The sequence below is a fragment of the Pseudomonas sp. RIT-To-2 genome, assembly GCF_029623465.1.
GTDB classification, from domain to species: Bacteria; Pseudomonadota; Gammaproteobacteria; order Pseudomonadales; family Pseudomonadaceae; genus Aquipseudomonas; species Aquipseudomonas silvicola.
Genome location: NZ_JAPYKM010000018.1, coordinates 57,672 through 115,147 on the forward strand (window position 1 = coordinate 57,672; position 57,476 = coordinate 115,147).

Sequence of the window (57,476 nt, forward strand, 5' to 3'; positions counted from 1 at the left end):
AATTCAACAGATGATCCGCGACGCCGAAGCGAACTCGGAAGAAGACCGCAAGTTCGAAGAGCTGGCTGGCGCCCGTAACCAGGGTGACGCGCTGGTTCACTCGACTCGCAAAATGGTCGCTGACGCCGGTGACAAGGTCACTGCCGAAGAGAAGGCTGCCATCGAAGCTGCCGTGGTTGCCCTGGAAGCCGCTGTCAAAGGCGACGACAAGGCCGCTATCGACGCCAAGGTCGAAGAACTGTCGAAAGTCAGCGCCCCGGTTGCCCAGAAGCTGTACGCCGAACAGGCCGAGCAGCCTGCTGGTGCCGCGGCTCAGCCTGAAGAGGCTGCCAAGCACGACGACGTCGTCGACGCCGAGTTCGAAGAAGTCAAAGACCACAACAAGTAAACCTTGTTTGTTGGTCGGCCAGTTCACTGCCCTCGGGCAGTGGCTGGTAGGATGTCGCCGCGCGGGGGCTTGCTCCCGCGTTGGCGTGTCTGGAATAGACGAATTTTTACAGCATGCGACTGACTCGGATGCTGTCGGCACGGTCGGAGGCGCCTGAGTGCTCCGACGTCCTGAAGAGTAAATAGAACTATGTCAAAGCGTGACTATTACGAGGTTCTGGGGGTCGAGCGCGGCTCCAGCGACGCCGATCTGAAAAAGGCCTATCGCCGCCTGGCGATGAAGCACCACCCTGACCGCAACCCGGGCGACAAAGCGTCGGAAGACATGTTCAAGGAAGCCAACGAGGCTTACGAAGTGCTGTCCGACTCCAGCAAGCGCGCTGCGTATGACCAGTACGGTCATGCCGGTGTCGACCCGAGCATGGGTGGCGGCGGTGCCGGTTTCGGCGGTGCCAATTTCTCCGACATCTTCGGCGATGTCTTCAGCGATTTCTTCGGTGGCGGCGGCCGCGGCGGTTCCCGTGGCGGTGCCCAGCGCGGCAGCGACCTGCGCTACACCCTGGAGTTGAACCTGGAAGAAGCCGTTCGCGGCACCACGGTCAGCATTCGCGTGCCTACCCTGGTCAACTGCAAACCCTGTGACGGCTCGGGCGCCAAGAAAGGCTCGGCGCCGGTTACCTGCCCAACCTGTGGCGGTATCGGCCAGGTGCGCATGCAGCAGGGCTTCTTCTCGGTGCAGCAAACCTGCCCGCGCTGCCATGGCCAAGGCAAGATCATTTCCGACCCGTGCGACTCCTGCCGTGGCGAAGGCCGCGTGGAAGAGTACAAGACCCTGTCGGTGAAAGTGCCGGCTGGCGTCGACACCGGTGACCGCATCCGCCTGTCGGGCGAAGGCGAAGCCGGCACCCAGGGTGGCCCGACCGGCGACCTGTATGTGGTGATCAGCGTGCGCGAACACGACATTTTCCAGCGCGACGGCAAGCACCTATACTGTGAAGTACCGATCAGCTTCACCGAGGCAGCCCTGGGTGGCGAGCTGGAAGTGCCGACCCTGGACGGCCGCGTCAAGCTCAAGATCCCGGAAGGCACCCAGACCGGCAAGCAGTTCCGCCTGCGTGGCAAGGGCGTCGCCCCTGTGCGTGGCGGTGGCGCCGGCGACCTGATGTGCCGCGTCGCCGTGGAAACCCCGGTCAACCTCAGCCGTCGTCAGCGTGAACTGCTGGAAGAGTTCCGCGGCACCCTGGAAGGTGACAGCTCGCATTCGCCCAAGGCCAGTGGCTGGTTCGAGGGTATGAAGCGTTTCTTCGGCGATTTGTAAGGGTTCAGGTATGAGACGTATTGCGGTGATGGGCGCTGCGGGGCGCATGGGCAGGAACCTGGTCGAGGCGGTTTCGCAGCGCGCACCGCAGGCCGGGCTGACCGCCGCGGTGGTTCGCCCCGGTAGCACCATGGTTGGTGCTGACGCTGGCGAGCTGGCTTCGCTGGGCCGTATCGGTGTGCAGCTGTCGGGTAACCTGGAGCAGGTGGCCGATGAATTCGACGTGCTGATCGATTTCACCCTGCCGGAGGTGATGTTGAAGAACCTGGCTTTCTGCCGCGCGGCAGGCAAGGCCATGGTCATCGGCACCACGGGCCTGAATGTCGAGCAGAAGCAGTTGCTGGTGGAGGCGGGGAATGACATTCCGATCGTCTTCGCCTCCAACTTCAGCGTTGGCGTGAACCTGTCGTTCAAGCTGCTGGACCTGGCGGCGCGAGTGATGGGCGAGGAGGCGGACATCGAGATCATCGAGGCCCATCACCGCAATAAGGTCGACGCGCCGTCGGGCACGGCCGTGAGCATGGGCGAAGTGGTGGCCAAGGCGTTGGGTCGCGACCTGAGCAAGGTTGCCGTTTACGGCCGCGAGGGCCACACCGGCGTGCGCGAGCGTGAAACCATCGGTTTCGCCACCGTGCGTGGCGGCGATGTGGTCGGTGATCACACCGTGCTGTTCGCTGCCGAAGGCGAACGCCTGGAGATCACCCACAAGGCCTCCAGCCGCATGACCTTCGCCAAGGGTGCGGTACGTGCCGCGCTGTGGCTCGACGGCAAGGCCGCCGGCCTGTACGACATGCAGGACGTGCTCGACCTGCATTGATTGCCCGGCTCGCTCCGTTCCCCTGTGGGACCGGGCGAAGCTCGGGAAGCGGTCACCGCGGTGCTCCAGCTACACCGCGTAGCACGCTTCCCGAGCTGCGCCCGGTCCCACAAGGGGCGGCGGCGGGCGCGCTGTGTTGGCGCGATAAAGCTCGCCGCGCGGGCCGCTGCGGCGTACAATATGCCCCTCGAATCCCCCGTTTTACCCCGCCAAGCGATCCCTTGTCGCATTCCTCTGCCTTTCAGGCTCAATGGCGGTAGATAAAAAAATCATTTTTCTGTAAGCTACAGCTTTAGTGTGTCCACTAAAAGCGCGCAGATAATTCGATGAAGAAGCGGGGTGACGTGTCTATACGTCATTCCGCTTTTTTACAACCTGCGATCGCCCTTTCAGGTTTTATTTACGGGAGGTCTTCTTGACTAAGCCAGCCATACTTGCCCTTGCTGATGGCAGCATTTTTCGCGGTGAAGCCATTGGCGCCGACGGCCAGACTGTCGGTGAGGTGGTGTTCAACACCGCAATGACCGGCTATCAGGAAATCCTTACCGATCCTTCCTATGCCCAGCAGATCGTTACCCTGACCTACCCGCACATCGGCAACACCGGTACTACACCTGAAGATGCCGAGTCGAACCGCGTATGGTCCGCCGGCCTGGTCATTCGTGACCTGCCACTGGTTGCCAGCAACTGGCGTAACACCCTGTCCCTGTCGGACTACCTGAAGGCCAACAACGTTGTCGCCATCGCCGGTATCGACACCCGTCGCCTGACCCGCATCCTGCGTGAGAAAGGCGCCCAGAACGGCTGCATCATGGCCGGTGACGACATCTCCGAAGAAGCGGCCATCGCCGCTGCGCGCGGCTTCCCGGGCCTCAAGGGCATGGACCTGGCCAAGGAAGTCAGCACCAAGGAAAGCTACCAGTGGCGCTCCAGCGTCTGGAACCTGGCCACTGACAGCCACCCGGAAATCGCCGACAGCGAATTGCCCTACCACGTGGTTGCCTTCGACTACGGCGTGAAGCTGAACATCCTGCGCATGCTGGTAGAGCGCGGCTGCCGCCTGACCGTGGTGCCGGCCCAGACCCCTGCCAAGGACGTCCTGGCCCTGAACCCCGATGGCGTGTTCCTGTCCAACGGCCCAGGTGACCCCGAGCCTTGCGACTACGCTATCCAGGCCATCAAGGAAGTGCTGGAAACCGAGATTCCGGTCTTCGGTATCTGTTTGGGTCACCAGCTGCTGGCCCTGGCTTCCGGCGCCAAGACCGTGAAGATGGGCCATGGCCACCACGGTGCCAACCACCCGGTCCAGGACCTGGACACCGGCGTTGTGATGATCACCAGCCAGAACCACGGTTTCGCCGTGGACGAGGCCACCTTGCCAAGCAACGTACGGGCGATCCACAAGTCGCTGTTCGACGGTACCCTGCAGGGCATCGAGCGCACCGACAAGAGCGCGTTCAGCTTCCAGGGCCACCCTGAAGCCAGCCCAGGCCCGAACGACGTGGCCCCGCTGTTCGACCGCTTCATCGACGCCATGGCCAAGCGCCGCTGAGTGAAGCCGTCGCAAGCGTAATGCGCGCCGCGCAGGCCCCGCTCCAAGCGGAGATTGCCTGCCCGGCGCCGCCAAAGAATGTTCAAGGCGGCTCGCCTCAGGGCCTGCCGACTGACCTGCGGATTTGAGTGACAACCATGCCAAAACGTACAGACATAAAAAGCATCCTGATTCTCGGCGCCGGCCCCATCGTGATCGGCCAGGCCTGTGAATTCGACTACTCCGGCGCCCAGGCCTGCAAAGCCCTGCGCGAAGAGGGCTATCGCGTCATCCTGGTGAACTCCAACCCGGCCACCATCATGACCGACCCGGCCATGGCCGACGCCACCTACATCGAGCCGATCAAGTGGCAGTCCGTTGCCAAGATCATCGAGAAAGAGCGCCCGGACGCCCTGCTGCCGACCATGGGTGGCCAGACCGCCCTGAACTGCGCCCTGGACCTGGAACGCGAAGGCGTGCTGGAAAAGTTCGGCGTGGAAATGATCGGTGCCAACGCTGACACCATCGACAAGGCCGAAGACCGTTCGCGCTTCGACAAGGCCATGAAAGACATCGGCCTGGCCTGCCCGCGCTCGGGTATCGCCCACACCATGGAAGAGGCCAATGCCGTACTGGAGAAGCTGGGCTTCCCGTGCATCATTCGTCCTTCGTTCACCATGGGCGGCACCGGTGGCGGCATCGCCTACAACCGTGAAGAGTTCGAAGAAATCTGCGCCCGTGGTCTGGACCTGTCGCCAACCAAGGAACTGCTGATCGACGAGTCGCTGATCGGCTGGAAAGAGTACGAGATGGAAGTGGTCCGCGACAAAAAGGACAACTGCATCATCGTCTGCTCCATCGAGAACTTCGACCCGATGGGCGTGCACACCGGTGACTCCATCACCGTGGCCCCGGCCCAGACCCTGACCGACAAGGAATACCAGATCCTGCGTAACGCCTCGCTGGCGGTACTGCGCGAGATCGGCGTTGAAACCGGTGGTTCCAACGTGCAGTTCGGTATCTGCCCGAACACGGGCCGCATGGTCGTGATCGAGATGAACCCGCGCGTTTCGCGTTCTTCGGCACTGGCGTCCAAGGCTACCGGTTTCCCGATCGCCAAGGTCGCGGCCAAGCTGGCCGTGGGTTACACCCTGGACGAACTGCAGAACGACATCACCGGTGGCAAGACCCCGGCGTCCTTCGAGCCGTCCATCGACTACGTCGTCACCAAGCTGCCACGTTTCGCCTTCGAGAAATTCCCGAAAGCCGACGCCCGCCTGACCACTCAGATGAAATCCGTGGGTGAAGTCATGGCCATCGGCCGTACCTTCCAGGAATCCCTGCAGAAAGCCCTGCGCGGTCTGGAAGTAGGCGTTTGCGGCCTGGACCCGAAAGTCGAGCCAAGCAACCCCGAGTTCCACAGCATTCTGAAGCGCGAGCTGACCGTTCCGGGCGCCGAGCGCATCTGGTACGTGGCCGACGCCTTCCGCGCCGGCATGACCTGCGACGAAATCTTCGCCCTGACAGCCATCGACCACTGGTTCCTGGTGCAGATCGAAGACCTGATCAAGGACGAAGAGAAGGTCAAGACCCTGGGCCTGGCCGACATCGACAAGGCGCTGATGCTCAAGCTCAAGCGCAAGGGTTTCTCGGACCAGCGCCTGGCCAAGCTGCTGGGTGTGACCGACAAGAATCTGCGTCGTCACCGCCACAAGCTGGAGATCTTCCCGGTCTACAAGCGCGTTGACACCTGCGCCGCCGAGTTTGCCACTGACACCGCCTACCTGTACTCCACGTACGAGGAAGAGTGCGAAGCCAACCCGTCGGACCGTGAAAAGATCATGATCCTGGGCGGTGGCCCGAACCGTATCGGCCAAGGCATCGAGTTCGACTACTGCTGCGTGCACGCGGCCCTGGCGCTGCGTGACGATGGTTACGAAACCATCATGGTCAACTGCAACCCGGAAACCGTGTCCACCGACTACGACACCTCCGACCGTCTGTACTTCGAGCCACTGACCCTGGAAGACGTGCTGGAAGTGGTACGCGTCGAGAAGCCCAAAGGCGTGATCGTCCAGTACGGCGGCCAGACCCCGCTGAAACTGGCCCGTGCCCTGGAAGAAGCCGGTGTGCCGATCATCGGTACCAGCCCTGACGCCATCGACCGCGCCGAAGACCGCGAGCGTTTCCAGCAGATGGTTCAGCGCCTGAACCTGCTGCAGCCGCCGAACGCCACCGTGCGCAGCGAAGAAGAAGCCATCCGCGCCGCTGGCGTGATCGGCTACCCGCTGGTGGTTCGCCCGTCCTACGTACTGGGCGGCCGCGCGATGGAGATCGTCTACGAACTGGACGAGCTCAAGCGCTACCTGCGTGAAGCAGTGCAAGTGTCCAACGACAGCCCGGTGCTGCTGGACCACTTCCTCAACTGCGCCATCGAAATGGACGTGGACGCGGTCTGCGACGGCACCGACGTGGTGATCGGCGCGATCATGCAGCACATCGAACAGGCCGGCGTTCACTCCGGTGACTCGGCGTGCTCGCTGCCTCCGTACTCGCTGCCTGCCCACGTGCAGGACGAAGTGCGCGAGCAGGTCAAGAAGATGGCCCTGGAGCTGGGCGTTGTCGGCCTGATGAACGTGCAGCTGGCCCTGCAGGGCGACAAGATCTACGTGATCGAAGTCAACCCGCGCGCCTCGCGTACCGTACCGTTCGTGTCCAAGTGCATCGGCACTTCCCTGGCCATGATCGCTGCCCGCGTGATGGCCGGCAAAACCCTGAAAGAGCTGGGCTTCACCAAGGAAATCATTCCTAATTTCTACAGCGTGAAAGAGGCGGTATTCCCCTTCGCCAAATTCCCTGGTGTGGACCCGATCCTGGGCCCAGAGATGAAATCCACCGGTGAAGTCATGGGTGTCGGTGACACCTTCGGCGAGGCTTTCGCCAAGGCCCAGATGGGCGCCAGCGAAGTGCTGCCTACCGGCGGTACCGCGTTCATCAGCGTGCGTGACGACGACAAGCCGCTGGTGGCTGGCGTTGCCCGCGACCTGATCGCCCTGGGCTTCGAAGTGGTGGCCACCGCCGGTACCGCGCGCGTCATCGAAGAAGCCGGCCTGAAAGTACGCCGTGTGAACAAAGTGACCGAAGGTCGCCCGCACGTGGTCGACATGATCAAGAACGACGAAGTCACCCTGATCATCAACACCACCGAAGGCCGTCAGTCGATCGCTGACTCCTACTCCATCCGTCGCAACGCACTGCAGCACAAGATCTACTGCACCACCACCATTGCTGCTGGCGAAGCGATCTGCGAAGCGTTGAAGTTCGGTCCTGAAAAAACCGTGCGTCGCTTGCAGGATCTCCACGCAGGACTCAATGCATGATCAAATACCCCATGACCGTCCAGGGCGCTCGCGCCCTGGAAGAGGAGCACGCCCACCTGACCAAGGTGGTGCGGCCCAAGCTGAGCCAGGACATCGGTACTGCGCGCGAACTGGGTGACCTCAAGGAAAACGCCGAGTACCACGCCGCCCGCGAGCAGCAGGGCATGGTCGAGGCCCGTATCCGCGATATCGAAGGCCGCATGCAGAATGCCGTGGTCATCGACGTCACCACCATCGAGCCGACCGGCAAGGTAATCTTCGGTACGACCGTGGAAATCGCCAATGTCGAAACCGATGAGCGGGTCAAGTACCAGATCGTCGGCGAGGACGAAGCCGATATCAAGCAGGGCAAGATCTCGGTGGGCTCACCCATCGCTCGCGCCCTGATCGCCAAGGAAGAAGGCGATGTCGTGGCGGTGAAAACCCCCGGCGGCGTCATCGAGTACGAGATTGTCGAAGTCAGCCACATCTGATGGCCGCGGCCCGTATGCGACGGGCGCGGTCATCTGGCAGCTCGCCCAGGTACTCTGGGTGGGCGGCCTGTGGGTCCTGCACCTCGGCGTGATTCCGGCGCTGGCCCATGTCGGGCTGGCTCCGGCGCTGATCGAGGACATAGGAACGCAAATCGGCGGGTTGCTGACAGGGTTCTGTGCATTCTGTGCGGTTGTGCAGATGCTGGTACTGGTCAGTGGCCTGGGGGTTGCTGCCCTGTGGCGGGACATGCGTGGACAATTGCTGTCCATGGCCGTGCTGGTTGCCGCGCTGTACGGCGGGGTGACAAGCTGGTCGATCGACCCTTTGCGCTGGCAGTTGTTCTGTTACCTGGCGATGGGCCTTCTGGGCCTGGCGCTGGTGTTGCAGCCGGTGCCGGGCAGGGCGCGCGAGGCGCGCCACTGACCGTGGTCAACATCACTTGTAGCGATGGATGTTCGACAGCTGCTTGTTGGGCTGCGGGTTGCGGCGGTAGATCAGCGCTTTCTTGCCGATGGTCTGCACCAGCTCGGCACGGCCTGCCTTGCACAGTTCGGCAATGATGGCGGCACGGGCTTCGCGATCTTCGGCGCGAATCTCTACCTTGATCAATTCGTGATCGACGAGCGCGCGCTCGAGTTCGTCGGTAACGCCTTCAGTCAGGCCATTGCCTGCCACAATCAGAACGGGTTTCAGATCGTGGCCAATGGATTTGTACTGTTTCTTCTGCTCGTTGGTGAGCGGCATAATCTGACCCTTAATTTGGATTTTGCAAAAATGGCGGCCATTTTACCCGAGGGCCCGTGGATCCGCCCAATTAATCACGACCCTTATCATCGAGGTGCCCAGTGGCGCGTTCCAAGACAAGCCTTGGCTGGCTGAAAGAACATTTCAACGACCCTTACGTCAAAATGGCGCAAAAGGATGGCTATCGCTCGCGCGCCAGCTACAAATTGCTCGAAATCCAGGAAAAGTATCGCCTGATCCGCCCGGGCATGAGCGTGGTCGACCTGGGCGCCGCGCCTGGCGGGTGGTCGCAGGTGACCAGTCGTCTGATTGGTGGCCAGGGCCGCCTGATTGCTTCCGATATCCTGGAAATGGACAGTATCCCGGACGTGACCTTCATTCGCGGCGACTTCACCGAGGATTCGGTACTGGCCGAGATCCTGGAGGCGGTCGGTAATTCGCACGTAGACCTTGTGATTTCCGATATGGCCCCCAATATGAGTGGTACACCCGAAGTGGACATGCCCAAGGCCATGTTCCTCTGCGAGCTCGCGCTTGACCTCGCGGGCCGGGTGCTCAAGCCCGGCGGCGACTTTGTGATCAAGATTTTCCAGGGTGAAGGCTTCGACCAGTACTTGAAGGACGCCCGGAAGAAGTTCGACAAGGTGATCATGCTCAAGCCGGATTCTTCACGTGGCCGTTCCCGCGAGCAGTACATGCTGGGGCGTGGTTTCAAAGGCGAGTAATGTTTGTGCAGGGAAGGTGGCGGGGTAGCCCATAGCTTTTTCCAATCAGCCGGAATGCCTCGCCTGGATCGACATCGTGTAGTCTAGTTTTCACAAAGGGTTACAGACGGCACCTGCAGACACGTAGGTTATGTAGTAAGTTAAGCCGGTGATTATCATGCGAAGCACACCTGCGCGTGTTGCGGGTAGCAGGCTTCAGAGGGTAGCGAATTGAACGATATGGCAAAGAATCTGATCCTGTGGTTGATCATTGCGGCCGTGCTGGTGACGGTGATGAACAACTTCTCCAGCCCCAATGAGCCTCAGACCCTCAACTATTCCGACTTCATTCAGCAGGTCAAGGATGGCAAGGTCGAGAAAATCACCGTGGACGGCGCGGTCATCACCGGCAAGCGCAACGACGGTGACAGCTTCAAGACCATTCGTCCGAACATCGCCGACAACGGCTTGATCGGCGACCTGGTGGACAACCACGTGGCCATCGAAGGCAAGCAGCCAGAGCAGCAGAGCATCTGGACTCAGCTGCTGGTCGCCAGCTTCCCTATCCTCGTCATCATCGCGGTGTTCATGTTCTTCATGCGCCAGATGCAGGGCGGTGCGGGCGGCAAGGGCGGGCCGATGAGCTTCGGCAAGAGCAAGGCGCGCCTGCTGTCCGAAGACCAGGTGAAAACCACCCTCGCCGACGTTGCCGGTTGCGACGAGGCCAAGGAAGAAGTGGGCGAACTCGTCGAGTTCCTGCGCGACCCTGGCAAGTTCCAGCGCCTGGGCGGTCGTATACCGCGTGGTGTGCTGATGGTCGGCCCGCCCGGTACCGGCAAGACCCTGCTGGCCAAGGCCATCGCGGGTGAAGCGAAAGTGCCGTTCTTCACCATTTCCGGCTCGGATTTCGTGGAAATGTTCGTCGGTGTCGGCGCCAGCCGTGTGCGTGACATGTTCGAACAGGCCAAGAAGCACGCCCCGTGCATCATCTTCATCGACGAAATCGACGCCGTCGGCCGCCATCGTGGCGCCGGCATGGGTGGCGGTCACGACGAGCGGGAACAGACCCTCAACCAGTTGCTGGTAGAGATGGACGGCTTCGAAATGAACGATGGCATCATCGTCATCGCCGCTACCAACCGCCCTGACGTACTGGACCCTGCTCTGCTGCGTCCTGGCCGCTTCGACCGCCAGGTGGTGGTTGGTCTGCCGGACATCCGTGGTCGCGAGCAGATCCTCAAGGTGCACATGCGCAAGGCGCCACTGGGTGACGACGTCAACCCGGCGGTCATCGCGCGCGGTACTCCCGGCTTCTCCGGTGCCGACCTGGCCAACCTGGTCAACGAGGCTTCGCTGTTCGCTGCCCGCAATGGCAAGCGCATCGTCGAGATGAAGGAATTCGAACTCGCCAAAGACAAGATCATGATGGGCGCCGAGCGCAAGACCATGGTCATGTCCGAGAAAGAGAAGCAGAACACGGCTTATCACGAAGCAGGCCACGCCATCGTGGGTCGCATCGTGCCGGAGCACGACCCGGTCTACAAAGTGTCGATCATTCCCCGTGGTCGCGCCCTGGGCGTGACCATGTTCCTGCCGGAGGAAGACCGTTACAGCCTGTCCAAGCGCGCCCTGATCAGCCAGATCTGCTCGCTGTACGGCGGGCGTATCGCCGAGGAAATGACCTTGGGCTTCGACGGTGTCACCACCGGCGCGTCCAACGACATCATGCGCGCCAGCCAGATCGCACGGAACATGGTCACCAAATGGGGCCTGTCCGAGAAGCTGGGCCCGTTGCTGTACGCGGAAGACGAGGACCAGGGTTTCCTGGGTCGTGGCGGCAGTGGTGCGAACTCCAGTGTGTCGGGTGAAACCGCGAAGATGATCGACCTCGAGGTGCGCAGCATCATTGACCAGTGCTATGGCACGGCCAAGCAGATCCTCACCGATAACCGCGACAAGCTGGATGCCATGGCGGACGCCTTGATGAAGTACGAGACCATCGACGCCGATCAGATCGACGACATCATGGCTGGCCGCACGCCGCGCGAGCCGCGTGACTGGTCAGGTGGCCCTGGCCCCACGGGCACTTCGGTGCCGCGGGACGAGCGTCCCGAGAGCCCGATCGGCGGTCCAGCAGCTCAACACTAAGGCTCGACATGACTTCAAAGCAGTACCCAACCCGGTTGCCTTGCGGCAACCGGGTTCTTGATTTAAGCCGTACCCATGTCATGGGTATCCTCAATGTCACCCCCGATTCCTTCTCCGACGGCGGCCGTTTCAACCAGCGCGACGGGGCCCTGCGCCACGCCGAGGCCATGGTGGCGGCTGGTGCGACACTGATTGACGTCGGTGGCGAGTCCACTCGGCCAGGTGCGCGTGTCGTTTCGCCCCTCGAAGAGCTGGAGCGTGTCGCCCCGGTGGTCGAAGCCATTGCCCGCGAACTCGACGTGATCATCTCGGTGGACACCTCGACACCGGCGGTCATGCGCGAAACGGCACGCCTGGGCGCCGGCCTGATCAATGACGTGCGTTCCCTGCAGCGTGATGGCGCCCTGGATGCAGCCGCGGCCACGGGGCTGCCCGTATGCCTGATGCACATGCTGGGCGAGCCCGGCGACATGCAGGACGACCCGCGCTACAGCGACCTGGTGGGTGAAGTGACTGGCTTCCTTCACGCGCGCATGCAGGCCTGCGAAGCGGCGGGTATCCCGGCCGAGCGCATCATCCTCGATCCGGGCTTTGGTTTCGCCAAGACCCATGCGCACAACCTCAGCCTGTTCAAGCATATGCAGGCCCTGGACGCCCTGGGGCGGCCACTGCTGGTCGGTGTGTCGCGCAAGAGCATCGTCGGCCTGGCGCTGGGTCGCCCGGTCTCTGAGCGGCTTTACGGCAGCCTGGCGCTGGCCGCCTTGGCCATGTTCAAGGGCGCACGAATCCTGCGGGTGCACGATGTGGCCGAAACCGCCGATGTCGTACGAATGATCACAGCGGTCGAAACCGCTGAATAAGAATGACGGAGCACACATGAGCAGAAAGTATTTTGGCACCGACGGTATTCGCGGCCGTGTCGGGGAATACCCCATTACCCCTGATTTCATGCTCAAGCTGGGCTGGGCGGCAGGCATGGCGTTCCGCAAGATGGGCGCCTGTCGTGTGCTGGTCGGCAAGGACACGCGCATTTCCGGGTACATGTTCGAGTCGGCCCTTGAAGCTGGCCTGTCGGCCGCCGGTGCCGACGTGATGCTGCTGGGCCCGATGCCTACCCCGGCCATCGCCTACCTGACCCGTACTTTCCACGCCGAGGCGGGGATTGTCATCAGCGCATCGCACAACCCCCATGACGACAACGGCATCAAGTTCTTCTCCGGCCAGGGCACCAAGTTGCCGGACGAGATCGAGCTGATGATCGAAGAGTTGCTGGACACGCCGATGACCGTCGCCGAGTCGAGCAAGCTGGGCAAGGTGTCGCGCATCAACGACGCGGCCGGCCGCTACATCGAATTCTGCAAGAGCAGCGTGCCCACCAGCACCGACTTCGCCGGCCTCAAGCTGGTGATCGACTGCGCCCACGGCGCCACCTACAAGGTCGCCCCCAACGTGTTTCGCGAGCTGGGCGCCCAGGTCACGGTACTGTCAGCGGCGCCTGATGGCCTGAACATCAACGACAACTGCGGCTCCACTCACATGGAGGCCCTGCAGGCAGCGGTTCTGGTTGGCCATGCCGACCTGGGCATCGCCTTTGACGGTGACGGCGACCGCGTGCTGATGGTCGACCACACGGGCGCCATCGTCGACGGTGACGAGCTGTTGTTCATCATTGCCCGCGACCTGCACGAACGCAACAAACTGCACGGCGGCGTGGTCGGCACCTTGATGAGCAACCTGGGCCTTGAGCTGGCACTGGAAGAACTGTCCATTCCGTTCACCCGCGCCAAGGTGGGCGACCGCTATGTCATGGCTGAGCTCAAGGAGCGTGACTGGCAGCTGGGCGGTGAAAACTCCGGCCACATCGTCTGCTGTCAGCACACCACCACCGGTGACGCGATCATCGCCGCGCTGCAGGTCCTGCTGGCCCTCAAGCGTCGTGACGAAACCCTGGCCCAAGCCCGCCACGGGCTGCGCAAATGCCCGCAGGTACTGGTCAACGTACGCTTCGCCGGCGGGGATGTAGACCCCATCGAACATCCGTCGGTCAAGCTGGCCTGCGAGCGTGTCACCGAAGCCATGGCGGGCCGTGGCCGCGTGCTGCTGCGCAAGTCCGGCACCGAGCCGTTGGTGCGCGTGATGGTCGAAGGTGACGATGAAAAGGTCGTCAGCGCGTACGCCGATGAGCTTGCCAAGGTCGTCAGTGAAGTTTGCGCCTGATACGGCTTGCCAGTAGCCTCCGCGTTGGGTAACATCTGCGCCCACTTTGACCGACGAGGTACAGCATGCGTCGCCCTATGGTAGCTGGTAACTGGAAAATGCACGGTACCCGCGCCAGCGTCGCTGAGCTGCTCAAGGGCCTTGGAAACGAGGCCCTGCCCGGCGGTGTTGATGTGGTGGTGTTTCCACCAAGCCTGCATGTCGAGCGAGTGATCGACGGCCTGCAAGGTGCATCGATCGAAGTAGGCGCGCAGAACTGCGCGGCGCAAACCGGGCAAGGCGCCCTGACCGGCGAAATTTCGTCGACTCAGTTGGCTGATGCCGGTTGCAAGCTTGTGTTGGTCGGTCACTCCGAGCGTCGCCAGGTCATTGGTGAGTCGGATGAAGTGCTGGTTCGCAAGTTCGAGGCAGCTCAGGCTGGTGGTCTGATCCCGGTGCTCTGCATCGGCGAGACCCTGGCGGAGCGCGAGGCGGGCAAGACCCTGGAAGTGGTAGGGCGCCAGCTGAGCAGTGTCATTGATGCCCTGGGCATCGGTGCCTTTGCCAAGGCGGTGATCGCTTATGAGCCTGTATGGGCCATCGGCACTGGCCTGACGGCAACGCCACAGCAGGCGCAGGATGTGCACGCAGCCATCCGCGCCCAACTGGCGGTAGAGAATTCTGAAGTCGCGCAAGGTGTGCGGCTTCTATACGGCGGCAGCGTGAAGGCGGCCAATGCGGCTGAGCTGTTCGGCATGCCGGATATCGATGGGGGGCTCATTGGTGGAGCCTCCTTGAATGCAGATGAGTTCGGTGCGATCTGTCGCGCCGCGGGAAACTGAGAAGATGCTGGAAACAGTCGTAGTCGTGTTTCATCTGCTGGCTGCCCTGGGTGTAGTTGCCCTGGTATTGCTGCAGCAGGGTAAAGGTGCGGACGCTGGCGCGTCTTTCGGAGCAGGTGCATCAAATACTGTGTTCGGAAGCCAAGGTTCCTCTACCTTTCTTAGTAAGTTTACTGCTATACTTGCCGCAGGTTTCTTCATAACCAGCTTGGGGTTAGGATACTTTGCTAAAGAGAAAGCTCACCAGCTGACTCAAGTAGGGTTACCCGCTCCAGCCGCAGTTGAAGCGCCAAAGCAAAAGCCGGCGACAGATGATGTTCCGGTGCTTCAAGAGCAAAAGACTGACGTGAATGCCACTGACGTACCTCCAGCTCAAGAGCAAAAGTAACAAGGGTTTCACATGTAGTATTGCCGAGGTGGTGGAATTGGTAGACACGCAACCTTGAGGTGGTTGTGCCCATAGGGTGTAGGGGTTCGAGTCCCCTTCTCGGTACCAATTAATCAGGAGAGCCCGCAGCAGCGGGCTTTCTTGTCGGTGGAAGTGTGCGATTGACCCAGAAGGGTATCAGTCGTATACTTTTGCCCCAGCTTTGTCGCGGGATGGAGCAGTCTGGTAGCTCGTCGGGCTCATAACCCGAAGGTCGTTGGTTCAAATCCAGCTCCCGCAACCAGTTTTACTGGAGCCCCTTTTACAGGGGCTTTTTGTTAGCTGAAAAGATCATAGCGCCGGTATTCAACGGCGTTTCAGGGATGGGCGCTTCGCCCATTTTTTATTTGCATAAGCATGCACGAGGGGGTTCAGGTGTCGAGCAAGCTAGAACAGTTGCAGGCCTTGTTGGCCCCGGTGGTCGTGGCCCTAGGCTATGAATGCTGGGGTATCGAGTTCTCGGCCCAAGGCCGTCACTCAATGTTGCGCATTTATATCGACAAAGAAGGCGGTGTGCTGGTGGATGACTGCGCCATTGTCAGTCGTCAGGTCAGCGGGGTTCTGGATGTCGAAGACCCTATCGCTGTCGAGTACACCCTTGAAGTGTCTTCTCCTGGCATGGAACGCCCGCTGTTCACACTCGAACAGTTCGCCAAGTATGCCGGGGATCAAGTGAAGATCAAGCTGCGTTCCCCTTTCGAAGGGCGTCGCAACTTTCAGGGCCTTCTGCGCGGAGTAGAGGAGCAGGATGTCGTGGTGCAGGTGGATGACCACGAATTCCTTCTGCCGATCGACATGATCGACAAGGCCAACATTATCCCCAGTTTTGACTGAGACGTGCCAGATACTGCGGATCCCGCGGATCCAATGGCTTGCGAAAGGCGAGGCGTACGATGAGCAAAGAAGTACTGCTGGTTGTTGAGTCGGTATCCAACGAAAAGGGTGTACCGGCCGGCGTAATATTCGAAGCGCTGGAGATTGCTCTGGCAACCGCTACCAAGAAGCGCTTCGAAGATGAAGTGGACCTGCGTGTGGAAATCAACCGCCACACCGGTGCCTATGAAACCTTCCGTCGCTGGGCAGTGGTCGAGGATGAAGACCTGGACGACCCGGCGATCGAATTGGCCGTCGACCAGGCCCAGGCCAAGAAGCCGGGCGCCGTTGCCGGCGACGTGATCGAAGAGAAGATCGAGTCGATCGAATTCGGTCGCATTGCCGCACAAACCGCCAAGCAGGTGATTGTCCAGAAAGTTCGTGAAGCCGAGCGCGCCCAAGTGGTTGACGCTTACCGCGAGCGCCTGGGTGAAATCATCTCCGGTACCGTTAAAAAGGTTACCCGTGACAACGTCATCGTGGACCTTGGCAACAACGCCGAAGCCCTGCTGGCCCGCGAGGACATCATTTCTCGCGAAACTTTCCGAGTGGGTGTGCGCCTGCGTGCCCTGCTCAAGGAAATCCGCACCGAGAACCGCGGTCCGCAGCTGATTCTGTCGCGTACAGCGCCAGAAATGCTGATCGAACTGTTCCGCATCGAAGTGCCGGAAATTGCCGAAGGCCTGATCGAAGTGATGGCTGCGTCCCGTGACCCGGGTTCGCGTGCCAAGATTGCGGTCCGCTCCAAGGACAAACGCATCGACCCACAAGGTGCCTGCATCGGTATGCGCGGTTCGCGCGTCCAGGCGGTATCGGGTGAATTGGGCGGTGAGCGTGTGGATATCGTCCTGTGGGATGACAACCCCGCGCAGTTCGTGATCAACGCGATGTCCCCAGCTGAAGTGGCGGCGATCATTGTCGACGAAGATGCCCATGCAATGGACATCGCCGTTGGCGCTGACAATCTGGCTCAGGCCATTGGTCGTGGTGGTCAGAACGTGCGTCTGGCCAGCCAGTTGACTGGCTGGACCCTGAACGTGATGACCGAATCGGACATCCAGGCCAAGCAGCAAGCGGAAACCGGCGACATCCTGCGCAACTTCATCGACGAGCTGGAAGTCGACGAAGAGCTGGCACAGGTGCTGGTGGACGAAGGCTTCACAAGCCTGGAAGAGATTGCCTACGTACCGTTGGAAGAAATGCTCAACATCGACGGCTTTGACGAGGATATCGTCAACGAGCTTCGCGCTCGGGCCAAGGATCGACTGTTGACCAAAGCCATCGCTACTGAGGAAAAGCTGGCAGACGCCCATCCGGCCGAAGACCTGCTCTCGCTTGAGGGTATGGACAAGGATTTGGCGATGGAACTGGCGGTGCGCGGCGTGATTACCCGCGAAGACCTGGCCGAGCAGTCTATTGATGACCTGCTCGACATCGACGGCATTGACGATGATCGTGCCGGCAAGTTGATCATGGCCGCCCGAGCCCACTGGTTCGAGTAAGTAGGCGCGGCCTGAGGAGAGAAGTGCATGACGCAAGTCACGGTGAAAGAACTGGCCACAGAGGTCGCCGCACCGGTAGAGCGCCTGTTACAGCAGATGCGTGAGGCAGGTCTGCCGCACACCGACGCCGGACAAGTTGTGACCGATAATGAGAAGCAGGCTCTGCTGGCTCATTTGAAAAGCAGCCACAAGGCTAAAGCGGAAGAACCACGCAAGATTACCTTGCAGCGCAAGACCACCAGCACCCTGCGTGTGGCTGGCAGCAAGAGCATCAGCGTAGAAGTACGCAAGAAGAAAGTATTCGTGCAGCGCAGCCCGGAAGAAATCCAGGCCGAGCAGAAGCGCGAGCTGGAAGAACGTCGCGCCGCCGAAAACGCTGCGCGTCAGAAGGCTGAACAGGAAACTGCCCGTCAGCGCGCTGAAGAAGAAGCGCGTCGCCCGGCTGCACCTGCTGCTGCCCCGGCCGCTGCCGAAGCTGCGCCTGCGCCTGCCAACGTCGACCTGGGTGCCGTTGCACCTGCGCCGTCGGCCGACCGCAAGAAAGACGAGCCGCGTCGCCCGGACAAACCGCGCAACGACGACGCCCGCCGCAATGATGGCGAGCGCAAGAACGCGCCGCATCGTGCTTCGGTGAAAGAGAAGGAAAAGGCGCCGACTCCACGTGCCGCCCCGCGCACCACCGACGAGGAAAGCGATGGCTTCCGTCGCGGCGGCCGTGGCAAGGGCAAGCTGAAGAAGCGTAACGCCCACGGCTTCCAGAACCCTACCGGTCCTGTGATCCGTGACGTGCAGATCGGCGAGACCATCTCCGTGGGTGACCTGGCTGCGCAGATGTCGGTGAAGGCTGCCGAAGTCATCAAGTTCATGTTCAAGCTGGGTACCCCGGCCACCATCAACCAGGTGCTGGACCAGGAAACTGCCCAGCTGGTTGCTGAAGAACTGGGCCACAAAGTGACTCTGGTCAGCGACACCGCCCTGGAAGACTCCCTGGCCGAATCGCTGAAGTTCGAAGGTGAGGAATTCTCCCGTGCGCCAGTCGTGACCGTCATGGGCCACGTTGACCACGGCAAGACCTCGCTGCTGGACTACATCCGTCGCGCCAAGGTAGCTGCGGGCGAAGCCGGCGGCATCACCCAGCACATCGGTGCCTACCACGTCGAAACCGACCGTGGCATGGTGACCTTCCTGGACACCCCTGGCCACGCCGCGTTTACCGCCATGCGTGCCCGTGGTGCCAAGGCGACCGACATCGTGATCCTGGTGGTCGCAGCCGACGACGGCGTGATGCCACAGACCATCGAAGCCGTTCAGCATGCCCAGGCTGCTGGCGTGCCGCTGGTTGTCGCGGTGAACAAGATCGACAAGCCGGGTGCAGACCTGGACCGTATCCGCAGCGAGCTGTCGGTACACGGCGTGACTTCGGAAGAGTGGGGTGGCGACACTCCATTCGTACCGGTCTCGGCCAAGCAGGGTACTGGCGTCGACGAGCTGCTGGAAGCTGTTCTGCTGCAAGCCGAAGTACTGGAACTGAAGGCAACCCCTTCTGCTCCGGGCCGCGGTGTAGTGGTCGAGTCGCGCCTGGACAAGGGCCGTGGCCCTGTCGCTACCGTACTGGTTCAAGACGGTACCCTGCGTCAAGGCGACATGGTACTGGTCGGTTCGAACTACGGCCGTGTACGTGCCATGCTCGACGAGAACGGCAAGTCGATCAAGGAAGCAGGTCCGGCCATTCCGGTCGAGATCCTGGGCCTTGATGGTACCCCGGACGCTGGCGACGAGATGAGCGTGGTTGCCGACGAGAAGAAAGCCCGTGAAGTGGCTCTGTTCCGTCAAGGCAAGTTCCGCGAAGTCAAGCTGGCCCGTGCTCACGCCGGCAAGCTGGAAAACATCTTCGAGAACATGGGCCAGGAAGAGAAGAAGACGCTCAACATCGTCCTCAAATCCGACGTCCGTGGTTCGCTGGAAGCTTTGCAGGGCGCTCTGAACGGCCTGGGCAACGACGAAGTGCAAGTGCGCGTCGTCGGTGGCGGTGTCGGTGGTATCACCGAGTCCGACGCCAACCTGGCACTGGCCTCCAATGCAGTACTGTTCGGCTTCAACGTGCGTGCCGATGCCGGCGCGCGCAAGATCGTCGAGCAGGAAGGTCTGGATATGCGTTACTACAACGTGATCTACGACATCATTGAAGACGTCAAGAAAGCCCTGACCGGTATGCTCGGCAGCGACGTTCGCGAGAACATCCTGGGTATCGCCGAAGTGCGTGACGTGTTCCGTTCGCCGAAGTTCGGCGCGATCGCCGGCTGCATGGTCGTCGAAGGTACCGTGTACCGCAACCGTCCGATCCGCGTACTGCGCGAAGACATCGTTATCTTCGAAGGCGAGCTGGAATCCCTGCGCCGCTTCAAGGATGACGCGTCCGAAGTGCGTGCCGGCATGGAATGCGGTATCGGCGTCAAGAGCTACAACGACGTCAAGGTCGGTGACAAGATCGAAGTCTTCGAGAAGGTCCAAGTGGCTCGTACGCTCTAACACGCGAGCTAGAGGAGTGCGCCAGGTCCGCCTGGCCACTCTAAACGCAACGCCCGGCCCGGCTCTGCCCTGGCCGGGCGTTTGCCGCTTCAGTTACAGGTAAGCATTCATGGCAAAAGAATACAGCCGTACCCAGCGCATCGGCGACCAGATGCAACGCGAGCTGGCGCAACTGATCCGCCGTGAGGTCAAGGACCCGCGCGTGGGCCTGGTGACCATCACTGCCGTCGACGTCAGCCGGGACGTGGGCCATGCCAAGGTGTTCATCACCGTCATGGGCCAGGACAGCGCCGAAGACATCAAGCAGACCATCAAGGTGCTGAACTCCGCCGCAGGCTTCCTGCGCGTGCACCTGGGCAAGGAAATGAAACTGCGCAGCGTGCCGCAGCTGCACTTCCACTACGATGAGAGCGTCACCCGTGGCGCCCAGTTGTCGGCGCTGATCGAGCGTGCCGTGGCCGAAGACAGCCAGCACCAGGACACCGACAGCAAACCAGGCACCGAGGAGTAAGCGGTGGCTCAGGTCAAGCGTATCCGTCGTAACGTCAGCGGCATCATCCTGCTGGACAAGCCGCTGGGGTTCACCTCCAACGCGGCCCTGCAGAAGGTCCGTTGGCTGCTCAATGCCGAGAAGGCCGGCCACACCGGCAGCCTCGACCCCCTGGCCACCGGCGTGCTGCCGCTGTGCTTCGGTGAGGCCACCAAGTTCTCCCAGTACCTGCTCGATTCCGACAAGGGCTATGAGACGGTGATGCAGATGGGCCAGACCACCACCACGGCCGACGCCGAAGGTGAGGTTCTGCGTACCCGAGATGTAACCGTTTGTCGCGACGACATCGAAGCGGTTTTGCCACGTTTTCGTGGTCAAATCAGTCAGATACCGCCGATGTACTCCGCCCTCAAGCGTGATGGCCAGCCGCTTTACAAGCTGGCTCGTGCAGGGGAAGTAGTGGAGCGCGAGGCGCGTTCTGTTACTATTGACCGGTTGGAATTGCTGGCCTTCGATGACACCCGCGCGCGGTTGTCGGTAGGGTGCTCCAAAGGCACCTATATCCGCACCCTGGTGGAAGACATCGGTGAGCAATTGGGCTGTGGCGCGTACGTCGCTGAACTGCGTCGCACCCAGGCAGGCCCCTTCACGCTGGCCCAGACGGTCACCCTCGAGGAACTCGAGCGTGTGCATGCCGAGGGTGGCAACGAGGCGGTCGACCAGTTCCTCATGCCTTCGGACAGCGGCCTGCTGGATTGGCCCCTGTTGCAGTTTTCCGAGCACAGTGCGTTCTACTGGCTGCACGGACAACCGGTAAGAGCCCCGGACGCGCCGAAATTCGGCATGGTACGGGTGCAGGATCACAATGGTCGCTTCATCGGTATCGGTGAAGTGAGCGAAGACGGGCGCATCGCGCCACGTCGCTTGATTCGGTCAGAATGACCGGACGAGGGTGGCTGTTAACAGGCACGGTTATCCCTCACTTTTAAATACGAGGATCTGTCCTCGGCCTGTTGGAAGCCGGTCAAACGGTTTTCCTTAGTAATGGAGATGCCCTCATGGCACTTAACGTTGAAGAAAAAGCAAAGATCGTTGGTGAGTTCCAGCAAGCCGCTGGCGACACCGGTTCGCCAGAAGTGCAGGTTGCACTGCTGACTGCCAACATCAACAAGCTGCAAGGCCACTTCAAGGCCAACGGCAAAGACCACCACTCGCGTCGTGGCCTGATCCGTATGGTTAACCAGCGTCGCAAGCTGCTGGACTACCTGAAGGGCAAAGACACCACTCGTTACAGCGCCCTGATCGGCCGTCTGGGTCTGCGTCGCTAACAGCGGCCCGGGCTTGTGGTGTGCGCGGCGTGTTGCCTCCGTCGAATCCGGCGCCTGGCGCCGGAGCTGACGAACACGCCGTGCGTATCAATGAGGTTGGTTGGCTGTTCTGCATGGGCGCTCAGGCGTTGATGCAGGGCAGGCTTCCAGCCTCAAGTTTTATCTGGACTGCCAAAGGGCCGATTCCCCTTGCTGCCCAAGAATTTCGCAAGAAACCAGTTCCCCCAGAGCAAACTGAAGAAGGTAGGAAACCGTGAACCCGGTAATCAAGAAATTCCAGTTCGGTCAATCGACCGTCACCCTCGAGACTGGCCGTATTGCCCGTCAAGCCTCCGGCGCCGTACTGGTCACCGTCGATAACGACGTCACCGTGCTGGTCACTGTTGTAGGCGCAAAGCAAGCCGACCCAGGCAAGGGCTTCTTCCCGCTGTCCGTGCACTACCAGGAAAAGACCTACGCTGCCGGCAAGATCCCTGGTGGTTTCTTCAAGCGTGAAGGCCGTCCTTCCGAGAAAGAGACCCTGACCTCGCGTCTGATCGACCGTCCGATCCGCCCCCTGTTCCCTGAAGGCTTCATGAACGAAGTGCAGGTTGTCTGCACCGTCGTGTCGACCAGCAAGAAGACCGATCCGGACATCGCTGCCATGATCGGTACCTCGGCTGCCCTGGCCATCTCCGGTATTCCGTTCGAAGGCCCTATCGGCGCTGCCCGCGTTGCGTTCCACGAAAGCACCGGCTACCTGCTGAACCCAACCTACGAACAACTGGCTGCCTCGAGCCTGGACATGGTCGTGGCCGGTACCTCCGACGCCGTGCTGATGGTTGAGTCGGAAGCCAAAGAGCTGACCGAAGACCAGATGCTGGGCGCCGTGCTGTTCGCCCACGACGAATTCCAGGCGGTCATCAACGCCGTCAAGGAACTGGCCGCCGAAGCTGCCAAGCCTACCTGGGCCTGGGCGCCTCAAGCCGAAGCCACCGAACTGCTGGGCGCTATCCGTGCAGAGTTCGGCGCAGCGATCTCCGACGCCTACACCATCACCGTCAAGGCCGACCGTTACGCGCGCCTGGGCGAGCTGAAGGAGCAGGTCGTGGCCAAGCTGTCCGGTGAAGAAGGCCAGCCTTCGGCCGCTGACGTGAAAGCCGCATTCGGCGAGATCGAATACCGCACCGTTCGCGAAAACATCGTCAACGGCAAGCCACGTATCGACGGCCGTGACACCAAGACCGTGCGCCCGCTGAACATCGAAGTCGGTGTTCTGCCCAAGACCCACGGTTCGGCCCTGTTCACCCGTGGCGAAACCCAGGCCCTGGTCGTCGCGACCCTGGGTACTGCCCGTGACGCACAGCTGCTGGACACCCTGGAAGGCGAGAAGAAAGACCCCTTCATGCTGCACTACAACTTCCCTCCGTTCTCGGTGGGCGAGTGTGGTCGCATGGGCGGTGCTGGCCGCCGCGAAATCGGCCACGGCCGTCTGGCCCGTCGTTCGGTTCAGGCCATGCTGCCTGCTGCTGACGAATTCCCGTACACCATCCGCGTCGTGTCGGAAATCACCGAATCCAACGGTTCGAGCTCCATGGCTTCCGTCTGCGGTGCTTCCCTCGCCCTGATGGACGCTGGTGTGCCGATGAAGGCGCCGGTTGCCGGTATCGCCATGGGCCTGGTCAAAGAAGGCGAGAAGTTCGCCATCCTGACCGACATCCTGGGTGACGAAGACCACCTAGGCGACATGGACTTCAAGGTAGCCGGTACTGCCAAGGGTGTGACTGCCCTGCAGATGGACATCAAGATCAACGGCATCACCGAAGAGATCATGGAAATCGCCCTGGGCCAGGCCCTGGAAGCGCGCCTGAACATCCTCGGCCAGATGAACCAGATCATCGGCAAGTCGCGTGAAGAGCTGTCCGAGAACGCTCCGACCATGATCTCGATGAAGATCGACACCGACAAGATCCGTGACGTCATCGGTAAAGGCGGCGCCACCATCCGCGCTATCTGCGAGGAAACCAAGGCCTCGATCGACATCGAAGATGATGGCTCGATCAAGATCTTCGGCGAAACCAAGGAAGCGGCCGAGGCGGCCAAGCAGCGCGTGCTGTCGATCACTGCCGAAGCTGAAATTGGCAAGATCTACGTCGGCAAGGTTGAGCGCATCGTCGACTTCGGCGCTTTCGTAAACATCCTGCCTGGCAAGGACGGCCTGGTTCACATCTCGATGCTGAGTGACGCTCGCGTAGAGAAAGTGACCGACATCCTGAAAGAAGGCCAGGAAGTTGAAGTACTGGTATTGGACGTAGACAACCGCGGCCGTATCAAGCTGTCCATCAAGGACGTCGCCGCTGCAAAGGCTTCGGGTGTGTAATAACCCGTAGCAACAGGAAAGGGCCCTTCGGGGCCTTTTTTTGTGCGCGTGCGGCCGCTGGCGTTTGTTTTCACCCAGTTCTTTAGCGGACATGCAACTTGCACGCGGTTTCACCGCCGAACATGCAATATGCACGATCGACGAAAAATGCGATGTTCGTAAACTACTGATATTAAAGGATTTTATTTAAAACTCAGGTTGGCACAGGCCCTGCAACAGTATAGGTAACCCTGCCGCCAAACGAACCTGGCGCAGACTTCTCGAAAAACAGGAGTGACTCGTATGAAAAAGTTCGCTATTGCTGCCGCTACTGCTACCGCTCTGACCCTGGCCATGGGCAACTTCGCGTTTGCCGCTGAAACCACTACCAACGGTACCGTGGCCAAGACCGAACAAGCCGGTTCTGACACCTGGATCACCACCAAGGTCAAAGCCAACCTGCTGACCGAGAAAGGCATTCCAGGTAGCGACATCACCGTTGAAACCAACCACGGCGTCGTGACCCTGGCTTCCAAAGACGGTGTGACCCTGACTTCGGCGCAGAAAACCACTGCCGTGAACATCGCCAAGCACACCAAGCACGTCAAATCGGTTTCGGCTGACGCGCTGCAAACCCAGTAACAGGTTCATGCGACGGGCACAGGATGTGCCCACTCAAAGCCCCGGCTCAGTGCCGGGGCTTTTTTTTGCGGTGAGGGTTGAGGCGCCTGGTTCCCGAACTTTGCCCGGTCCTGCAAGGCCACCACGGACCTTGCAGGACCAGGCGCAACGGTCAGTCAGCATTCACCTGCATATCAGTCACCACGCTACCGTCTTTCTGCGCATCGCCTATCACCGTATCGATGAGGAATACCTTCTCGTCCGGCAACTGCCCCTTGTCCACCAGGAACGCCTTGATGGCCGCGGCCCGTGCTTGCCCCAACGCCCGCAGCAATGGTTCGCTACTGGCCCAGGACTTGATCACGGCGTCACGCAGGTTGGCTTCGCGCTGCTTCTTCTCCAACTGGTCCCACGCGGCAGGCGGCTGCTGGTTGAGCTGGGTGCGGTAGATGGCCGCCAGCATGGGGGCCTTCTCATCCTCCGGCACGGTGAGCAGGTTGGCGTTGGCCGGTACCTTGTCGCCACGGCGCTGCAGAATCTTGAAGTAGTTGGTCTGGTACTCAAGCTCCAGGCGCTGTTGGGCAACCAGCGGGCCATCACTGCTGGCTGCCGTCGCGCCGGCTACTTCCAGGTGCAGGCCGGGGCGGCTCTTGAGGCCGGCGGCCAGTTTGAGCAGGTTGGCCTGCGCGCTGGGGCTCAGGTCGCTGGAACCCGGGGCGAAGGCGATATTGCTCAGGTCGGTCGAGTCGCCGCCACTGACCAGGCTGCCCAGCAGCTTGAACGGCGCGGCGACGGCCTTGACCACCAGGTTGCGCAGGGTTTGCCAGACAATGGGCATCACGCTGAACTGCGGGTTGTTGAGGTCGCCAGTGATGGGCAGTTCGATGTTGATCTGGCCATTGACGTCCTTGAGCAGCGCAATCGCCAGTTTCACCGGCAGGCTCACGGCGTCCGGGCTGTCGACTTTTTCGCCCAGCTCCAGTTGGTCCACCAGCACTTTGTTTTCGGCCTTGAGCTGCCCCTTGGTAATCACATAATGCAGCTCAAGGTTCATCCGGCCCTTGCGTATGCGGTAGCCGGCGAACTTGCCTGAATACGGCGTGAGGGTGGTGAGCTCCAGGCGGTTGAAGCGGGTATCGATGTCCAGGCTGGCCATGGGGTCGAACGGCGTCAAGGCACCGGCAATCGTCACTGGCGCATAGCGGTCGACCTTGCCCTTGATGTCCACCTTGGCCGGTTTCTGCTGCTGGCTATCGATGGTCCCGATGGTACCGGTGAGGTCCTGGATATTGGTGGCGAAATTCGGCTTGAGGCTGAAGTCACCGAAATACGCCGAGCCGCCATTGATGCTCACACCGCCCACATGGATGGCCATCGGCTTGCTGGCGGCTGCGGGCTTGGCGTTGGCCTGGGCCTGCGGGTTCTGTGCCTGGGGAATCAGCAGGTCATTGACGCTGGTGGTGCGGTCTTCGTTGATCATGAACCGCGCGTAGGGCTGGGTCAGGGTCACCTTGTCGATGCTCAGGCTGGCCCCGTGTTCATAGTCCAGGCCATCGAGCTGCAGGTTTTCCCACTTCACGAAGTCGCGGCCCTTGAGGGTGTCCAGGGTCTGCAATTGATCGACCTTGGCACTGCCAGTGATGCTCAGGGTGAGCGGGTCGATGTTCTTAAGGTTCACCGCCAGGTCACTGCCCAGGCGCCCGCTGCGCAGTTCCAGGCGGATGAACGGCGTGATGTAGGCCTGGGCCACGCGCAGGTCGATGTCCTGGGTGTTGACCTTGAGCCTGGCCGTGACGGGCGCCAGGTTGACCTCGCCGCTGGCGCTGATCTTGCCCTGTTTACCCAGGCCGGTATCGAGCTTGAGCGTGAAAGGCGACTGGTTGAGGCTGTCGAAATTCTGCACGTCGACGTTCAGCGGGCCCAGCTCCAGTGCCACCGGTTCTTTCTGCATGCGGTCGGCAAGGTGCACCTGGTAGTCACGCAGCTGCACGTCCTTGAGCAGCACCTGCCATGGCTTGCTCGGTGCGCTGGGCACCGGCTGGGTTTCGGGTTTGGCATCGGCCGTGGCCGGGGTGGTCTTCTGTGCTGGCGGTGGCGGGGCCTTGGGGGTAGCAAACAGCTTCTGCCAGTCCAGTTGACCATCGGCTTCGCGGGCAGCCCAGGTTTCCAGTTTGCTGCTGCGGATCTTGCCGACCGTGACCAATTGCTTGGCAAGGTCTACCGAGGTTTCACTGACATCCAGGCGTTCGAGCTTGACCAGCGGCCGGCCATCCGGGGCATTCAAGGCAAAGGGCGCGACGCTGACCGAGGCGTTGGTCAGGTTCAGCTGGGTGTCCTTGGACAGGTTCAGCGAGTAGTCGGTGCTCAGGTTGAGAATGCCGTCCTGCAGGGCCAACGGGAGGGCATCGCGCACGTAGGGCCACCAGACCTTCATCCTGGCGTCGGTAACCTTCAACGAGCCTTCGGAGGTAATCGGCACGAGGCTGATGCGGCCTTTCCAGTCGATCTGGCCGCCGTCAGGGCCGGCGGCCACCATGGTCATGTCGGCATTGTCTTCGGGCAGGGTGCTGAGGTTCTTCAGTTCCAGGTTCATCGAGTTGTAGAGGAATTCGATGGGTTCGCTGGGGCGCACGTCCTTGAAGTGCAGATAGCCTTCGTTGAGCTTGATGCTGCCAATGCGCAGGGGGAACGGTTTGCTGGCGGGCTCGTCAGGTTTGGCCGGCTCGTTGGGCGGCAGCTTGAACAGTTGGGCCAGGTTGAGGCTGCCGTCTTTGTTGAAGAGCAGTTCGGTGCGCGGTTTGTCCAGCTCCACGGCTTCCAGGTGCAGTGCCTTGGTCCACAGGCTGTCGATTTGCAGGTTGGCGTACAGGCGTTCGAAGCCCACCTGCTCGATGCCCGGCTCGCCGATGTGCAAGCCCCATACCGTCAACTCCAGGCTGAAGGGGTTGAACTCCAGCCGTTCCAGGTGGGCCGGCACGCTGGCGTACTTGGCCAGTTGCTGATTGGCGATGCGCAGGCCAATGCCCGGCAGAATCAGGAAGCCCAGCAGGCTGTAAAGCGCGATCAGGGTCAGCACGGCGGCGAGGGCGCGTAACAATCCTTTGGGCATGTGGGGCGTCTACTGCGTCGAATGGGAGTGCTTGGAGTATGGCACGCCAATCTGGTTCCGAAGATATGTCCGCATTATGTGTGGGAATTTTCTAAACCGTTACGCGGGTGTGCGCCGTTACGCCTGTTTCACAACTGCAACACGAGGGTCTTGAGCGGTGGCTGGCCGTCCAGCGAAGGGAAGTCCGCTGCCGGGGTGATGACCTCCCAGCCGCGCGCCGGGCGCCCGGCCTTCTCGGCGCAACGCAGTACTTGTTCGCGCCAGTCGTCGAAAGCGACCTTCGCCAGGTTGTTGCAGCAGATCAGTACCCCGTTGTCCGCAGTGGCCAATAGCGCAGGCTTGAGCAGGCTCTGGTAGTCGCGCAGCAGGTCCACGGTGCCGAACGCGCTCTTGGCCCAGGCGGGCGGGTCGAGGAACACCAGGTCGAACTGGCGCTGCTCCAGGCGCGTGTAACTGGGGAGTTTCTGCCCACGGCGCTGGCTGATCGGCAGGCCGGCGAGCTGGCGGATGGCCGGGAAGTAGTCCGATTGCACAAAGCCCATGGTGGGCAACTGTGGGTTGAGCGCGCCATTTTCCTTGCCCACCGCCAGGTTGCCCTCGGCGAAATCCAGGTTCACCACTTCTCGGGCGCCGCCGGCCGCGGCGCTCAGGCCCACGCCGCAGGTGTAGGCGAACAGGTTGAGCACGCTCTTGTCTTTGCTATTGGCCTTGACCCAGCCGCGGGCATTGCGCAGGTCCAGGAACAGCAGCGGGTCTTGCCCGGCGTGCCGGCCGCGCACCCGGTAGTTCAGGCCCCACTCGTGGCCCACCAGGTCCGCCAGGGCCGCTTCATCGGCCTGGTAGACGGTGTCCTGGCGGTCGATGCGCGAGTTGCCCCGGGAGCGGTCGTTGTAGACCAGCAGCAGGTCCTGGCCCAGTTCGCGGTTGATGGCGTCGTGGAGGGCCAGCAGGTCGTCGCGTTCCAGCGGTTGGTGGAAGCTTTGCACCATCAACTGCGGGCCGTAGCGGTCCACGGTGAGGCCGCCGGCGCCCTCCTGGCTGCCGTGAAACAGGCGGTAGCAGTCGGTGCCTTCGGCATGCAGGTGCGCAATCAGGTCTTTGCGGGAATCGAGAGCGGCGCGCAGCGCCTTGTTCACAGTGGACATGCGCCGTACGCCTTGAATAAAGATCCACCAGTTTAATCGTTGTGGGCTTTGGGGTGAACCTGATATTCCCGACTGCCCTTTTCCCCGGTGGCACCGGACGAGCTCGGGAAGCAGTCAATACGCTCTGTCAGGCTATCCCCATGCGCCGTCGCGCCCGGTGCGCGGAACCATCGCGCACCGCCCAGCGCAGGATCGGTGCGGTACCGCCGATGCCGCCACGCACCAGCCGGCGCTTCAGGTCGCCCTGGGGCAGCTCAAGCATGTCGCTGGCCCAGTCCGGCAACAGGTCCACGCCGGCCTGCATCATCAACGCCCCGAACGGCTTGGCCAGGCGGCTGGGCGCAGGTGCGTCGAGCAGCAGGCGAATCACTTCGCGGCTACGGTGGTCGCACACCAACTGCGGGCGAATGCCTTCCAGGTAATCGGCGATTTCCTGCCGAGAAGCCGGCACATGTCGCGCGCCAAGGCGCTCGGCCACCAGGGCAATCTCGGCGTAGTAGCGGTCCTGGTCCGCCAACGAGAGGTGCGGGTTGCGGTAGCGCAAATGCGCGGCCAGAAAGTGGCTGACCTCGGCCACATGCACCCAGGTCAGCAGGTCTGGGTCACTGGCAGCGTAGGCGCGGCCATCTTCGGCGTGGCCAACCACTTGGAGGTGGATGGTGCGTACCTTGTCGATCAGCCAGTTGGCGTCGTCCGTGGCGCCGAAGGTAGTGCCGGAGATGAACTGCCCGGTGCGCCGCAGGCGGCCGAGCATGTCGGTGCGAAAGTTGGAGTGGTCCCACACCCCGGCCAGTGCAAGGGGGTGCAGGGCCTGGAGCATCAGCGCGGCAATGCCGCCCACCAGCATGCTGGTGAAGTCGGCGTGCACCTGCCAGCATACCGCCTGGGGGCCGAACAGGCCCGGGTCGCCCCGGGGGTTTTCCAGGTCCAGCTTGCCCAGGGACAGGCCAGTGAGGCTCAACACTTGTTGCTCGATACGGCGGCGAATGAATTCCATGGGCAGTCTGGGTCTGGGCTCAGCGGTTCAGGCGCTGATCGATCAGGCCTTGTACCACACTGGGATCGGCCAGGGTCGACGTATCGCCCAGGCTCTCGGTTTCATTGCAGGCGATCTTGCGCAGGATACGGCGCATGATCTTCCCGGAACGGGTTTTGGGCAGTGCTGGCGCCCACTGGATCAGGTCGGGTTTGGCGAACCTGCCAATTTCCTTGCTCACCTGCTGTTGCAGCGCCTGCAGCAGCGCATCATCTGGCGTCACCCCTTGCATGGGCGTGACGAACGCATAGATGCCCTGGCCCTTGAGGTCGTGAGGGTAACCGACCACGGCGGCTTCGGCGACACAGTCATGCAGCACCAGCGCGCTTTCCACCTCCGCAGTACCGATGCGGTGCCCGGAGACGTTGATCACGTCGTCCACACGGCCGGTTATCCACAGGTCGCCGTCTTCGTCGCGGCGGGCGCCGTCACCGGTGAAGTAATAACCGGGGAAGGGCTTGAAGTAGGTGTCGAGCATGCGCTGGTGGTCGCCGTAGACACTGCGAATCTGCCCTGGCCAGCTGCCCTTGATCACCAGCAGACCGCTGGCCGGGCCCTCCAGTACCTTGCCCTGCTCATCCAGCAGCAGAGGTTGTACCCCGAAAAACGGCTGGGTGGCGCAGCCAGGTTTAATCCGCCGGGTACCGGGCAGGGGCGTCAGCATGATGCCGCCGGTTTCGGTCTGCCACCAGGTGTCGACGATGGGGCAGCGCGCCTTGCCGACATCCTGGAAGTACCAGTGCCAGGCTTCAGGGTTGATCGGCTCGCCAACGCTACCCAACAGGCGCAGGCTTTCGCGCGAGGTACTGGCCAGCGGCCCCGGGCCTTCGCGCATCAGGGCGCGCAGGGCCGTGGGGGCAGTGTAGAAAATGTTCACCTGCTGCTTGTCGATGATCTGCCAGAAGCGCGAGGCATCCGGGTAATTGGGCACGCCCTCGTAGATCAGCGTGGTAGCGCCGTTGGCCAGGGGGCCGTAGACGATATAGCTATGGCCGGTCACCCAGCCAACGTCGGCCGTGCACCAGAACACTTCGCCCTCGCGGTAATCGAACACGTACTTGAAGGTCATGGCCGCTTGCAGCAAGTACCCGCCGGTGGTGTGCAGCACGCCCTTGGGCTTGCCGGTGGAACCTGAGGTGTACAGGATGAACAGCGGGTCTTCACTGCCCATGGGCTCGGGCGGGCAGTCGTCGCTGACCCCGTGAATGGCTTCGTGGTACCAGATATCCCGGCCCGGCGACCATTGCACGTCACCTTGGGTGCGCTGCACCACCAGCACAGTGGTAACGGCCGGGCAGCCTTGCAAGGCCGTGTCGACATTGTTTTTCAGCGGGGTGTATTTGCCGCCGCGTACGGCTTCGTCGGCGGTGATCACCGTGCGGCAATCGGCGTCCAGGATGCGGTCGCGCAGCGCCTCGGGCGAGAAGCCGCCGAACACCACCGAGTGCACCGCGCCGATGCGCGCGCAAGCGAGCATGGCGTAGGCGGCTTCAGGGATCATGGGCATGTAGATGCACACCCGGTCACCTTTGCGCACCCCGCGCTCCTTGAGCACGTTGGCCAGCCGGCAGACGTTGTGGTGCAGTTTGCGGTAGGTGATCTCGGCGGACTCCACCGGGTTGTCGCCTTCCCAGATGATCGCCACTTGATTGCCGCGGCTTGCCAGATGGCGGTCGATACAGTTGTAGGTAACGTTGAGCTGGGCGCCCTCGAACCAGCTCGACTGGCCCTTGTGCAGGTCGCTGTGGTGCACGTGGGTCCAGGGTTTTATCCAGTCGATGAATTTTTCGGCCTGTTCGGCCCAGAATGCATCGGGTTGGTCGATGGACTGGCGGTACAGGCGCTGGTAGCCGGCATCGTCCAGGCTGGCGCCAAGGCGAATGGCGTCCGCTTCGGGGTAGGCGGTGATGTCGAACATGGCGGTGTTCCTTGTTCTGGTAAGTCACCCCCTGAAGCTTAGCCCTGCTGAGCCCTGCAGGCCCGGGCAAAAAAATCCCCTCACGGGGAGGGGATTGTTTTTCAGGCCGGACTCAACCGCGGTGGCGACCACGGAAGTAGTTGATCAGGCCCTGGGTAGACGCGTCCTCGGCCGGCTCTTCGATGCCGCCGGTCAGGCGCTGGTAAACACCCTTGCCCAGTTCCTTGCCCAGTTCCACGCCCCATTGGTCGAAGGCGTTGATGCCCCACAGCACGCTTTGCACGAACACCTTGTGCTCGTACATGGCCACCAGGGCGCCCAGGCGGCGCGGGCTGATGCGTTCCACCACCAGGGTGTTGCTCGGGCGGTTGCCCGGGATGACCTTGTGCGGCGCCAGTTTCTGCACCTCGGCTTCGGCCATGCCCTTGTCGCGCAGTTCCGCTTCGGCTTCGGTGCGGGTCTTGCCCAGCATCAGGGCCTGGCTCTGGGACAGGCAGTTGGCGAATAGCCACTGATGGTGGTCAGACACCGGGTTGAAGCTCACCACCGGCACGATGAAGTCAGCCGGGATCAGTTGGGTGCCCTGGTGCAGCAGCTGGTGGTAGGCGTGCTGGCCGTTGCAACCTACGCCGCCCCAGATGACCGGGCCGGTGTCCGTGGTGACCGGCGAGCCGTCCTGGCGAACGCTCTTGCCGTTGGACTCCATGTCCAGTTGCTGCAGGTGCTTGGTGATGTTGCGCAGGTAGTGGTCGTACGGCAGGATCGCATGGGACTGCGAGCCCCAGAAATTGCCGTACCACACGCCCAGCAGGGCCAGCAGCACTGGCATGTTCTGCTCGAAAGGCGCGGTCTGGAAGTGCTGGTCCATGGTGTAGGCACCGGACAGCAGTTCCTTGAAGTTGGCGGTGCCGATGGCCAGGGCAATCGGCAAGCCGATGGCGGACCACAGCGAATAGCGCCCACCTACCCAGTCCCACATCGGGAAAATGTTCTCTTCACGAATACCAAACGCCACGGCGGCGGCGTTGTTGCTCGACACGGCGATGAAGTGGCGGTGCAATTCGGCTTCCGTACCGCCCTGGGCCAGGTACCAGCCTCGGGCGGCCTGGGCATTCTTCAGGGTTTCGAGGGTGCTGAACGACTTCGACGAGACGATGAACAGCGTGGTCTCGGCGCGCAGCTTGGTGGTCAGCTCATGGAACTCGCTACCGTCGATGTTGGCCAGGTAGTGGCAACGCACGCCTTTCTGGGCGTAGGGCAGCAGGGCTTCGGAGACCAGCTCCGGGCCCAGGAACGAGCCACCGATGCCGATGTTCACCACGTCGGTGATCGGCTTCTCGGTGTAGCCGCGCCACAGGCCGTCATGAATGCGCCCGACCAGCTCGGTGATCTGGTTCAGCACCTTGTGCACTTCCGGCATGATGTTGCTGCCGTTGACGTTCAGCTTGTCGCCCACCGGGCGGCGCAGGGCGGTATGCAGCGCCGGGCGGCCTTCGGAGGAGTTGAGCAGTTCGCCGGCGAACATCGACTTGATGGCGCCTTGCAGGTCAACCTCATTGGCCAGCTTGACCAGCAATTCGCGGGTCTCGGTGGTGATCAGGTTTTTCGAGTAGTCGAGGAACAGGCCGCAACCACTCAGGGAAAATTGATGGAAGCGTTGCGGGTCGGCCGCGAAAGCCTCGCGCATGCTGAAATCCTGCATGGCCTGGCGGTGCTGAGTAAGCGCTTGCCAGGCGGGCAGAGCGGTAACGTCATGGGGGGTACGGTAATACGCCATCGCTGCGGGTTTCCTTGTACTTGAACAGCCTTTGGACACGGTCGGATCCCGGCCAGTTGCATGAATGTTGCAACCTGTGGGAGCTGGCTTGCCAGTGAGCTTTCGGGCTTCGAAAAAGCTCGCTGGCAAGCCAGCTCCCACAGTAACCATCTATCGCGCTTCTGTCTGCGCGGGCCGCGGTACTTTTTAACAGACCGGGCCTTGCAGAATAGCAGTCAGGCGTCGAGGTTCAGGTGCAGATTGTCGATCAGCCGCGTGGTGCCCAGGTAGGCCGCGGCGATGATCACCAGGTCGCGGTCTTCGGCGGTGGCGGGGCGCAGGTTGATGCCGTGGCGCACTTCGAAGTAGTCGGGCTTGAAGCCTGCTGCCTCGATCTGTGCGCGGGCCTCGGCCAGCAGGCGTTCGTAATCACGCTCACCGCCGGTGATGGCCTGGGCCACGTGCTGCAGGGCGCGGTACAGGACGGGCGCGGCGTTGCGCTGTTCGGCGGTGAGGTAGCCATTGCGCGATGACAGCGCCAGGCCATCCTCGGCGCGCACCGTGGGTTCGCCGATGATCTGGATGGGCATGTTCAGGTCACGCACCAGGGCGCGGATCACCGCCAGTTGCTGGTAATCCTTCTGGCCGAACACGGCCAGGTCCGGCTGGACCATGTTGAACAGCTTGCTGACCACCGTGGCCACGCCTTCGAAATGGCCAGGGCGGCTGGCGCCACACAGGCCTTCGGACAACTGCGGGACGCTGACCCGGGTCTGCACCGCCATGCCGTCGGGGTACATCTCTTCCACGGTGGGGGCGAACAGCAGGTGGCAGCCGGCCTGGATGAGTTTCTCCTGGTCGGCGGCGAGGGTACGCGGGTACTTGTCCAGGTCTTCGCTGGGGCCGAATTGCAGCGGGTTGACGAAGATGCTCGCCACCACGAAATCGACCCGCTGGGCGGCCTTGGTGACCAGGGCGGCATGACCGCTGTGCAGGTTACCCATGGTCGGCACGAAGCCGATGCGCTTGCCTTCGCTGCGGGCGCGAGCCACGGCGGCGCGCAGTTCCTTGACGCTTTTTACGGTGTTCATGCACTAAATCCGTGTTCGGGACCGGGGAAACTGACGTCTTTGACGCCTTTTACATAGGCTTGCAGGGCGCTCTGGATATCCGGCTGGCCTACCAGGAAGTTCTTCACGAACTTGGCCATGCGGCCGGTCAACGAAAGCCCGAGCATGTCGTGCAATACCAGCACCTGACCGTCCACGCCAGCCCCGGCGCCAATGCCGATGACCGGAATCTTGACCGCCTGGGTGATTTCGCTGGCCAGCTCGCTGGGGACGCACTCCAGCAGGATCATGGCCGCGCCCGCCTGTTCAAGGGCAATGGCATCGGCGCGCATCTGCCGGGCCTGGGCTTCCTGGCGGCCTTGCACTTTATAGCCGCCCAGCACGTTGACGGTCTGGGGCGTCAAACCCATGTGCACGCACACCGGCACGCCGCGCTCGGCGAGCATGCGAATGGAGTCGGCCAGCCAGGCCGCGCCTTCGACCTTGACCATGTGGGCGCCGGCCTGCATCAGTTGTGCGCTGTTGGCGAACGTCTGTTCCAGGGTGGCACAGGCCATGAACGGCAAGTCCGCCATGATCAGCGCGCCCTTGTTGCCGCGCTTCACGCTGGCCACATGGTAGGCCATGTCGGCATTGGTGACGGGCAGCGTGCTGTCGTGGCCCTGCAGGACCATGCCCAGCGAGTCGCCGATCAGCAGGATTTCCACACCCGCCTGGCTGGCCTCATGGGCGAACGTTGCGTCATAGCAGGTCAGCATGGCGATTTTCTCACCCTTGAGCTTGAGGCTCTGCAGGGTGGTCAGGGTGATTTGTGGCATCAAAAGTGTCCTCAGTCGGGCGCCGTGATTACTGCTGTCAGTAAGCGGTTCAAACACAACATCATCTAAGCGTGATGTTTTGGAAACGGCCACACAGCGGCCGCTCCGCGCCGTTTTGCTGCGTTAGTGAGCAACGGGATGCCTATAGTCGTGAGGAGGGGGCGCGAAGTCAATTGGATGTGTTACGGGGGTGTTACTGGGTGGGGGGATCGGGTGTTACCGGGCGATTGCTGCAAGCGCCAGGGCAGCCGCTATCAGCCCCGATGCAACCTCAAGCCAACCGCTCCAGCCCCTCGAACGGACAGGCCGCCAGGAGATCGACCAGCAAGCGCCCATCCGCCAGCCGCAAGCCAGCCGGCGCCACCTCGGCCAGCGGGTACAACACGAAAGCCCGCGCCTGCATATGGTAATGCGGCACCTTCAGCCGAGGCTCATCGATGACGCGGTCGCCGAACAGCAGAACGTCGAGGTCCAGCGTGCGTGGCCCCCAGCGTTCGGCCCGCACGCGGCCCTGTTCATTTTCGATGGCCTGCAGGGCGTCGAGCAACGCCAATGGCGACAGTTCGGTCTCCAGGCGCGCTACCGCATTGGTGTAGCGCGGTTGGCCGGGTGACAGCGACTCACTGCTGTACAGCGCCGAAACCTGCAAGCCGCGGCTCGATGGCAACTGCGCCAGCGCATCGATGGCCTGGCGCAGTTGCTCCGCAGGTTCGGCCAGGTTGCTGCCCAGACCGATATACACGACTTCCATGGCTTACTCGCCCGAGTCCGCCGCGGCGTTACGCTTGCGCTTGGCGCCCGTGCGCTTGCGCTTGCGCGGGCCGGTGCCGCTTTCGTCCTTGCTGCCCAGGTCACGGATCATGTCGCGACGCTCGCTGTCGTTGGCGTCCTGGTAGTCGGTCCACCATTCGCCCAGGCCGTCGGTCTGCTCACCGGCGCTTTCACGCAGCAGCAGGAAGTCGTAGCCGGCACGGAAGCGCGGGTTGTCCAGCAACAGGTCGGCGCGCTTGCCGCTGCGCCGTGGCAAGCGTTCCTGCATGTCCCAGATCTCGCGGATCGGGATGGTGAAGCGCTTGGGAATGGCGATGCGCTGGCACTGTTCGGCGATCAGTTCGTGGGCACCTTCCTGCATGGCCGGGATCGGCGGCATGCCGCGTTCCTGCAGGCGCAGCACGCGGGCGGGCAGAGCCGGCCACAGCAGGGCAGCGAACAGGAAAGCGGGGGTTACCGGTTTGCCCTGCTTGACGCGCAGGTCGGTGTTCTTCAGCGCTTCGCTGATCAGCGTGTGGGTGTAGGTCGGCGAATGTTCCAGGGCTTCGGCGCTGGCCGGGAACAGTGGGTCGAACAACTGCAGGTCCACCAGCATTTCGAAGGTGTCAGCGGCATGGCCGGAGAGGAACAGCTTCAGGCTTTCCTCGAACAGCCGGGCCGACGGGATCTCGCGCAGCATGGGCGCCAGTTCGCGGATCGGCGCGGCAGTGTGCTTCTCGATGCCGAAATCCAGCTTGGCGGCAAAACGCACGGCACGCAGCATGCGCACCGGGTCTTCCTGGTAGCGCTGCACCGGGTCGCCGATCAGGCGGATCAGGTGGTTGCGAATGTCGTGCACGCCGTTGGCGTAATCGAGGATGCGCTCGCTGACCGGGTCGTAATACAGGGCGTTGATGGTGAAATCGCGTCGCTGGGCGTCCTCTTCGAGGGTGCCGTAGACGTTGTCGCGCAGGATGCGACCGCTTTCGTTACGCGACGACTGGTTGCTGTCTTCCTCTTCCTCATCCTGGGGATGGTTGGCGCGGAAGGTAGCGACCTCGATGATTTCGCGGCCGAAATGGATATGCACCAGCTTGAACCGCCGGCCAATCACCCGGGCATTGCGGAACTCCGCACGCACTTGTTCGGGGGTGGCGCTGGTGGCGACGTCGAAGTCCTTGGGGGTGATATTGAGCAGCATGTCACGCACGCAACCGCCCACCAGATAGGCCTGATAGCCCGCGTTCTGCAGGCGTTCGACGATGCTCACCGCATGGCGGCTGAACTGGTTGCGCTGCAGCGAGTGTTGCCCGCTATTGAGCACTTCGGGCGTGGTGCGCAGGTGCTGCGGACGACGCACGGGGGTACGGAAAGACTGGAACAGCTTCTTCAGCATGGGATGCACTGTTTGAAGGAATGTTCGGCCATGAATGGAGAATGACCGCATGATGGGCGGGGATTCTAGCATTTAGTCGGGGGATGGTGTAGGACGCAGCGCAAGGAGGGGGACGAAACGCGAAAAATCAGGGGGCCGGAAACCACAAGGGGAGCCGAAGCTCCCCCAGAATGTAGTTGCATGCTCTTCTTGTTTTTTGTTCGGGCTTCTTGTTTTTGTTAACGCCCTGCCCAGAAGGTCTTTGCCTGTGGGCTGCTCCCTAACCGGGAGTCAAGAGCAAACGGATTGCTTTGGTCGCTGTGCTGTAGTCATCCAGTGCTGGCTCTGCTTTTCAGTGCAGTTTTTGTTGTTCTCTGCCTGGCTGTGGGGCGAACCCCGCGTTACAACGCCTCTCCAAAAGAATCAGTTAGCTGCGCCTCCGCCGTGTTGTTCTTGTTATGCGTGAGCCGTTTCATCTTGTTTTTATTCTAGTGTGTCATTTGCTTATTGTTGTTCTTGTACCAAATACATAGCAGGTGCCGTGCCAACTTCTTAAAACCCTTGTAAAACAAGGGCTTGAGTCGTTTGATGGCGCTTGGCTAGTGCTTGTTTACGCCGTCATTCGTTACCGTGCGACTCGAGATCTGTTACGCCTCGCGGGTGGGGGTAACAGTTTGTCACGCCCCCTGTTTGTTACCCCGTGACAGTGGTGTAACAGCTGAAACGTATCAGCTTTCGCTGGTAGCCCCCGACTTGCGGCGGGGTATGCCCAGGCGCTGTCGTCGCTCCCACAGGCATTTGCGACTCACGCCCAATTTGCGCGCCAGTTCGGTTTCCGTCATGTGGTCCTGGTGCTCGAGCACGAAGTGCTGGAAATAGTCCTCCAGCGACAGGTCTTCGGTGGGCTCGTGGCTGTTGCCACTGGCATTGCCGGCCTGGGTGGGCACCATCGGGTCGAAGGCATCATCGTCCAGGTCTTCGAGCTCGATATCGATGCCCAGCAGCTCGGCGGAAATCTCCGGGCTTTCGCTGAGAATCACCGAGCGCTCCACGGCATTTTCCAGTTCCCGCACGTTACCCGGCCACGAATAGTGTCGGATAGCCTGTTCTGCCTCGGCGGAAAAACGCAGGTCGTTGCGGCCGATACGGGCGCTCTGGCGGGCCAGGAAGGCGTTGGCGATCTCGTTCACGTCGGCGCCACGCTCGCGCAGGGCCGGAAGCTTCAGGGCTATGACGTGCAGACGGTAGTACAGGTCTTCACGGAATTGGCCGACCTTGGCCAGGCTCTTGAGGTCCCGGTGGGTGGCGGCGATCAGGCGAACGTCGACTTTCTGCGACTGCACCGAACCTACTCGGCGAATTTCGCCTTCCTGCAACACGCGCAACAGCCGCGCCTGGGCTTCCAGGGGCAGCTCGCCGATTTCGTCGAGGAACAGCGTGCCGCCGTCCGCCGCTTCGACCAGGCCGGCACGGCCGGCGCTGGCACCGGTGAACGCGCCTTTTTCGTGGCCAAACAGCTCAGACTCGATCAGGGTTTCCGGAATGGCCGCGCAGTTGACCGAAATCATCGGCGCCTTGGCCCGGCGTGACAGATTGTGCAGGGCGCGGGCTACCAGTTCTTTACCGGTACCCGACTCGCCCTGGATCAGCACGTTTGAGTCGGTAGGCGCTACCTTGCGGATCTTGCTGTACATATCCTGCATGGGCGGGCACGAGCCGATGATGCCGATTTCGCCATTGGCGTTTTCGGCGCCGGCAGGCGCCTTGGCACTGCCATTGGCACGTTCCGCGGGCGCCGGGGCAGCCGCGGGGGCGCTTTGGCGGTCGCGCAGGATGCGCGCCACGGCCTGCAGCATTTCGTCGTGGTCGAAAGGCTTGGCGATGTAGTCCACCGCGCCCATCTTCATGGAGTCCACAGCCGAGCGCAGGCTGGCGTAGCTGGTCATGATCAGCACCGGCTTGCCCTGGCCCAGTTTGATCAGCTCGGTGCCCGGGGCGCCAGGCAGGCGCAGGTCACTGACGATCAGGTCGAAGGTGGGGATGGAGAAGCGTTCCTGTGCCTCTTGCACGGAGCCGGCTTCGCTGACCTGGTACTGATTCCGTTCAAGCAGGCGGCGCAGGGCAGAACGAATAATGGTTTCGTCTTCGACGATCAGAATGTGCGGCATTGATTCAATTCTCTCGACGGTCTCAGTTCACGGCGGACGTCGCTTCGACATGACGCGGCAAGGTCACCCGAATACGGGTACCGCGCTGGCTTTGAGTATCAGCCGGGCTGTCGATGGTGATCTGTCCATAATGCTCTTCAACGATGGAATAGACCAGAGCAAGCCCCAGTCCGGTTCCCTCGCCCGGATCCTTGGTAGTGAAGAAGGGTTCAAACAGGCGGTCCATGATGTTCTTGGGAATGCCGCTGCCTTCGTCCTCGACGATCAGGTCCACGGTGTGTTCACTGGCCTCGCTCTTGACCCGCACCGCGCTGCCGGCGCTGGAGGCGTCGCGGGCATTGGACAGCAGGTTGATCAACACCTGGGCCAGGCGCTGCGGGTCGCCTTCCACCCAGTGGTCGGGGTCGCAGAGGTTGTAGAACTGCACTTCGAAATTGCGCCGGTTCAGGGCCAGCAGGCCAATGGCATCCTGGGCTACTTCCGACAGGTTCACCGGTTCGTCGCTGTGCTGGTGGCTGCCGGCGTGGGCGAAGCTCATCAGCGACTGCACGATGCGCGATACGCGCTTGGTCTGTTCGAGGATCTGGCTGCTGAGCTCGGTGATCTCACCGTCTTCCTCGCGCTCTTCGCGCAGGTTCTGCGCCAGGCAGGCGATGCCGGTGATCGGGTTGCCGATTTCGTGGGCCACGCCTGCAGCCAGGCGGCCGATGCTGGCCAGCCGTTCCGAGTGCACCAGCTTGTCTTCCAGCATCTGGGTGTCGGTGAGGTCTTCCACCAGCAGCACCAGGCCACTGTTGCCGGGGGCCAGGGGCTCGTCGATGGCGGCCTTGTGCAGGTTCAGCCAGCGGGTCTGGCCGTCCAGGCCCAAGCGCTGTTTGTGCAGGTGTTCATCGGGAACGTTGATGAAGCCTTGCAGCAGGCCGCGCCATGGCTCGCCGATGGTCATCAGGCGCGAGCCCACCACGCGCTGGGCAGCGATGCCGGTCAGTTCTTCCATGGCCTTGTTCCACATCAGGATCTCCTGGTCCTTGGCCAGGGAACAGACGCCCATGGGCAACTCTTGCAGGGTCTGGCGGTGGTAGCGGCGCAGGGCGTCCAGTTCGGCGGCCAGGCCCGTGAGGCGTGAGTGGTAGTCTTCCAGGCGGCTTTCGATGAAGTGGATGTCTTCGGTCACATAGTTTTCATTGCCGGACTTGTACGGCAGGAAGGTCTCGACCATGTCCTGGGCCACGCTTGGGCCCATCAGCCCCGACAGGTTGGCCTCGATGCGGTCACGCAGGCGGCGCAGGGCGTAGGGGCGGCGCTCGTCGAAGGGCAGGTACAGGTCCCGCAGCGCCTGTTCCACTTCCTTCTGCGCGGCCTTGGCACCCAGCGGCTTGGCCAGTTGGGTGGCGAATTCCTGGGGGGAGGCGGCGTGCAGTTCGCGGCGCTGCGGGCGGCGCACGTTATCCACGGCGCAGGCCTCGGCCGCGCTGGCTTCCTCGGGGCTGGGGTTACTGAACAGCGAGATCAGGGTGAACATCAGTACGTTGGCGGCCAGCGACGCGATGGCCGCCATGTGCCAACTGGTGTCGTCGAGCACGTAGATCATGTTCAGCAGCGGGATGTAGAACCCCTGCAGGTTGCCGATCAGCGGCAACAGCATGGTCACCATCCACACCAGAATGCCGGCCAGCAGCCCGGCGATGAAGCCCCGGCGGTTGGCGGTGGGCCAGTACAGCACCGACAACACCCCAGGCAGGAACTGCAGGGTGGCGACGAAGGCAACGATGCCCAGGTTGGCCAGGTCCTGGGCGGTGCCCAGCAACAGGTAGAAGGCGTAGCCGGCCATGATGATGGCCACGATCAGCCCACGCCGCGTCCACTTCAGCCAGCGGTAGATGTTGCCTTCGGCGGGTGGCTGGTAAAGGGGCAGCACCAGATGGTTCAGCGCCATGCCCGAAAGCGCCAGTGTCGTGACGATGATCAGCCCGCTCGAGGCTGACAGCCCACCCACATAGGCCAGTAGCGCCAAGGCCTTGCTGTTGGCGGCGATGCCCACACCCAGGGTGAAGTATTCCGGGCTGGTGGTGGCCCCCAGGCGCAGGCCGGCCCACAGGATAAGCGGCACGGCCAGGCTCATCAGCAGCAGGAACAGCGGCAGGCCCCAGCTGGCGCTGACCAGCGAGCGCGGGTTGAGGTTTTCGGTGAAGGCCATGTGGTACATGTGCGGCATGACGATGGCCGAGGCAAAGAACACCAGCAGCAAGGTGCGCCATGGGCCTTCCTGCAGGGGCGTGTGCAGGGCGGCGAGGGCGGTCTGGTTCTGCAGCAGCCACAGTTCCAGTTCATGGGGGCCGTTGAATACCCCGTATAGCGCGTACAGGCCGATGCCGCCGACCGCCACCAGTTTGATGATCGACTCGAAGGCGATGGCGAACACCAGGCCTTCGTGTTTCTCGCGGGTAGCGATGTGGCGTGAGCCGAAGAAAATGGTGAACAGCGTGATCAGCGCGCAGAAGGCCAGAGCCACCCGGTTCTGCACGGGTTCGCGGGTGAGGATGCCGATGGAGTCGGCCACTGCCTGAATCTGCAGGGCCAGCAGGGGTAGCACGCCGATCAGCATGAACACGGTGGTCAGCGCGCCGGCCCAGGTGCTGCGAAAGCGGAAGGCGAACAGGTCAGCTAGGGACGACAGCTGATAGGTGCGGGTGATCTTCAGTATCGGGTAGAGCAGCACCGGCGCAAGCAGAAAGGCGCCGGACACCCCCAGGTAGCACGCCAGGAAACCATAGCCGTACTGGTAAGCCAGGCCCACCGTACCGTAGAACGCCCAGGCGCTGGCGTACACCCCCAGTGACAGGGTGTAGGTGAGGGGGTGGCGAATGATTGCGCGCGGGATCATTCCCCGTTCGCTGACCCAGGCCACGCCGAACAGCACCAGCAGATAGCAGGCGCTGATCAGGATCATCTGGGTGAGGCTAAAGCTCATCGGCATCACGTTGGCTCTGGAGAATGAAAGTCACCACGATCAGGATCAGCCAAAGCAGATAAGGCCGATACCAGGCGCCGGTCGGTTCTATCCACCAGTCCATGATCGCGGGGGAGAACAGGTAGATACCGACTACCAGCAGCAGGACCAAACGGTAGATATACATGCCGGCCTCCTCAGTGGATGAACGTCAAACCCCAGGGTGCTCGACTTATTATTGTATGCGTGGGCAAAAACGGTGCGGCGATGGTAACGCAAGCGCAACGTAGTGCAACCGGAAGTTCGCTACATAGCCCGTAGCAGCGGACCTGGCCGCGTCGGCGCCAGACTCGCTGCCCCTGATGCCCCGCGGCGCCAGGTTCAAGGCTGCAGTTGCGCCTCGGCCAACGTGAGAACGCGGGGAATCAGGCTGGCATCCCACTGGGCGATGCCCCAGCCCAGTATTTCATTCGCCGTAGCATCACGCAGCTCGGCAGGCGCCGGTTGCCCCAAGGCACGCAAGGCTCGCAACAGCAACGGCCCGGCTTCGTCGGCCTGCAACGGCGGCGAGCGGTAGCTCTTGCCCAGCTTGTTGCCGTCAGGCTGGATGATCAACGGCACGTGCAGGTACGTGGGCTGCGGCAACCCCAGCAGTTCTTGCAGGTAGAGTTGGCGGGGTGTGGAGTCCAGCAGGTCGGCGCCGCGCACGATGTGCGTCACCCCCTGCCAGGCATCGTCCAGCACCACGGCCAGTTGGTACGCGTACAGGCCGTCGCGGCGGCGAATCACGAAATCACCGGAATCGCGGCCCAGGTGCTGTGCGAAACGCCCCTGCACGCGGTCTTCGAAGGCGTAGTTCAATTCCGGCACGCGGATGCGAATCGCCGCGTCGTCCTGGCCATGCCCGGCGTTGCGGCACAGGCCGGGATAGATGCCTTGATAGGGCTCCAGCTGCTTGCGCGAGCAGGTACAGGCATAGGCCAGCCCTTGCTGGAACAACCGGTCGATCACCTGGCCATAGGCGTCGTGGCGCTGGCTTTGATAGGCCACCTCACCGTCCCACTCAAAGCCATAGTTTTCCAAAGCAGTCAGGATGGCCGCCTGGGCACCGGGCATTTCCCGCGGTGGGTCCAGGTCTTCCATGCGCAGCAGCCAGCGGCCGCCAACAGCGCGGGCATCAAGGTAGGAGGCGAGGGCCGCGACCAGCGAGCCGAAATGCAGGAAACCGCTGGGGGTTGGCGCGAAGCGGCCAATGTAGGCAGGCGTGTTCATGGGAACAGGTTACTGGATAAATTGGCGAAGGGGGGGGCAGGGGCCCCGGGGCGCGATGCGCGCCCCGGGTGCGACAGGTCATTTGCCGACCTGTTTTTCCTTGATCTCAGCGAGGGTCTTGCAGTCGACGCAGAGGTCGGCGGTAGGACGGGCTTCGAGGCGGCGTACACCGATTTCGACGCCACAGGACTCGCACCAGCCGTATTCTTCGTCGGTGATCAGTTGCAGGGTCTTGTCGATTTTCTTGATCAGCTTGCGCTCGCGATCGCGGGCGCGCAGCTCCAGGGCGAACTCTTCTTCCTGGCTGGCACGGTCGGCAGGGTCAGGGAAATTGGCTGCTTCGTCCTTCATGTGGTCCACGGTCTTGTCGACGCCGACCATCAGTTCCATTTTCCATTTCTGCAGGATCTTGGTGAAGTGGGCGCGCATGGGCTTGCCCATGTACTCCTCGCCGGGAGCTACAACATAAGGCTCGATGCCACTTTCCAGTGTTTGGGTAGATGCTTGCTTTTCATTGGTGGACATTGGTTGACCGCCTCTCGCTCTTCTAATCCATTGCGCAGGATGCTCCATCTCCGACACCCGCCGGCCCTGCGACTGCAAGCCGGCGAACTTAGCAGATCAATCCAGGCGGCGCCACTCCCGGTTGTCGAGCCTGTCGAAGATGGCGTCAAAGCATATGGACCGGCCGTTTCGCGACACGTTCGGCTGCCACGTCCGGTAGAATCGTTATTTTACACCCTTTTAAGGAAGGTCAATGGCCCAGCCCTACAGTGCGCGCAGCCGCGCCATCGAACCCTTTCACGTGATGGCGCTGCTGGCGCGCGCCAATGAGCTGCAGGCGGCGGGCCATGACGTGATCCACCTGGAAATCGGCGAGCCGGATTTCACCACTGCCGAGCCGATCATCCAGGCCGGCCAGGCTGCCTTGGCCAACGGCCACACTCGCTACACCGCCGCCCGCGGCCTGCCGGCGTTGCGCGAGGCCATCGCCGGTTTCTATGACCAGCGTTACGGCGTCGACATAGACCCCCAGCGTATTCTCATTACCCCGGGCGGCTCCGGCGCACTGCTGTTGGCCAGCAGCCTTTTGGTGGACCCTGGCAAGCACTGGTTGCTCGCCGACCCGGGTTACCCCTGCAACCGCCATTTCCTGCGCCTGGTTGAAGGTGCGGCACAGTTGGTACCGGTAGGCCCTGAGGTGCGTTATCAACTGACGGCTGACCTGGTAGCCCGGCATTGGGACCACGACAGCGTCGGCGCCCTGGTGGCCTCGCCCGCCAACCCAACCGGCACACTGCTCAGCCGCGACGAGCTGGCCAGCCTTTCCCAGGCCCTCAAGGCCCGCAATGGCCACCTGGTGGTGGACGAGATCTATCACGGCCTCACTTACGGTGTTGAGGCCGCGAGCGTGCTGGAAGTGGACGATCAGGCGTTCGTCCTGAATAGTTTTTCGAAATATTTCGGCATGACCGGTTGGCGCTTGGGATGGTTGGTGGCGCCACCCGAGGCGGTCCCTGAGCTGGAAAAACTGGCCCAGAACCTGTACATCAGCGCGCCGAGCATGGCCCAGCATGCCGCCCTTGCCTGTTTTCAGCCCGACACCCTGGCGATTCTGGAGGAGCGCCGCGCCGAATTTGGCCGCCGTCGCGATTTCCTGCTGCCGGCACTTCGCGAACTGGGCTTCGGCATTGCCGTGGAGCCGGAGGGGGCGTTTTACCTGTACGCCGATATCAGCAGGTTTGGCGGCGATGCCTTCGCGTTCTGCCGGCACTTCCTGGAAACCGAGTATCTGGCCTTCACCCCTGGGTTGGACTTCGGCCGGCACCAGGCCGGCCACCATGTGCGCTTTGCCTACACCCAAAGCCTGCCACGCTTGCAGGAAGCAGTGGAACGCATCGCGCGTGGATTGCGGAGCTGGCAAGGCTGATGGAATTCAATCCCCCCCTGGAAGAGGGCCGTCTGCTGCGTCGCTACAAGCGTTTTCTTGCCGACATCCGCACCCTGGACGGCGAAGAACTGACGATCCACTGCCCCAATACGGGCTCGATGTTCAACTGCATGGTCGAAGGCGGGCAGGTGTGGTTCAGCCGCTCCAACGACCCCAAGCGCAAGCTGCCGGGCACCTGGGAGATCAGCGAAACACCCCAGGGGCGGCTGGCGTGCGTCAATACCGGGCGGGCCAACCGGTTGGTGGAAGAGGCGTTGAACGCGGGTGTCATTACGGAGTTGGCCGGGTTTACCGCCCTCAAGCGTGAAGTGGCCTACGGAGAGGAGGGCAGTCGGGTGGACTTCTGCCTGCAATTCCCGACCGGGCCGGCCTACGTCGAGGTCAAAAGCGTGACCCTGGGGTTTGATGGCCATGGGGTCGCGGCCTTTCCCGATGCCGTGACCCAGCGGGGCGCCAAGCACTTGCGGGAATTGGCGGCCCTGGCACGCAATGGTGTGCGAGCGGTGCAGTTGTATTGCGTGAACCTGACCGGCATCGAGGCGGTACGGCCTGCCCATGAGATCGACAGCGGCTACGCAGAGGCGCTGAAGGTGGCGGCGCAGGCGGGCGTCGAGGTGATCGCCTACGGGGTGCACCTGGACAGCCAGCGGGTTTACATCGACCGGCCATTGTCAGTCATCCTGTAACGGGCTGGCCTGCAGGGCTGCGTCCCAGGCGCTGCGCGGGTGCTGATGCACCGCGTGAAGCCCGACGCAGCCTTGCGAGCGCTGCTACGCGGGGGGGAGCGTCATACCTGGACCCAAATCCCGCGCTCATCCTCGCGGCAATCGAAGTTCTCCAGTTCCTTGCCCTCGCAGGGGCCCGCCACGCATTCGCCGCTGTCCATCAGAAACAGTGCCCCATGGCTGGAGCAGCGGATCATGCTGGCGCTCTCGTCCAGAAACACGTCAGCCTCCCACTGCAAGGCCGTTCCCCGGTGCGGGCAGCGGTTACGGTAGGCGTACACCCGCCCTTCGCGGCGCACCACGAACAGCTTGATGCCTTCGCATTCGAAACCACGGCTTTGCGCTTCGCCCAAAGCGCCGCTCTCACACAGCCAGTGCATGTAGACCTCTATTGTTTTACCTGATGATACAAGGGCCGGCTTGACGCTCAAATGCAAATAATTATCAAATGAAACGATGGGTTGCCGTTCGGGCGGGCATTCAACGGGATTACGCCTGGCGCTGCAACCATTGTCAGTCATTGCAATGAGGATAGAGTGATGCGCTTGAGCGCCAGGGTCATCGGTTTCACCGCGGCAATGCTATTCCACCCTTGGGCGCTTGCCGTCGAGACCCTGCCGCAACACTGGGTAAGCGCCGGCGGTGCCTTGACCGAGTGGGTGGTGGCCATGGGTGGGGAGGGCAAGCTGGTGGGCGTGGACACCACCAGCCAACACCCGGACAGCGTCAAGGCGCTCCGTAGCATTGGCTACCAGCGCGCCTTGTCGGCAGAAGGCATCCTGAGCCTGGCACCGCGCCCGGACATCCTGATTGGCACCGAGGAAATGGGGCCGCCGCCGGTCCTGCAACAGATTCGTGCCGCCGGCGTGGGTGTGGAGATGTTCGATAGCAAGCCGGAGCTTCCCACATTGCAGGCCAACCTGCTGCACCTGGGTCGCCTGCTGGGGGATGAAGCCCACGCCGGCCAGTTGTTCGATGACTACCGCCAGCAGTTGGCCCGCCACCAGGCCTGGGTACGCCAGGCTGAAGCGCAACACCCTGCGCCTGGGGTGATCCTGATGCTGGGGCACATGGGTGCGAAGCCGCTGGTGGGCGGCCCGGGTACGGTGGCCGACTGGATGATCACCCAGGCCGGCGGGCACAACCTGGCTACACAGCCGGGCTACAAGAACTTCTCCACCGAGGTGCTGGCGGCGCTGGACCCGCAAGTCATCGTGTTCGCCGACCGTACCCTGAGCGGCGATGCGGCCATCGCCGCGCTGCTCAAGGACAACCCGGCCCTGGCCAATACCAGTGCGGTGAAGGACAAGCGCATCGTGCAGGTTGACCCCACGTTGCTGGTCGGTGGCCTGGGCCCGCGCTTGCCCGCGAGCCTCGGCAGCCTGTCCCAGGCGTTCTACCCTGACGCCAAACCCGTCCAATGAGGCCGATGCTGGCGCCGAGGATACTATTCATTGGCCTGGGCGGGCTGTGCCTGTTGGCCACCTGGCTTTCGCTGGCCCTGGGGCCGGTCAGCCTGCCGTTGCTCGACACCTTGCGGGCCGGGTTGCACCTGGCCGGGTTGCCATTGAGCGGTCAGGGGCTGGAACAGGCGGAAATGATCCTGGGGCAGATCCGCCTGCCCCGCACCTTGCTGGGCCTGGCGGTAGGCGCCGTGCTGGCACTGGCGGGCGTGGCCATGCAGGGGCTGTTTCGCAATCCGCTGGCAGACCCGGGGCTGGTGGGCGTTTCCAGTGGCGCGGCATTGGGCGCTGCTGTCGCCATCGTCTGCGGCAGTGCCCTGGGCGGCTTGCCGTCGTTCCTTGAACCGTACCTGCTGTCGGCTTGTGCGTTTCTGGGCGGCCTGGCAGTGACGGCGCTGGTGTACCGGCTGGGGCGCAAGGACGGCCAGACCAGCGTGGCCGTGATGCTGCTGGCCGGCGTGGCGCTGACCGCATTGGCCAGTTCGGCGGTGGGCTTGTTCACCTACTTGGCCGACGACGCTACCCTGCGCACTCTGACGTTCTGGAACCTGGGCAGCCTCAACGGTGCCAGTTACCAGCGTTTGTGGCCGCTGTTGCTGATCGCCCTGGGTGTGGCGCTGTGGCTGCCGCGCAGGGCTCAGGCGCTGAATGCCTTGCTGCTGGGGGAATCGGAGGCGCGCCACCTGGGCATCGAAGTGGAACGGCTCAAGCGCGAACTGGTGCTGTGCACGGCCCTGGGCGTGGGCGCCGCCGTCGCAGCGGCAGGGCTGATCGGTTTCGTCGGCCTGGTGGTACCGCACCTGGTGCGCCAGGTCGCGGGGCCCGACCATCGCGTGCTGCTGCCCGCATCGCTGCTGGCCGGGGCCAGCCTGGTGCTGTTCGCCGACCTGATCGCGCGCATGGCGCTGGCGCCGGCGGAACTGCCCATCGGCATTGTCACGGCGTTCCTGGGGGCGCCGTTCTTTCTTTATCTGTTGGTGCGGGGGCGTCCCTGATGTTGCGTGTGGATAACCTGCAAGTGGTACGCGGGCGCGAGACTGTGCTCAGTGGCGTGAGCCTGGCGTTGCAGGCGGGCGAGGTGCTGGGCGTGCTGGGGCCCAACGGTGCGGGCAAAAGCACCTTGCTGGGCGCATTGTGTGGCGAGTTGACGGCAGCCGAAGGAGACGTCTTTCTGCATGACCGGCCCCTGGCACAATGGTCCGGGCCCGAACGCGCGCGGCGCCTGGCGGTATTGCCCCAGGTCTCGACCCTGGGCTTTGCCTTTCGCGTGGAGGACGTGGTGGGCATGGGCCGGCTGCCCCATGGCAGCGGCCTGGTGCGCGATGCCGAAATCATCACCGCTGCCCTTCAGGCCGCAGATGCCGCCCACTTGCGTGATCGCAGTTACCTGGCGCTGTCGGGCGGAGAACGGCAACGGGTGCACCTGGCGCGGGTGTTGGCGCAATTGTGGCCGGGGGACGCGGGTGTCACCCTGTTGCTGGATGAGCCTACTTCGGCCCTTGACCCGTTGCACCAGCACACCACCCTGCAGGCGGTGCGCGATTTTGCCGACCGGGGGGCGGCCGTACTGGTGATTCTGCATGACCTGAACCTGGCGGCACGGTATTGCGACCGGATCCTGCTGTTGCAGAACGGACGGCCCTATGCCCTGGATACACCCCAGCGGGTGTTGCAGCCTGAAGGGGTGAAAGCGGTTTTCGGCCTGGACGTGCTGGTGCAGCCGCATCCGGAGCGTGGGCACCCGCTGATCATCGCGCGCTGAACTGGCCCGCTCCTGAAGGGCGGAGGCCGAATTACGGGCAAAAAAAGACCCGGCAAAAAGCCGGGTCAATAACCGTGATTAGCCTGATGAGGAGATAATCTGAGAGTCCGAACCAAGGCCTTTCAAATCATCACTGGCCTCGCGACCAGATGTGATAATCATAACAATTCTCATTTCGAAGTCAACAGCAGGCTGCATTTATTTTCATTGCCCGCTCATCAGCCCCGTCACCTGGCGGTTCAGGGCCTCGATCCGCCGGGCCATGCTCTCGATCAGGCTGTGGGCAATGCGCGGGTTGGTCTGGGTCAGGCTGAGGAACTGCTCGCGGGGAATGATCATCAGCGTGCACGGTTCGCTGGCGATGACCGTGGCGCTGCGTTTTTCATGGGTGAATACGGCCATGGCGCCGAAGATCTCGTCCTTGGGCACGTCCCCCACTTTGTGCCCGTCCACGAATGCTTCGGCGCGGCCTTCGATGATCACGAACACATGGTCGGCGTCGTCACCCTGGTTGATCAGTACCTCGCCGGCTGCCACATGCTTGAAACCATTGTTGGCGCGGTATTCGGGTTGCTTGAGCCGGGTAATGGCATCGCACAGCAGGGTGGTCTGGCCGGTCAGGTACTCGATCAGCAGTTCCTGGGTGCTCGGGGTGGCGTTGATGTGGGCCAGTACTTCGGTACGCGTGTAGGGCACCACCCGCAGGGCGCCGTCGCTGCTGTAGTGGCAGGCCAGGTCGTCGCGGTTCTGATAGAGGCCCAGCAGGTCGCCGTCCTGCAGGTAAAACAAGGGGCGCTGGTTGATGCGCGCTTGCACCAGGCCGCTGTCGATCAGGTAAAGGTGGGTGTCGTTGAGCAGGGTCGACAGGTCGGCGCCCGCCTCCAGCTCCAGGGCCGGCCCTTCTGGTGCCACGCCCAGCAACAACTGCGGGCCGATGCCCTGCAGGCGGTTGACCCAGGCATCGGCGTAGGCCGGCTGCTCTCCAAATAGATACATGTGCGACTCCCTCGACCGTCGGGCCTGACCCGCGGGCGCGGTCAGTTTTTACGACGAGACGATATCGCGTCGAGTTGCTGATTCAAAGCCTCTTTGCGCTCGGGGGGAATGTCATTCCAGTGTACGTCCAGCAGGGCGCCTTCGATGGCGTACAGCAGCACCTTGGAGGCGCGGAACCCGCGGGTCTTGACCGCTCGGTAGGCGTCGACCGCGCCCAGGCGGCGCAAGTCCGAAGCGCTGTGGATGCCCACGGCATGCAGCCACTGCGCGGAGGTCTTGCCCAGGTTTTTCAAATGTTGAAGTTCATCGTTCATCAAGCCTCCTTGCGACGGCTGAACTGGGTCGAGGCTCATTTGCTGGCCGCTCTGATGAGGGAGTGTAGCGGCACTTTGGAAATGCGCTCAGGACGTGCTTTCCTGCAGTAATCAGCAGGTTGCGGGCAGCCGGAGGCCGGCGCAGGCTGCGCCGGACGACAAACTGAAATGCTTCAGCGTGTGCGGTAGCGCAGGCGGGTGCCGAAATTCACCGACATCAGGATCTCGTCGGCGGTCAATTCAACTGGGAAGTACGCGCCGGAAATCTGCGCGTTGGCCAGGCTGGCGCCTTCCATGCAGGTGTCGCGCAGGTCGAGGCCGCGCAAGTCGGCGGTGCGGAAATAGGCGTCGGTAAAGTCGATATCGCGCGCATCGAGTTCGCGCAGGTCCAGCCCGCGAAAGTCACCGCCACGAAAGTCCACCCGGGTGCCGGCAGGGCGTTCCTGGTTGAAGCCGCGAACATTTTCGTGGTGCACGAGGGCGTAGAGGTGGGAGTCGAGCTGCTTGGGCTGGCTCATGGCGACTTTCCTGTTGGAATTATTGACGCCATTATAGTGCCACTATTCGAAGGCCGTTATTGTCGACTGCTTCACGGCTGCAACAAATACCTGGGGCAAGCGCGCCCTGCCCACAGGAGCCAGCTCACCGGAGCCAGCCCCACGGGAGTCAGGAAAGCTTACAGCCCCGGCAGGCGCTGGCGGATCTGCTCCACCAGTTTGTCCAGGCTGCCGCTCTCATTGGTTTCCACGCGTTTGCTGAGCACCAGTTCTTCGGTGGTCAGCGGTTCGCGGCTGGCTTGCTGGGCCTTGACCACTTCCAGGGTGGCGTCGGACGGGTCGTTGTTTTCAGCCTGGCGCTGTTGCAGCCACGCTTCGAGCACGGCCTGTGGCGCGTTGCAATCGAGGATCAGGAACGGCACGCCAGTGGTCTCGGCAACGGCGGCAGCCTGCTGGCGCTGGTCGTGCTTGAGGTAGGTGGCATCGATGGCCACCGGGAAACCGGCGCGCAGGACGCCCTCGGCCACTTTGTGCAGGTGCTGGTAAGTGGCCACGCTGGCGTCGCTGCTGTAGATGCCGCTTTGCAGCAGGTTGTCGCCCTGTTGTTCACCGAACAGGCGCTTGCGCTCCACGTCCGAACGCAGGCGAATGGCGCCCAGGGCCTCGACCAGGCGCATGGCCACATGGCTCTTGCCCACCGCCGAGACGCCGCTGGTGATGGCCAGGAAGCGCGAGGGGATGGCGCTGTAGCTCTCGGCCAGGTTGGCGTATTTGCGATATTGCTTGAAGGTGGTGGCGCGCTGCACGGCGTCCGACTCCGGGGTCAGGCCGAACAGGGCGACCTTGGCCCGCACCAGGGCGCGATAAGCCTTGTAGAAGTTCAGCAGGTCCAGGCCACGGTAGTCACCGGTCAGTTCCAGGTACTGGCTGATGAAGCGGCGGGCCAGGCACTTGAGCCCGCGGTCTTCCAGGTCCATGGCCAGGAAGGCGGTGTCGGCGTAGACGTCGGTGAAGCGGAAGGGCTCGTTGAATTCGATGCAGTCGAAAATCACCACCTCGCCATCGATCAGGGTGGCGTTGCCCAGGTGGATGTCGCCGTGGCACTCACGGATGAAGCCGCCAGCCTTGCGTTCCTGCAGCAGAGGTTTGAGGCGGGCGAAGCTAGCCTGGGCCCAACCTTGCAGGGCATCGAGTTGTTGCAGGTCGGCGGCGTCCTTGAGGAAGGGGCGGATCTGCTCGAAGTTCTGCTCCACCGGGGCCATCACCGCTTCCGCGGTACCGGCTTCGTTGGCGGCGGGGACGATCGGAGCGTTCAGGTGGAACTCGGCGATCTGCCGGGCCATGGAATCGATATGCGTGCTGGTCAGTTCGCCGTTGGCCTGCAGGGTGCTCAGCAGGTTGCTCTGCGGGAACTGGCGCACCTGCAGGGCGTATTCGATGGCTGGGCCGTCGCCGCCGAACTGGGGGGCGTCGGCCGTGCCGGTGATTGGCAGCACCTGCAGGTACAGGTCGCTGGTCAGGCGCTGGTTCAGCCGCAGCTCTTCGTTGCAGAAGTGCTCGCGCGACGCCAGGCTGGAGAAGTCCAGGAAACCGAAGTTCATCGGTTTCTTGATCTTGTACACGTAGGGACCGGTGAGCAGTACCCAGGAAATGTGCGTTTCAATGACCTGGAAGGCTTCCACGGGGTGCGGGTAGAGGGCCGGGTTCTGCAGGGCGGCGATAAGGGCTTGGCTCACGGGCGGTCCTTCAACTGTCAAGAATTCGAGGCAGGCATTATGGCCGCTGGCGCAGGCCCTGCAAACCTTTCATGGGCGCTTGTCGTCGCGCGATGGGGACGCCTGCTCAGCCACGATAAAGTGCGTATAATCCGCCGCCATGACTCGATCCCGATCCTCCCGCACCCCTAAAAAACGCGCCTCCGGCGGCCTTCGTACCTGGCTTGGCTGGGGCTTGAAGCTGGGCCTCGTCGGCCTGGTGATACTGGCTGGCTTTGCCGTTTACCTCGACGCCATCGTGCAAGAGAAGTTTTCCGGCAAGCGCTGGACAATCCCGGCCAAGGTCTATGCCCGGCCGCTGGAGCTGTTCGTCGGCCAGAAACTGAGCGAGGCCGACTTCCTTACCGAACTCGATGCCCTGGGCTACCGCCGCACCACGGTGCTGGACGGGCCGGGCACGGCCGTGGTCAAGGGCACCGCGGTGAACCTCAATACCCGGGGCTTCCAGTTCTATGAAGGGCTGGAAAAGGCCCAGCCGGTGCAGGTGCGTTTCAATGGCGACTATGTGGCCGAGCTCAGCTCCACCACCGAGGCCAAATTGCCGGTGGTGCGCCTGGAGCCGCTGCTGATCGGTGGCCTGTACCCCAAGAACCTTGAAGACCGCATCCTGATCAAGCTCGACCAGGTGCCACCGCACTTGCTCGACACCCTGGTAACAGTGGAGGACCGCGACTTCTATCACCACTTCGGCGTGTCGCCCAAGTCCATCGCCCGGGCCATCTGGGTCAACACCTCGTCTGGCCAGATGCGCCAGGGCGGCAGTACCTTGACCCAGCAGTTGGTGAAGAACTTCTACCTGACCAACGAGCGCAGCCTGTCACGCAAGCTCACCGAAGCGATGATGGCGGTGTTGCTGGAGGTTCACTACAGCAAGCAGGAAATTCTCGAGGCGTACCTCAACGAGGTCTTCATCGGCCAGGACGGCCAGCGTGCAGTGCACGGCTTCGGCCTGGCCAGCCAGTTCTTCTTCAGCCAGCCGCTGTCGGAGCTCAAGCTGCACCAGGTCGCGTTGCTGGTGGGCATGGTCAAGGGGCCGTCCTACTACAACCCCCGTCGCTACCCGGACCGCGCCCTGGAACGCCGCAACCTGGTGCTCGACTTGCTGGCGCAGCAGGGCGTGGCAACGCAGGCCGAAGTGGATGCGGCGAAGAAGATGCCGCTGGGCGTGACCAAGCAAGGCAGCCTGGCGGACAGTTCGTTCCCCGGGTTCCTCGACCTGGTGAAGCGTCAGTTGCGTGAAGACTATCGTGATGAAGACTTGACCGAAGAAGGCCTGCGGATCTTCACCAGCTTCGACCCCATCCTGCAGATGAAGGCCGAGGCATCGGTCACCGATACCTTCAAGCGCCTGGGCAACCGCAAGGGCGTGGATGATGTAGAAGCCGCCATGGTCGTCACCAACCCGGAGAGCGGGGAAGTGCAGGCGCTGGTGGGCAGCCGTGTGCCGGGCTTCGCCGGTTTCAACCGGGCCCTTGACGCCGTGCGGCCGATCGGCTCGCTGGTCAAGCCGTCGATCTACCTGACCGCGCTTGAAAAGCCCAGCCAGTACACCCTCACCAGTTGGGTGAAGGACGAGCCGTTCGAAGTGAAGGGCGCTGATGGGCAAATATGGCGGCCGAAGAACTACGAAGGCAACTCCAACGGTACCATTTTCCTGTATCAAGGGCTGGCGCACTCGTTGAACCTGTCCACGGCGCGTTTGGGCCTGGACCTGGGCGTGCCCAACGTGTTCAAGACCATCGGCCGCCTGGGCGTCGACGTCGATTGGCCCACGTACCCCTCGATGCTGCTGGGCGCCGGTGGCATGTCGCCCATCCAGGTGGCGACCATGTACCAGACCATCGCCAACGGTGGCTTCAATACGCCAATGCGCGGCATCCGCAGCGTGCTGACCTCTGACGGCCAGCCGCTCAAGCGTTATCCGTTCCAGGTGCAGCAACGGTTCGACCCAGGCTCCATCTACCTGATTCAGAACGCCATGCAGCGTGTGATGCGCGAAGGTACCGGGCGTTCGGTGTACAACGTCCTGCCCAGTTCGTTGAACCTGGCCGGCAAGACCGGTACCAGCAACGACTCGCGCGACAGCTGGTTCGCCGGCTTCAGTCAGGACGTGCTGGCGGTGGTGTGGATAGGCCGCGACGATAACGGCAAGACACCGTTCACCGGCGCCACTGGTGCGCTGCAGGTGTGGACCAGCTTCATGAAGAAGGCCGACCCGCTGCCGCTGGATACCCCGGTACCGGACAACGTGGTGCAGGCCTGGATTGACCCGCACACCGGCCAGGGCTCCGATGCCAACTGCCCTGGCGCGGTGCAGATGCCGTATATTCGCGGTAGCGAACCTGCCGCAGGCGCGGCCTGCGGGGGTAGCCAGGCACCGGCCGATTCGGTGATGGATTGGGTCAAGGGCTGGCTGAATTGAACACAGCTTTAAGCTGCAAGCTAAAAGCGGCATGTCGAGGCGGGGCGCGGCGGTTTTTTCCTGCCGCTTGCCGCTTGAAACGTGCAGCTTCTTCCGCAAAGAGGAATCGAAGTGAATAAGTGGTGGTTTCCTGCTGTAACGGCGCTGGCGCTGCTCAACGGTTGCGCCAGTGTGCCGCAAGGGTCGATCCCGGTGGTGGACTCCAGTACCGCCGTGTCCAACAGTGAGCGAGTATCGGCCAACCGCGGTTATGCCTCGGTCCAGCGCCAGGCGCCGGCCGCCATGTCGCAAGATTCCGGTGTGGTCGTGATGCCTCAGGGCGATTCGGCACCCATGACCTTCGCCGCGCCCCAGAGCGCCTCGATCAGTACCGGGCCGATTACCCCTGGGCCGAGCACCTCGGCCCCGATCACGCCCCAGGCCTATAATAGCGCGCCGGTCACCAGCAACTACAGCATGCCGGCGACCAGCAATGCGCCTACCGGTATCCCCAGCAACAACACCAGTGGCGGCCTGGCGGCCGACGAACAGCTCGACGGCCCGGTGCTGGCCTTGCTGACCACCGCCCAGCAACAACAGGGCGGCGGCGACCTCAACGGTGCCTCGTCGAGCCTGGAGCGTGCCCAGCGCATTGCCCCGCGTGAGCCGCAGGTGCTTTACCGCCTGGCTCAGGTGCGCCTGTCCCAGGGTGACGCGCCTCAGGCCGAGCAACTGGCCCGCCGCGCTCTGACCTACGCCAACGGCCGCCCAGACCTGCAGGCCAGCCTGTGGACTACCATTGCCCAGGCACGCGAGAAACAGGGTGATTCGGCCGGCGCCGCACAGGCTCGTCAGAAAGCTTCGGGGAATTGAAGATGGACGCACGTTTTCCGCAGATCGCCGACCATCTGCTGCTGATCGAGCGTGAACTGCGGGTGCAGGGGTGGTGGGACGACACCCCGCCCAGCGCCGAAGCGTTGGCCAGCCAGGAGCCGTTCAGCGTCGACACGCTGGACTTTTCCCAATGGTTGCAATGGATTTTCCTGCCGCGCATGAAGCAGATTCTGGAGCAGGATCTGCCACTGCCCAATGCGTCGGGTATCTTGGCGATGGCCGAGATGGTGTACGCCAATGATGCCGAGAAAAGCCGCGGCATTCGCGTGCTGCTGCATCAGTTCGATGAATTGATCACGCAGGCAGGCTGATCCCCCGCCGGCGTCGCCCGGTTCTGCAAGATCGCTGTAGGAGCGGGCGAAGCTCGGGAAACAGGCCGCGCCGAGTTTATTGGCAGTTCTCGTCGATCTGCTTCTGCGTCAAGGTTATCTTGGCCTGACGCTCTTCCTCCGTCAGCCGCCGCAACTCCCCGCCCATGTTCTGCCGCACCCGCGGGTTGTTCTGCAACTGCGCCAGGTTCTTGCGACTGGTGTCGCAGAACGCCGCCATTTTTTCTTCCTGGTCCTGCACCTGCTGTCGCACCTGACGGTCGGCGGCCTGCTGCGCCACCTTGCCCTGGTTGGCGTCCGGCGCCTTCGGTGGCACCTGCGCTGGCGCCGGTACCGGCTTGGCCGCGTCCACC

General features: G+C 62.5%; 50 protein-coding genes and 2 tRNA genes (2 of these 52 cut by a window edge). 31 read left to right on the forward strand and 21 right to left on the reverse strand.

The features are described from left to right. From dnaK to QBK88_RS17365, 7 genes are all read left to right on the forward strand, one after another. On the forward strand, window positions 1–388 hold the final stretch of the coding sequence (gene dnaK / locus QBK88_RS17335; RefSeq protein ID WP_277962997.1) for a molecular chaperone DnaK. The gene continues 1,532 nt to the left of window position 1, outside the view; 388 of the gene's 1,920 nt are visible here — the last part of the coding sequence; the start codon falls outside the window, past its left edge; the stop codon is at window positions 386–388. A gap of 189 nt (window positions 389–577) precedes the next feature. Further along, entirely contained in the window at window positions 578–1,705 is a 1,128-nt protein-coding gene (gene dnaJ, locus QBK88_RS17340) for a molecular chaperone DnaJ (protein ID WP_268145737.1), read from the forward strand. A gap of 10 nt (window positions 1,706–1,715) precedes the next feature. After that, complete coding sequence (gene dapB / locus QBK88_RS17345; protein ID WP_277962998.1) at window positions 1,716–2,522, forward strand: 4-hydroxy-tetrahydrodipicolinate reductase; 807 nt, start codon at window positions 1,716–1,718, stop codon at window positions 2,520–2,522. Between the two features lie 415 nt (window positions 2,523–2,937). Beyond that, window positions 2,938–4,074, forward strand: a complete 1,137-nt coding sequence (gene carA, locus QBK88_RS17350) for a glutamine-hydrolyzing carbamoyl-phosphate synthase small subunit (RefSeq protein ID WP_158154932.1) — start codon at window positions 2,938–2,940, stop codon at window positions 4,072–4,074. Window positions 4,075–4,211: 137 nt separating this feature from the next. Further along, window positions 4,212–7,433, forward strand: a complete 3,222-nt coding sequence (carB, locus tag QBK88_RS17355; RefSeq protein WP_277962999.1) for a carbamoyl-phosphate synthase large subunit — start codon at window positions 4,212–4,214, stop codon at window positions 7,431–7,433. After that, window positions 7,430–7,906, forward strand: a complete 477-nt coding sequence (gene greA / locus QBK88_RS17360) for a transcription elongation factor GreA (RefSeq protein ID WP_277963000.1) — start codon at window positions 7,430–7,432, stop codon at window positions 7,904–7,906. The genes carB and greA overlap by 4 nt, the downstream gene beginning before the upstream one ends. Then, window positions 7,884–8,330 (forward strand): MFS transporter, encoded by a 447-nt coding sequence (locus QBK88_RS17365; RefSeq protein WP_268145733.1) that lies wholly within the window; start codon window positions 7,884–7,886, stop codon window positions 8,328–8,330. The genes greA and QBK88_RS17365 overlap by 23 nt, the downstream gene beginning before the upstream one ends. 12 nt (window positions 8,331–8,342) lie before the next feature. Here the strand turns inward: QBK88_RS17365 and yhbY are convergent, their stop codons facing one another. Next, complete coding sequence (gene yhbY, locus QBK88_RS17370; RefSeq protein WP_176569824.1) at window positions 8,343–8,651, reverse strand: ribosome assembly RNA-binding protein YhbY; 309 nt, start codon at window positions 8,649–8,651, stop codon at window positions 8,343–8,345. 101 nt (window positions 8,652–8,752) lie between these two features. Here yhbY and rlmE point away from each other — a divergent pair, with 101 nt between their 5' ends. The 16 genes from rlmE to QBK88_RS17450 all read left to right on the forward strand — a co-directional run bounded on the left by rlmE (window position 8,753) and on the right by QBK88_RS17450 (window position 24,670). Next, the gene (gene rlmE / locus QBK88_RS17375; RefSeq protein ID WP_277963001.1) at window positions 8,753–9,376 is read left to right on the forward strand and encodes a 23S rRNA (uridine(2552)-2'-O)-methyltransferase RlmE; all 624 of its coding nucleotides are present in this window, start codon (window positions 8,753–8,755) and stop codon (window positions 9,374–9,376) included. A 219-nt stretch (window positions 9,377–9,595) separates the two neighbouring features. Then, entirely contained in the window at window positions 9,596–11,503 is a 1,908-nt protein-coding gene (gene ftsH, locus QBK88_RS17380) for an ATP-dependent zinc metalloprotease FtsH (protein ID WP_268145727.1), read from the forward strand. A gap of 8 nt (window positions 11,504–11,511) precedes the next feature. Then, complete coding sequence (folP, locus tag QBK88_RS17385; protein WP_277963002.1) at window positions 11,512–12,363, forward strand: dihydropteroate synthase; 852 nt, start codon at window positions 11,512–11,514, stop codon at window positions 12,361–12,363. Between the two features lie 16 nt (window positions 12,364–12,379). Next, window positions 12,380–13,720: a phosphoglucosamine mutase gene (gene glmM / locus QBK88_RS17390; RefSeq protein WP_277963003.1), complete on the forward strand. Its 1,341-nt coding sequence runs from the start codon at window positions 12,380–12,382 to the stop codon at window positions 13,718–13,720. 65 nt (window positions 13,721–13,785) lie between these two features. Beyond that, the gene (tpiA, locus tag QBK88_RS17395; protein WP_277963004.1) at window positions 13,786–14,541 is read left to right on the forward strand and encodes a triose-phosphate isomerase; all 756 of its coding nucleotides are present in this window, start codon (window positions 13,786–13,788) and stop codon (window positions 14,539–14,541) included. Between the two features lie 4 nt (window positions 14,542–14,545). Then, entirely contained in the window at window positions 14,546–14,929 is a 384-nt protein-coding gene (gene secG / locus QBK88_RS17400; protein ID WP_008373835.1) for a preprotein translocase subunit SecG, read from the forward strand. A gap of 22 nt (window positions 14,930–14,951) precedes the next feature. Then, window positions 14,952–15,037 (forward strand) — tRNA-Leu (locus tag QBK88_RS17405). A gap of 98 nt (window positions 15,038–15,135) precedes the next feature. Next, window positions 15,136–15,212: transfer RNA gene (locus QBK88_RS17410), tRNA-Met, on the forward strand. 131 nt (window positions 15,213–15,343) lie between these two features. Continuing rightward, complete coding sequence (gene rimP, locus QBK88_RS17415) at window positions 15,344–15,802, forward strand: ribosome maturation factor RimP (protein ID WP_027981879.1); 459 nt, start codon at window positions 15,344–15,346, stop codon at window positions 15,800–15,802. Window positions 15,803–15,861: 59 nt separating this feature from the next. Next, window positions 15,862–17,343 (forward strand): transcription termination factor NusA, encoded by a 1,482-nt coding sequence (gene nusA / locus QBK88_RS17420; protein WP_027981880.1) that lies wholly within the window; start codon window positions 15,862–15,864, stop codon window positions 17,341–17,343. Window positions 17,344–17,370: 27 nt separating this feature from the next. Beyond that, on the forward strand, window positions 17,371–19,872 hold the full coding sequence (gene infB / locus QBK88_RS17425; RefSeq protein WP_277963005.1) for a translation initiation factor IF-2: 2,502 nt from the start codon (window positions 17,371–17,373) through the stop codon (window positions 19,870–19,872). Window positions 19,873–19,981: 109 nt separating this feature from the next. Then, window positions 19,982–20,383 (forward strand): 30S ribosome-binding factor RbfA, encoded by a 402-nt coding sequence (gene rbfA, locus QBK88_RS17430; RefSeq protein ID WP_268145719.1) that lies wholly within the window; start codon window positions 19,982–19,984, stop codon window positions 20,381–20,383. A 3-nt stretch (window positions 20,384–20,386) separates the two neighbouring features. Then, window positions 20,387–21,304 carry a tRNA pseudouridine(55) synthase TruB gene (truB, locus tag QBK88_RS17435; protein WP_277963006.1) on the forward strand — a complete coding sequence of 306 codons (918 nt, stop codon included), beginning with the start codon at window positions 20,387–20,389 and terminating at the stop codon, window positions 21,302–21,304. A gap of 116 nt (window positions 21,305–21,420) precedes the next feature. Beyond that, window positions 21,421–21,690 carry a 30S ribosomal protein S15 gene (gene rpsO / locus QBK88_RS17440; protein ID WP_158157548.1) on the forward strand — a complete coding sequence of 90 codons (270 nt, stop codon included), beginning with the start codon at window positions 21,421–21,423 and terminating at the stop codon, window positions 21,688–21,690. 253 nt (window positions 21,691–21,943) lie between these two features. Then, window positions 21,944–24,049, forward strand: coding sequence for a polyribonucleotide nucleotidyltransferase (pnp, locus tag QBK88_RS17445; protein ID WP_277963007.1), 2,106 nt, complete (start codon window positions 21,944–21,946; stop codon window positions 24,047–24,049). Window positions 24,050–24,331: 282 nt separating this feature from the next. Continuing rightward, window positions 24,332–24,670: a BON domain-containing protein gene (locus QBK88_RS17450; protein ID WP_268145710.1), complete on the forward strand. Its 339-nt coding sequence runs from the start codon at window positions 24,332–24,334 to the stop codon at window positions 24,668–24,670. Window positions 24,671–24,821: 151 nt separating this feature from the next. Here the strand turns inward: QBK88_RS17450 and QBK88_RS17455 are convergent, their stop codons facing one another. From QBK88_RS17455 to dksA, 14 genes are all read right to left on the reverse strand, one after another. Beyond that, window positions 24,822–27,758, reverse strand: coding sequence for a DUF748 domain-containing protein (locus QBK88_RS17455; RefSeq protein ID WP_277963008.1), 2,937 nt, complete (start codon window positions 27,756–27,758; stop codon window positions 24,822–24,824). A 128-nt stretch (window positions 27,759–27,886) separates the two neighbouring features. Beyond that, window positions 27,887–28,903 (reverse strand): class I SAM-dependent methyltransferase, encoded by a 1,017-nt coding sequence (locus QBK88_RS17460; RefSeq protein WP_277963009.1) that lies wholly within the window; start codon window positions 28,901–28,903, stop codon window positions 27,887–27,889. A 127-nt stretch (window positions 28,904–29,030) separates the two neighbouring features. Further along, entirely contained in the window at window positions 29,031–29,900 is an 870-nt protein-coding gene (locus QBK88_RS17465) for an oxygenase MpaB family protein (protein WP_277963010.1), read from the reverse strand. A 19-nt stretch (window positions 29,901–29,919) separates the two neighbouring features. Next, on the reverse strand, window positions 29,920–31,857 hold the full coding sequence (gene acs / locus QBK88_RS17470; protein WP_277963011.1) for an acetate--CoA ligase: 1,938 nt from the start codon (window positions 31,855–31,857) through the stop codon (window positions 29,920–29,922). A gap of 112 nt (window positions 31,858–31,969) precedes the next feature. Beyond that, the gene (pgi, locus tag QBK88_RS17475) at window positions 31,970–33,634 is read right to left on the reverse strand and encodes a glucose-6-phosphate isomerase (RefSeq protein ID WP_268145700.1); all 1,665 of its coding nucleotides are present in this window, start codon (window positions 33,632–33,634) and stop codon (window positions 31,970–31,972) included. Between the two features lie 215 nt (window positions 33,635–33,849). Beyond that, on the reverse strand, window positions 33,850–34,704 hold the full coding sequence (gene panC, locus QBK88_RS17480) for a pantoate--beta-alanine ligase (protein WP_277963012.1): 855 nt from the start codon (window positions 34,702–34,704) through the stop codon (window positions 33,850–33,852). After that, window positions 34,701–35,501, reverse strand: a complete 801-nt coding sequence (panB, locus tag QBK88_RS17485; RefSeq protein ID WP_277963013.1) for a 3-methyl-2-oxobutanoate hydroxymethyltransferase — start codon at window positions 35,499–35,501, stop codon at window positions 34,701–34,703. Before panB ends, panC begins: the two co-directional genes overlap by 4 nt. 271 nt (window positions 35,502–35,772) lie before the next feature. Beyond that, complete coding sequence (gene folK, locus QBK88_RS17490; protein WP_277963014.1) at window positions 35,773–36,252, reverse strand: 2-amino-4-hydroxy-6-hydroxymethyldihydropteridine diphosphokinase; 480 nt, start codon at window positions 36,250–36,252, stop codon at window positions 35,773–35,775. Between the two features lie 3 nt (window positions 36,253–36,255). After that, entirely contained in the window at window positions 36,256–37,647 is a 1,392-nt protein-coding gene (locus QBK88_RS17495) for a polynucleotide adenylyltransferase PcnB (RefSeq protein WP_268145692.1), read from the reverse strand. Between the two features lie 707 nt (window positions 37,648–38,354). Further along, on the reverse strand, window positions 38,355–39,794 hold the full coding sequence (locus tag QBK88_RS17500) for a sigma-54-dependent transcriptional regulator (protein ID WP_277963015.1): 1,440 nt from the start codon (window positions 39,792–39,794) through the stop codon (window positions 38,355–38,357). 22 nt (window positions 39,795–39,816) lie between these two features. Further along, the gene (locus tag QBK88_RS17505) at window positions 39,817–42,771 is read right to left on the reverse strand and encodes a sensor histidine kinase (protein ID WP_277963016.1); all 2,955 of its coding nucleotides are present in this window, start codon (window positions 42,769–42,771) and stop codon (window positions 39,817–39,819) included. Further along, window positions 42,755–42,931: a hypothetical protein gene (locus QBK88_RS17510; RefSeq protein ID WP_003250005.1), complete on the reverse strand. Its 177-nt coding sequence runs from the start codon at window positions 42,929–42,931 to the stop codon at window positions 42,755–42,757. Before QBK88_RS17510 ends, QBK88_RS17505 begins: the two co-directional genes overlap by 17 nt. 194 nt (window positions 42,932–43,125) lie before the next feature. Continuing rightward, on the reverse strand, window positions 43,126–44,016 hold the full coding sequence (gluQRS, locus tag QBK88_RS17515; protein WP_277963017.1) for a tRNA glutamyl-Q(34) synthetase GluQRS: 891 nt from the start codon (window positions 44,014–44,016) through the stop codon (window positions 43,126–43,128). A 78-nt stretch (window positions 44,017–44,094) separates the two neighbouring features. Beyond that, window positions 44,095–44,541, reverse strand: coding sequence for an RNA polymerase-binding protein DksA (dksA, locus tag QBK88_RS17520; RefSeq protein ID WP_277963018.1), 447 nt, complete (start codon window positions 44,539–44,541; stop codon window positions 44,095–44,097). Between the two features lie 232 nt (window positions 44,542–44,773). On the opposite strand from dksA, the gene QBK88_RS17525 reads away from it, so the two are divergent. Together QBK88_RS17525 and sfsA are read left to right on the forward strand one after the other, a co-directional pair. After that, the gene (locus QBK88_RS17525) at window positions 44,774–45,946 is read left to right on the forward strand and encodes a pyridoxal phosphate-dependent aminotransferase (protein WP_277963019.1); all 1,173 of its coding nucleotides are present in this window, start codon (window positions 44,774–44,776) and stop codon (window positions 45,944–45,946) included. Continuing rightward, window positions 45,946–46,653 carry a DNA/RNA nuclease SfsA gene (gene sfsA / locus QBK88_RS17530; RefSeq protein ID WP_268145681.1) on the forward strand — a complete coding sequence of 236 codons (708 nt, stop codon included), beginning with the start codon at window positions 45,946–45,948 and terminating at the stop codon, window positions 46,651–46,653. The genes QBK88_RS17525 and sfsA overlap by 1 nt, the downstream gene beginning before the upstream one ends. Before the next feature lie 101 nt (window positions 46,654–46,754). Here the strand turns inward: sfsA and QBK88_RS17535 are convergent, their stop codons facing one another. Then, complete coding sequence (locus tag QBK88_RS17535) at window positions 46,755–47,072, reverse strand: Rieske 2Fe-2S domain-containing protein (protein WP_277963020.1); 318 nt, start codon at window positions 47,070–47,072, stop codon at window positions 46,755–46,757. A gap of 159 nt (window positions 47,073–47,231) precedes the next feature. On the opposite strand from QBK88_RS17535, the gene QBK88_RS17540 reads away from it, so the two are divergent. The 3 genes from QBK88_RS17540 to QBK88_RS17550 are packed head-to-tail and all read left to right on the forward strand — an operon-like array spanning window position 47,232 to window position 49,917. Then, the gene (locus QBK88_RS17540) at window positions 47,232–48,116 is read left to right on the forward strand and encodes an ABC transporter substrate-binding protein (RefSeq protein ID WP_277963021.1); all 885 of its coding nucleotides are present in this window, start codon (window positions 47,232–47,234) and stop codon (window positions 48,114–48,116) included. Between the two features lie 50 nt (window positions 48,117–48,166). Continuing rightward, a complete protein-coding gene (locus tag QBK88_RS17545; protein WP_277963030.1) occupies window positions 48,167–49,150 on the forward strand; it encodes an iron ABC transporter permease in 984 nt (327 codons plus the stop codon). After that, on the forward strand, window positions 49,150–49,917 hold the full coding sequence (locus QBK88_RS17550) for a heme ABC transporter ATP-binding protein (RefSeq protein ID WP_277963022.1): 768 nt from the start codon (window positions 49,150–49,152) through the stop codon (window positions 49,915–49,917). The genes QBK88_RS17545 and QBK88_RS17550 overlap by 1 nt, the downstream gene beginning before the upstream one ends. A gap of 204 nt (window positions 49,918–50,121) precedes the next feature. On the opposite strand, the gene QBK88_RS17555 is transcribed toward QBK88_RS17550, so the two are convergent. The 4 genes from QBK88_RS17555 to QBK88_RS17570 all read right to left on the reverse strand — a co-directional run bounded on the left by QBK88_RS17555 (window position 50,122) and on the right by QBK88_RS17570 (window position 53,460). Continuing rightward, complete coding sequence (locus QBK88_RS17555; RefSeq protein WP_268145675.1) at window positions 50,122–50,913, reverse strand: Crp/Fnr family transcriptional regulator; 792 nt, start codon at window positions 50,911–50,913, stop codon at window positions 50,122–50,124. A gap of 41 nt (window positions 50,914–50,954) precedes the next feature. Further along, on the reverse strand, window positions 50,955–51,227 hold the full coding sequence (locus QBK88_RS17560) for a TfoX/Sxy family protein (protein WP_158153746.1): 273 nt from the start codon (window positions 51,225–51,227) through the stop codon (window positions 50,955–50,957). 173 nt (window positions 51,228–51,400) lie between these two features. Next, on the reverse strand, window positions 51,401–51,745 hold the full coding sequence (locus tag QBK88_RS17565) for a pentapeptide repeat-containing protein (protein WP_268145673.1): 345 nt from the start codon (window positions 51,743–51,745) through the stop codon (window positions 51,401–51,403). Between the two features lie 158 nt (window positions 51,746–51,903). Further along, the gene (locus QBK88_RS17570) at window positions 51,904–53,460 is read right to left on the reverse strand and encodes a bifunctional aminoglycoside phosphotransferase/ATP-binding protein (RefSeq protein WP_277963023.1); all 1,557 of its coding nucleotides are present in this window, start codon (window positions 53,458–53,460) and stop codon (window positions 51,904–51,906) included. 139 nt (window positions 53,461–53,599) lie between these two features. On the opposite strand from QBK88_RS17570, the gene mrcB reads away from it, so the two are divergent. From mrcB to QBK88_RS17585, 3 genes are all read left to right on the forward strand, one after another. Next, window positions 53,600–55,921 carry a penicillin-binding protein 1B gene (gene mrcB, locus QBK88_RS17575; protein WP_277963024.1) on the forward strand — a complete coding sequence of 774 codons (2,322 nt, stop codon included), beginning with the start codon at window positions 53,600–53,602 and terminating at the stop codon, window positions 55,919–55,921. Window positions 55,922–56,032: 111 nt separating this feature from the next. Next, window positions 56,033–56,773, forward strand: coding sequence for a tetratricopeptide repeat protein (locus QBK88_RS17580; protein ID WP_277963025.1), 741 nt, complete (start codon window positions 56,033–56,035; stop codon window positions 56,771–56,773). Window positions 56,774–56,775: 2 nt separating this feature from the next. Then, entirely contained in the window at window positions 56,776–57,105 is a 330-nt protein-coding gene (locus QBK88_RS17585; RefSeq protein ID WP_277963026.1) for a YqcC family protein, read from the forward strand. Window positions 57,106–57,181: 76 nt separating this feature from the next. Here the strand turns inward: QBK88_RS17585 and QBK88_RS17590 are convergent, their stop codons facing one another. Then, window positions 57,182–57,476, reverse strand: the 3' portion of a protein-coding gene (locus tag QBK88_RS17590) for a DUF4124 domain-containing protein (protein WP_277963027.1). Its footprint extends 140 nt past the window's final position; only the last 295 of its 435 coding nucleotides appear in the window; the start codon falls outside the window, past its right edge — the gene reads right to left on this strand; the stop codon is at window positions 57,182–57,184.

Excerpts from the sequence above, each read along its gene's own strand:
- secG (WP_008373835.1), top strand. The coding sequence starts at position 14,546 with ATGCTGGAAACAGTCGTAGTCGTGTTTCATCTGCTGGCTGCCCTGGGT.
- folK (WP_277963014.1), bottom strand. The coding sequence starts at position 36,252 with ATGGAAGTCGTGTATATCGGTCTGGGCAGCAACCTGGCCGAACCTGCG.
- rpsO (WP_158157548.1), top strand. The coding sequence starts at position 21,421 with ATGGCACTTAACGTTGAAGAAAAAGCAAAGATCGTTGGTGAGTTCCAG.
- QBK88_RS17540 (WP_277963021.1), top strand. The coding sequence starts at position 47,232 with ATGCGCTTGAGCGCCAGGGTCATCGGTTTCACCGCGGCAATGCTATTC.
- QBK88_RS17455 (WP_277963008.1), bottom strand. The coding sequence starts at position 27,758 with ATGCCCAAAGGATTGTTACGCGCCCTCGCCGCCGTGCTGACCCTGATC.
- QBK88_RS17500 (WP_277963015.1), bottom strand. The coding sequence starts at position 39,794 with ATGCCGCACATTCTGATCGTCGAAGACGAAACCATTATTCGTTCTGCC.
- QBK88_RS17565 (WP_268145673.1), bottom strand. The coding sequence starts at position 51,745 with ATGAGCCAGCCCAAGCAGCTCGACTCCCACCTCTACGCCCTCGTGCAC.
- QBK88_RS17450 (WP_268145710.1), top strand. The coding sequence starts at position 24,332 with ATGAAAAAGTTCGCTATTGCTGCCGCTACTGCTACCGCTCTGACCCTG.
- QBK88_RS17510 (WP_003250005.1), bottom strand. The coding sequence starts at position 42,931 with ATGTATATCTACCGTTTGGTCCTGCTGCTGGTAGTCGGTATCTACCTG.
- tpiA (WP_277963004.1), top strand. The coding sequence starts at position 13,786 with ATGCGTCGCCCTATGGTAGCTGGTAACTGGAAAATGCACGGTACCCGC.
- glmM (WP_277963003.1), top strand. The coding sequence starts at position 12,380 with ATGAGCAGAAAGTATTTTGGCACCGACGGTATTCGCGGCCGTGTCGGG.
- gluQRS (WP_277963017.1), bottom strand. The coding sequence starts at position 44,016 with ATGAACACGCCTGCCTACATTGGCCGCTTCGCGCCAACCCCCAGCGGT.
- QBK88_RS17585 (WP_277963026.1), top strand. The coding sequence starts at position 56,776 with ATGGACGCACGTTTTCCGCAGATCGCCGACCATCTGCTGCTGATCGAG.
- QBK88_RS17495 (WP_268145692.1), bottom strand. The coding sequence starts at position 37,647 with ATGCTGAAGAAGCTGTTCCAGTCTTTCCGTACCCCCGTGCGTCGTCCG.
- QBK88_RS17460 (WP_277963009.1), bottom strand. The coding sequence starts at position 28,903 with ATGTCCACTGTGAACAAGGCGCTGCGCGCCGCTCTCGATTCCCGCAAA.
- dnaJ (WP_268145737.1), top strand. The coding sequence starts at position 578 with ATGTCAAAGCGTGACTATTACGAGGTTCTGGGGGTCGAGCGCGGCTCC.
- nusA (WP_027981880.1), top strand. The coding sequence starts at position 15,862 with ATGAGCAAAGAAGTACTGCTGGTTGTTGAGTCGGTATCCAACGAAAAG.
- QBK88_RS17465 (WP_277963010.1), bottom strand. The coding sequence starts at position 29,900 with ATGGAATTCATTCGCCGCCGTATCGAGCAACAAGTGTTGAGCCTCACT.
- dksA (WP_277963018.1), bottom strand. The coding sequence starts at position 44,541 with ATGTCCACCAATGAAAAGCAAGCATCTACCCAAACACTGGAAAGTGGC.
- sfsA (WP_268145681.1), top strand. The coding sequence starts at position 45,946 with ATGGAATTCAATCCCCCCCTGGAAGAGGGCCGTCTGCTGCGTCGCTAC.
- greA (WP_277963000.1), top strand. The coding sequence starts at position 7,430 with ATGATCAAATACCCCATGACCGTCCAGGGCGCTCGCGCCCTGGAAGAG.
- panC (WP_277963012.1), bottom strand. The coding sequence starts at position 34,704 with ATGAACACCGTAAAAAGCGTCAAGGAACTGCGCGCCGCCGTGGCTCGC.
- pgi (WP_268145700.1), bottom strand. The coding sequence starts at position 33,634 with ATGGCGTATTACCGTACCCCCCATGACGTTACCGCTCTGCCCGCCTGG.
- QBK88_RS17555 (WP_268145675.1), bottom strand. The coding sequence starts at position 50,913 with ATGTATCTATTTGGAGAGCAGCCGGCCTACGCCGATGCCTGGGTCAAC.
- QBK88_RS17535 (WP_277963020.1), bottom strand. The coding sequence starts at position 47,072 with ATGCACTGGCTGTGTGAGAGCGGCGCTTTGGGCGAAGCGCAAAGCCGT.
- QBK88_RS17560 (WP_158153746.1), bottom strand. The coding sequence starts at position 51,227 with ATGAACGATGAACTTCAACATTTGAAAAACCTGGGCAAGACCTCCGCG.
- panB (WP_277963013.1), bottom strand. The coding sequence starts at position 35,501 with ATGCCACAAATCACCCTGACCACCCTGCAGAGCCTCAAGCTCAAGGGT.
- mrcB (WP_277963024.1), top strand. The coding sequence starts at position 53,600 with ATGACTCGATCCCGATCCTCCCGCACCCCTAAAAAACGCGCCTCCGGC.
- infB (WP_277963005.1), top strand. The coding sequence starts at position 17,371 with ATGACGCAAGTCACGGTGAAAGAACTGGCCACAGAGGTCGCCGCACCG.
- dapB (WP_277962998.1), top strand. The coding sequence starts at position 1,716 with ATGAGACGTATTGCGGTGATGGGCGCTGCGGGGCGCATGGGCAGGAAC.
- carB (WP_277962999.1), top strand. The coding sequence starts at position 4,212 with ATGCCAAAACGTACAGACATAAAAAGCATCCTGATTCTCGGCGCCGGC.
- rbfA (WP_268145719.1), top strand. The coding sequence starts at position 19,982 with ATGGCAAAAGAATACAGCCGTACCCAGCGCATCGGCGACCAGATGCAA.
- QBK88_RS17550 (WP_277963022.1), top strand. The coding sequence starts at position 49,150 with ATGTTGCGTGTGGATAACCTGCAAGTGGTACGCGGGCGCGAGACTGTG.
- ftsH (WP_268145727.1), top strand. The coding sequence starts at position 9,596 with ATGGCAAAGAATCTGATCCTGTGGTTGATCATTGCGGCCGTGCTGGTG.
- QBK88_RS17505 (WP_277963016.1), bottom strand. The coding sequence starts at position 42,771 with ATGCCGATGAGCTTTAGCCTCACCCAGATGATCCTGATCAGCGCCTGC.
- folP (WP_277963002.1), top strand. The coding sequence starts at position 11,512 with ATGACTTCAAAGCAGTACCCAACCCGGTTGCCTTGCGGCAACCGGGTT.
- acs (WP_277963011.1), bottom strand. The coding sequence starts at position 31,857 with ATGTTCGACATCACCGCCTACCCCGAAGCGGACGCCATTCGCCTTGGC.
- yhbY (WP_176569824.1), bottom strand. The coding sequence starts at position 8,651 with ATGCCGCTCACCAACGAGCAGAAGAAACAGTACAAATCCATTGGCCAC.
- QBK88_RS17525 (WP_277963019.1), top strand. The coding sequence starts at position 44,774 with ATGGCCCAGCCCTACAGTGCGCGCAGCCGCGCCATCGAACCCTTTCAC.